The sequence below is a fragment of the Desulfonatronum sp. SC1 genome, from assembly GCF_003046795.1.
GTDB lineage: Bacteria > Desulfobacterota > Desulfovibrionia > Desulfovibrionales > Desulfonatronaceae > Desulfonatronum.
In genome coordinates, this window is the sequence record NZ_PZKN01000001.1 from 171,843 (window position 1) to 229,513 (window position 57,671).

The 57,671-nt window shown below is 60.3% G+C and carries 53 protein-coding genes (3 of these 53 running past the window's edge); 23 read left to right on the plus strand and 30 right to left on the minus strand.

Annotation, left to right across the window (positions count from 1 at the left end; translation table 11 throughout):
- On the minus strand, positions 1–14 hold the beginning of the coding sequence (locus C6366_RS00810) for a hypothetical protein (protein ID WP_107735444.1). It extends 274 nt beyond the left edge of the window; the window shows 14 of its 288 coding nt (coding positions 1–14); the start codon lies at positions 12–14; its stop codon lies beyond the left edge, outside the window.
- Positions 1–1,917 carry the 5' portion of a hypothetical protein gene (locus tag C6366_RS00815; protein WP_146164735.1) on the minus strand. Its footprint begins 24 nt before the window's first position, so 1,917 of the gene's 1,941 nt are visible here — the first part of the coding sequence; the start codon lies at positions 1,915–1,917; the stop codon falls past the left edge of the window. The genes C6366_RS00810 and C6366_RS00815 overlap by 38 nt, the downstream gene beginning before the upstream one ends.
- 656 nt (positions 1,918–2,573) lie before the next feature.
- Here C6366_RS00815 and sat point away from each other — a divergent pair.
- The 11 genes from sat (at position 2,574) to C6366_RS00870 (ending at position 15,644) form a co-directional block, all read left to right on the plus strand.
- Positions 2,574–3,860, plus strand: a complete 1,287-nt coding sequence (gene sat / locus C6366_RS00820) for a sulfate adenylyltransferase (protein WP_107735446.1) — start codon at positions 2,574–2,576, stop codon at positions 3,858–3,860.
- A gap of 104 nt (positions 3,861–3,964) precedes the next feature.
- On the plus strand, positions 3,965–4,459 hold the full coding sequence (gene aprB / locus C6366_RS00825; RefSeq protein ID WP_107735447.1) for an adenylyl-sulfate reductase subunit beta: 495 nt from the start codon (positions 3,965–3,967) through the stop codon (positions 4,457–4,459).
- Between the two features lie 61 nt (positions 4,460–4,520).
- Complete coding sequence (aprA, locus tag C6366_RS00830) at positions 4,521–6,503, plus strand: adenylyl-sulfate reductase subunit alpha (RefSeq protein WP_107735448.1); 1,983 nt, start codon at positions 4,521–4,523, stop codon at positions 6,501–6,503.
- Positions 6,504–6,695: 192 nt separating this feature from the next.
- Complete coding sequence (locus tag C6366_RS00835; RefSeq protein WP_107735449.1) at positions 6,696–7,943, plus strand: CoB--CoM heterodisulfide reductase iron-sulfur subunit A family protein; 1,248 nt, start codon at positions 6,696–6,698, stop codon at positions 7,941–7,943.
- Between the two features lie 3 nt (positions 7,944–7,946).
- Entirely contained in the window at positions 7,947–10,238 is a 2,292-nt protein-coding gene (locus C6366_RS00840) for a hydrogenase iron-sulfur subunit (RefSeq protein ID WP_107735450.1), read from the plus strand.
- Positions 10,239–10,251: 13 nt separating this feature from the next.
- Complete coding sequence (qmoC, locus tag C6366_RS00845) at positions 10,252–11,424, plus strand: quinone-interacting membrane-bound oxidoreductase complex subunit QmoC (protein WP_107735451.1); 1,173 nt, start codon at positions 10,252–10,254, stop codon at positions 11,422–11,424.
- Between the two features lie 135 nt (positions 11,425–11,559).
- Entirely contained in the window at positions 11,560–11,778 is a 219-nt protein-coding gene (rpmE, locus tag C6366_RS00850; RefSeq protein WP_107735452.1) for a 50S ribosomal protein L31, read from the plus strand.
- A gap of 215 nt (positions 11,779–11,993) precedes the next feature.
- Positions 11,994–13,070 carry a peptide chain release factor 1 gene (gene prfA / locus C6366_RS00855; protein WP_107735453.1) on the plus strand — a complete coding sequence of 359 codons (1,077 nt, stop codon included), beginning with the start codon at positions 11,994–11,996 and terminating at the stop codon, positions 13,068–13,070.
- A gap of 2 nt (positions 13,071–13,072) precedes the next feature.
- The gene (gene prmC, locus C6366_RS00860; RefSeq protein WP_107735454.1) at positions 13,073–13,942 is read left to right on the plus strand and encodes a peptide chain release factor N(5)-glutamine methyltransferase; all 870 of its coding nucleotides are present in this window, start codon (positions 13,073–13,075) and stop codon (positions 13,940–13,942) included.
- Between the two features lie 161 nt (positions 13,943–14,103).
- Positions 14,104–15,033, plus strand: a complete 930-nt coding sequence (lpxC, locus tag C6366_RS00865) for a UDP-3-O-acyl-N-acetylglucosamine deacetylase (protein WP_107735558.1) — start codon at positions 14,104–14,106, stop codon at positions 15,031–15,033.
- 212 nt (positions 15,034–15,245) lie between these two features.
- Positions 15,246–15,644: a pancreas/duodenum homeobox protein 1 gene (locus tag C6366_RS00870; protein WP_107735455.1), complete on the plus strand. Its 399-nt coding sequence runs from the start codon at positions 15,246–15,248 to the stop codon at positions 15,642–15,644.
- Positions 15,645–15,659: 15 nt separating this feature from the next.
- Here C6366_RS00870 and C6366_RS00875 read toward each other — a convergent pair whose 3' ends face one another.
- The 22 genes from C6366_RS00875 to C6366_RS00975 all read right to left on the minus strand — a co-directional run bounded on the left by C6366_RS00875 (position 15,660) and on the right by C6366_RS00975 (position 38,199).
- On the minus strand, positions 15,660–17,087 hold the full coding sequence (locus C6366_RS00875) for a MiaB/RimO family radical SAM methylthiotransferase (RefSeq protein WP_107735456.1): 1,428 nt from the start codon (positions 17,085–17,087) through the stop codon (positions 15,660–15,662).
- A gap of 31 nt (positions 17,088–17,118) precedes the next feature.
- Positions 17,119–18,180 (minus strand): tRNA 2-thiouridine(34) synthase MnmA, encoded by a 1,062-nt coding sequence (mnmA, locus tag C6366_RS00880; RefSeq protein WP_107735457.1) that lies wholly within the window; start codon positions 18,178–18,180, stop codon positions 17,119–17,121.
- Positions 18,177–19,673 carry an Asp-tRNA(Asn)/Glu-tRNA(Gln) amidotransferase subunit GatA gene (gene gatA, locus C6366_RS00885; RefSeq protein WP_107735458.1) on the minus strand — a complete coding sequence of 499 codons (1,497 nt, stop codon included), beginning with the start codon at positions 19,671–19,673 and terminating at the stop codon, positions 18,177–18,179. The genes mnmA and gatA overlap by 4 nt, the downstream gene beginning before the upstream one ends.
- Before the next feature lie 72 nt (positions 19,674–19,745).
- Positions 19,746–20,033: an Asp-tRNA(Asn)/Glu-tRNA(Gln) amidotransferase subunit GatC gene (gene gatC, locus C6366_RS00890; RefSeq protein WP_107735459.1), complete on the minus strand. Its 288-nt coding sequence runs from the start codon at positions 20,031–20,033 to the stop codon at positions 19,746–19,748.
- 88 nt (positions 20,034–20,121) lie between these two features.
- Complete coding sequence (locus C6366_RS00895) at positions 20,122–22,092, minus strand: penicillin-binding protein activator (protein ID WP_107735460.1); 1,971 nt, start codon at positions 22,090–22,092, stop codon at positions 20,122–20,124.
- Positions 22,093–22,259: 167 nt separating this feature from the next.
- On the minus strand, positions 22,260–24,191 hold the full coding sequence (gene dnaK, locus C6366_RS00900; protein ID WP_107735461.1) for a molecular chaperone DnaK: 1,932 nt from the start codon (positions 24,189–24,191) through the stop codon (positions 22,260–22,262).
- A gap of 84 nt (positions 24,192–24,275) precedes the next feature.
- Positions 24,276–24,887 carry a nucleotide exchange factor GrpE gene (grpE, locus tag C6366_RS00905; protein ID WP_107735462.1) on the minus strand — a complete coding sequence of 204 codons (612 nt, stop codon included), beginning with the start codon at positions 24,885–24,887 and terminating at the stop codon, positions 24,276–24,278.
- A 31-nt stretch (positions 24,888–24,918) separates the two neighbouring features.
- On the minus strand, positions 24,919–25,950 hold the full coding sequence (gene hrcA / locus C6366_RS00910; protein WP_107735463.1) for a heat-inducible transcriptional repressor HrcA: 1,032 nt from the start codon (positions 25,948–25,950) through the stop codon (positions 24,919–24,921).
- A gap of 180 nt (positions 25,951–26,130) precedes the next feature.
- Positions 26,131–27,021 carry a dTDP-4-dehydrorhamnose reductase gene (rfbD, locus tag C6366_RS00915; RefSeq protein WP_233248348.1) on the minus strand — a complete coding sequence of 297 codons (891 nt, stop codon included), beginning with the start codon at positions 27,019–27,021 and terminating at the stop codon, positions 26,131–26,133.
- Entirely contained in the window at positions 27,018–28,070 is a 1,053-nt protein-coding gene (rfbB, locus tag C6366_RS00920) for a dTDP-glucose 4,6-dehydratase (RefSeq protein ID WP_107735464.1), read from the minus strand. Before rfbB ends, rfbD begins: the two co-directional genes overlap by 4 nt.
- Before the next feature lie 144 nt (positions 28,071–28,214).
- Positions 28,215–28,424, minus strand: coding sequence for a hypothetical protein (locus C6366_RS00925; RefSeq protein WP_107735465.1), 210 nt, complete (start codon positions 28,422–28,424; stop codon positions 28,215–28,217).
- A 2-nt stretch (positions 28,425–28,426) separates the two neighbouring features.
- Positions 28,427–29,677, minus strand: a complete 1,251-nt coding sequence (locus C6366_RS00930) for a diguanylate cyclase (RefSeq protein WP_255412069.1) — start codon at positions 29,675–29,677, stop codon at positions 28,427–28,429.
- A gap of 8 nt (positions 29,678–29,685) precedes the next feature.
- Positions 29,686–30,105 carry an Hpt domain-containing protein gene (locus C6366_RS00935; protein ID WP_107735467.1) on the minus strand — a complete coding sequence of 140 codons (420 nt, stop codon included), beginning with the start codon at positions 30,103–30,105 and terminating at the stop codon, positions 29,686–29,688.
- Complete coding sequence (locus C6366_RS00940) at positions 30,098–30,355, minus strand: response regulator (protein ID WP_199221388.1); 258 nt, start codon at positions 30,353–30,355, stop codon at positions 30,098–30,100. The genes C6366_RS00935 and C6366_RS00940 overlap by 8 nt, the downstream gene beginning before the upstream one ends.
- Positions 30,352–30,486 (minus strand): hypothetical protein, encoded by a 135-nt coding sequence (locus C6366_RS20455; protein WP_255412070.1) that lies wholly within the window; start codon positions 30,484–30,486, stop codon positions 30,352–30,354. Before C6366_RS20455 ends, C6366_RS00940 begins: the two co-directional genes overlap by 4 nt.
- Before the next feature lie 157 nt (positions 30,487–30,643).
- On the minus strand, positions 30,644–31,441 hold the full coding sequence (locus C6366_RS00945; RefSeq protein ID WP_107735468.1) for an ABC transporter ATP-binding protein: 798 nt from the start codon (positions 31,439–31,441) through the stop codon (positions 30,644–30,646).
- An 82-nt stretch (positions 31,442–31,523) separates the two neighbouring features.
- Positions 31,524–32,684: an ABC transporter substrate-binding protein gene (locus tag C6366_RS00950; protein ID WP_107735469.1), complete on the minus strand. Its 1,161-nt coding sequence runs from the start codon at positions 32,682–32,684 to the stop codon at positions 31,524–31,526.
- 35 nt (positions 32,685–32,719) lie between these two features.
- A complete protein-coding gene (locus C6366_RS00955) occupies positions 32,720–33,766 on the minus strand; it encodes a branched-chain amino acid ABC transporter permease (protein ID WP_107735470.1) in 1,047 nt (348 codons plus the stop codon).
- A gap of 41 nt (positions 33,767–33,807) precedes the next feature.
- The gene (locus C6366_RS00960) at positions 33,808–34,695 is read right to left on the minus strand and encodes a branched-chain amino acid ABC transporter permease (RefSeq protein ID WP_028573253.1); all 888 of its coding nucleotides are present in this window, start codon (positions 34,693–34,695) and stop codon (positions 33,808–33,810) included.
- 39 nt (positions 34,696–34,734) lie between these two features.
- Positions 34,735–36,687 carry an AMP-binding protein gene (locus C6366_RS00965; protein WP_107735471.1) on the minus strand — a complete coding sequence of 651 codons (1,953 nt, stop codon included), beginning with the start codon at positions 36,685–36,687 and terminating at the stop codon, positions 34,735–34,737.
- Positions 36,688–36,757: 70 nt separating this feature from the next.
- Positions 36,758–37,540, minus strand: a complete 783-nt coding sequence (locus C6366_RS00970) for an ABC transporter ATP-binding protein (RefSeq protein ID WP_107735472.1) — start codon at positions 37,538–37,540, stop codon at positions 36,758–36,760.
- A 2-nt stretch (positions 37,541–37,542) separates the two neighbouring features.
- Positions 37,543–38,199: a CBS domain-containing protein gene (locus C6366_RS00975; protein ID WP_107735473.1), complete on the minus strand. Its 657-nt coding sequence runs from the start codon at positions 38,197–38,199 to the stop codon at positions 37,543–37,545.
- A gap of 271 nt (positions 38,200–38,470) precedes the next feature.
- On the opposite strand from C6366_RS00975, the gene hypA reads away from it, so the two are divergent.
- On the plus strand, positions 38,471–38,827 hold the full coding sequence (hypA, locus tag C6366_RS00980) for a hydrogenase maturation nickel metallochaperone HypA (RefSeq protein WP_031387284.1): 357 nt from the start codon (positions 38,471–38,473) through the stop codon (positions 38,825–38,827).
- A gap of 4 nt (positions 38,828–38,831) precedes the next feature.
- Positions 38,832–39,494, plus strand: a complete 663-nt coding sequence (gene hypB / locus C6366_RS00985; RefSeq protein ID WP_107735474.1) for a hydrogenase nickel incorporation protein HypB — start codon at positions 38,832–38,834, stop codon at positions 39,492–39,494.
- 44 nt (positions 39,495–39,538) lie between these two features.
- Here the strand turns inward: hypB and C6366_RS00990 are convergent, their stop codons facing one another.
- Positions 39,539–40,189 (minus strand): pyrimidine 5'-nucleotidase, encoded by a 651-nt coding sequence (locus tag C6366_RS00990; protein ID WP_107735475.1) that lies wholly within the window; start codon positions 40,187–40,189, stop codon positions 39,539–39,541.
- Positions 40,190–40,325: 136 nt separating this feature from the next.
- Here C6366_RS00990 and C6366_RS00995 point away from each other — a divergent pair, with 136 nt between their 5' ends.
- Positions 40,326–42,290, plus strand: a complete 1,965-nt coding sequence (locus C6366_RS00995; RefSeq protein WP_107735476.1) for a transglycosylase SLT domain-containing protein — start codon at positions 40,326–40,328, stop codon at positions 42,288–42,290.
- 36 nt (positions 42,291–42,326) lie between these two features.
- Here C6366_RS00995 and C6366_RS01000 read toward each other — a convergent pair whose 3' ends face one another.
- From C6366_RS01000 to C6366_RS01020, 5 genes are all read right to left on the minus strand, one after another.
- Positions 42,327–43,724, minus strand: coding sequence for an aspartate kinase (locus C6366_RS01000; protein WP_107735477.1), 1,398 nt, complete (start codon positions 43,722–43,724; stop codon positions 42,327–42,329).
- Positions 43,721–44,797 (minus strand): aminofutalosine synthase MqnE, encoded by a 1,077-nt coding sequence (gene mqnE / locus C6366_RS01005; protein WP_233248349.1) that lies wholly within the window; start codon positions 44,795–44,797, stop codon positions 43,721–43,723. Before mqnE ends, C6366_RS01000 begins: the two co-directional genes overlap by 4 nt.
- Before the next feature lie 42 nt (positions 44,798–44,839).
- Positions 44,840–45,673 (minus strand): signal peptide peptidase SppA, encoded by an 834-nt coding sequence (gene sppA, locus C6366_RS01010; protein ID WP_107735479.1) that lies wholly within the window; start codon positions 45,671–45,673, stop codon positions 44,840–44,842.
- Between the two features lie 46 nt (positions 45,674–45,719).
- The gene (locus C6366_RS01015) at positions 45,720–47,462 is read right to left on the minus strand and encodes a 30S ribosomal protein S1 (RefSeq protein WP_107735480.1); all 1,743 of its coding nucleotides are present in this window, start codon (positions 47,460–47,462) and stop codon (positions 45,720–45,722) included.
- A 425-nt stretch (positions 47,463–47,887) separates the two neighbouring features.
- Positions 47,888–48,298, minus strand: a complete 411-nt coding sequence (locus tag C6366_RS01020) for a response regulator (RefSeq protein WP_107735481.1) — start codon at positions 48,296–48,298, stop codon at positions 47,888–47,890.
- A gap of 379 nt (positions 48,299–48,677) precedes the next feature.
- Between C6366_RS01020 and C6366_RS01025 the strand changes: the two genes are divergently transcribed.
- The 9 genes from C6366_RS01025 to C6366_RS01065 form a co-directional block, all read left to right on the plus strand.
- Positions 48,678–48,875 (plus strand): hypothetical protein, encoded by a 198-nt coding sequence (locus tag C6366_RS01025; RefSeq protein ID WP_107735482.1) that lies wholly within the window; start codon positions 48,678–48,680, stop codon positions 48,873–48,875.
- A 4-nt stretch (positions 48,876–48,879) separates the two neighbouring features.
- Entirely contained in the window at positions 48,880–49,800 is a 921-nt protein-coding gene (locus C6366_RS01030) for an ATP-binding protein (RefSeq protein WP_107735483.1), read from the plus strand.
- Positions 49,801–49,822: 22 nt separating this feature from the next.
- Complete coding sequence (locus C6366_RS01035) at positions 49,823–51,133, plus strand: DUF362 domain-containing protein (protein ID WP_107735484.1); 1,311 nt, start codon at positions 49,823–49,825, stop codon at positions 51,131–51,133.
- Positions 51,134–51,397: 264 nt separating this feature from the next.
- Entirely contained in the window at positions 51,398–52,030 is a 633-nt protein-coding gene (locus C6366_RS01040) for a peroxiredoxin (protein ID WP_107735485.1), read from the plus strand.
- 309 nt (positions 52,031–52,339) lie between these two features.
- Positions 52,340–52,972 (plus strand): TMEM165/GDT1 family protein, encoded by a 633-nt coding sequence (locus tag C6366_RS01045; RefSeq protein ID WP_107735486.1) that lies wholly within the window; start codon positions 52,340–52,342, stop codon positions 52,970–52,972.
- Positions 52,973–53,023: 51 nt separating this feature from the next.
- Complete coding sequence (locus C6366_RS01050) at positions 53,024–53,995, plus strand: UDP-glucuronic acid decarboxylase family protein (RefSeq protein WP_107735487.1); 972 nt, start codon at positions 53,024–53,026, stop codon at positions 53,993–53,995.
- Between the two features lie 27 nt (positions 53,996–54,022).
- Entirely contained in the window at positions 54,023–54,763 is a 741-nt protein-coding gene (gene budA, locus C6366_RS01055) for an acetolactate decarboxylase (protein WP_107735488.1), read from the plus strand.
- Positions 54,760–56,904 carry a SpoIIE family protein phosphatase gene (locus tag C6366_RS01060; RefSeq protein WP_107735489.1) on the plus strand — a complete coding sequence of 715 codons (2,145 nt, stop codon included), beginning with the start codon at positions 54,760–54,762 and terminating at the stop codon, positions 56,902–56,904. The genes budA and C6366_RS01060 overlap by 4 nt, the downstream gene beginning before the upstream one ends.
- A protein-coding gene (locus tag C6366_RS01065; RefSeq protein WP_107735490.1) for a hypothetical protein crosses the window boundary here: on the plus strand, positions 56,901–57,671 show its 5' portion. Its footprint extends 324 nt past the window's final position; 771 of the gene's 1,095 nt are visible here — the first part of the coding sequence; the start codon lies at positions 56,901–56,903; the stop codon falls past the right edge of the window. Before C6366_RS01060 ends, C6366_RS01065 begins: the two co-directional genes overlap by 4 nt.

The following is a 57,671-nucleotide window of genomic DNA, read 5'->3' on the forward strand; positions in this document are numbered from 1 at the left end:
GCGTTGGACGTCATTGGCTGGAATATCTCCTTTCGCGTCCGACCCGGCCGGATGGCTTTGTCCTGTGGGGCGGCTTAAATTGGTTGCGGCGTGTTTTGGTCGTTGCGCCAGTTGCTGTTCTGGTCGCTGCCCCGGCCGCTTGGCGGACGCCGTGAGAACATGGTTGTAGAGCGTCCAGAATCCGGGCCACGACCCGGTTAGTTCTCCAGGGTTTGCCAGGTGGATGCCGGGGTGCCTGAAGGCAAGCATGGCCGCGGCCATGGCCCATGCGGCATCCGGGGGGTTGAAGCGTGGATCGCTGCGCTCGGTTCCCCGCGGCATTGGTTGAAAAATCAGGAATGAACCATCCTGACGCCAGGTTCGTCCGGACCAGTTCGCTAGGGTGTCGATCACGTCTTGGTCGTACTCCGAGGGCAAGCCCTTAAGCATGGCCGTGGCGGGAGCTCCCAAGGCCAGGACTACGCCCAGGGGCAGGGCCTGGGAGTGGCCGTGGATGTCTAAAATCGGTTCAGCGGGCCATGGTCCGGCTTCGGCCCGGATTCCTTTTGGGTCGATGGTCACGGTGAGTCCGCAGGATCGGAGCAGGGCCAGAAGTGGTTCCGTGGTCGGATCACCCTTGGGCCAGCGACCTTCCAGGCGCATGGCCCACCCGCTGAAGCGCGACCAGATCAGCAGCATGGCGTTCAGAGTGGGATCCAGGGGAACATCGAAGAGGGGTTGTGGGCCAGATGGGTCATTCGGCAAGCCATCCGTTAAGCCATCAGGCAAATGATCTCGGAGGTGGTCGCCGGGCAAGCGGGGTAGGGCATGGGAAACCGTGATCGCGTCGGACTGTAAGGTGTAGGGAACCCCGTACAAGTCGTATAACTCGGTGATGATCTTCAGCTTCGTGCTTATCTCGCCGGGTCCGTCGGGCATGCCGGACCCATCCCAGGTCAGGCGCAACCCTCGGGGGTAGAAGGGAGCGGCGACCAGTACGGCCAGGATCAACTCCACGGGCATTTCGCCGTCGATGTGCGCGTTCTCGGGGTTCCCGTTGGATTCCAGGCGGACCGGAAGCCCCGGGGCATGGGGGTTGAGTTGGTGTAGCCGGGCTCCGAGTCGCGGGAGGAACTGCTGCCATGGTTTCAAGGCGAGCATGTTCAGTGAACCGGAGCCGCTGAATTTGGCGATGCCAGGGCGGGCAAGGGCCGTGGCGAGCAGCAGGGCCAAAGTGAAGGGGCTTTGTCCTGCGTGGACGGTCTTTTGTTCGAAGTCCAGGTCGGGGGAGCGTCTCGGGACGTGAATCACGAGATCGCGTTCCCAGGCCAGACCGGCTCCGAGTTGGTTCAGAGCCTTGATCAATTCGACCACGTCGTCGTTGGTCCGCACCGGGCTTGTCCTGGCGGCGGCATTGGCCGCCGCGGCCCAGTATATCGCGATTTCGGCCCGGAGAACGTCCGTCGGTCCGGGAAACGTCACGGACCCGCTGGGAGCTCCGGGGCGAAGTATCCAGGGTTTGCCACTTCGGGCGTCTTTTTGTTCGCCCAGGATGTAGCCGAGATTGTTGCACTGGGAGAGCAATTGATGCCAGTGCTTGGATCGACCGTCTTCCTCCGGCTGGAGTACGTTCTCCCAGGCGGCCCACAAGGCTTTTTCCAGGTTTTGGAGGGCGGAACGATTCGAAGCGGTGCGTGAAGGATCACCCTTTCGCCGGGCGGCGATTTCAGCGAGGAGCCTGGATCGGCGAAGTAGCGCGGCGGCAACGTTGCGTTCCTCCCGCAGCAAACGCTCCTCGAGGCGGTAAAGCGGTTCCCGCCTCTCCGCGCTGTCGTCGGCCGAGCTGGGGTTGTGCATGGCCCCGGGAGTGGTTTCAGGCGTACTCCCGTGTGCCCCATCGGGGTCGCTACTTGGGGGGGGGGAAGGGCGGTTGTTCATGGTTTTCCTTTCGTGAAACGCTCGTATTTATCCAGATTTGCATCGGGATACAAGCCTTGGAATCAATATCAGATGCTGAAGCATTTCGACGAGACAGAGAAAAACAAAAAAAGGGGGTTGAAAAAGGATTTCGCATGGGGTACACAGTCCGCAATCATTAAGAAGAAGCTGGCAAAACGCAAGGTTTGGTAAACGGACCGTCAAACAGCAAGCCCAGATTCTTCTTGCTCGGAGCGCGAACCGTTTGCCGTTGGTGCTGATTGATCGGTTCGGCGAACTGGCGGTTACAGCAAAGTCAGTCGCCATCCCCCTCGGCTGACCGACTCCGAGTTTTTTAAATTTACGGAACTCGCTGGAGGTTCCCGCATGGACATCTTGCTTCAATGATTCGCCTTGCTTTCTTTTCGTTTTTTTCATTATCCTCCGCGATACGGTCCATTTTACGTTGCCCGTCAGCGTCCGCGTGGTTGCTTTGACTTTCTGTGTTGACACTTTTGGAAGCGCTTGTTAAATATTGCACAAGCGCTTCGGTATTATAGCGAGTACCCCGTTTTCGGCACGCGACGGAGCATGTCTGCGATAGTTTTGTAGTGCATCGTCGCCTGCCGGGGATGTCTTAAACCATAACCCAAACAACTGGAAAAGGAGACAAAACTATGTCTGGATTGGTTCCACCGCATGGAGGCAAAGGACTGACGGAATGTCTGCTTCAGGGCGCTGAGCTGGAAGCGGAAAAGAAAAAGGCTCAAGGCTTGAAGAAGATCGAACTCGCTCCTCGTGAGAAGGGCGACGTTTTGATGATGGGAATTGGTGCGTTCAGCCCGTTGACCGGGTTCATGTCCAAGGCCGACTGGAAGGGCGTCTGCGAGAAAATGTTGTTGACCGACGGGACCTTCTGGCCCATCCCGGTGACCCTCTCCGTTTCCCAGGAAGATGCCGCCGCCATCAAGGCAGGCGACGAGATCGCTCTGTACGATTCCAAGTACGATGAAATTCTGGCCACCATGAAGATCGACGAGAAGTACGAGTTGACCGAGGCCGAAAAGAAGTTCGAGTGCGAAAAGGTTTTCATGGGTGAAGGCACCAAGACTCCCGAAGATTTCTGGAAGGTGCATGCCGAGGATCCGCATCCGGGCGTAGACATGGTTCTGGGACAGAAGGCCGTCAGCCTGGCCGGAAAGATCAAGGTCCTCTCCGAGAGCCACTACCCCAAGACCTATCCCGGCGTGTACATGCGCCCCTCCGAGTCCCGGAAGGCCTTCGAGGATCGGGGCTGGAACACGGTTGCCGCGCTGCAGTTGCGCAACCCCATGCACCGCTCCCATGAATTTCTGGCCAAGATCGCCATTGAAGTCTGCGACGGCGTGTTCATCCACTCCCTGGTGGGCAACCTGAAGCCCGGCGACATCCCCGCTGAATGGCGCGTGAAGTGCATTGATACCCTGATCAAGGGCTATTTCGTGGAAAAGAACGTGGTTCACGGCGGCTATCCCATGGACATGCGCTACGCCGGTCCCCGCGAAGCCCTGCTGCACGCCACGTTCCGCCAGAACTTCGGCATCTCCCACATGATCATCGGTCGTGACCATGCTGGCGTGGGCGACTATTACGGCATGTTCGAAGCCCAAACCATCTTCGACAAGATTCCTTACGCCAAGGAAGCCTGTCCCACTCCCGGTCAGGCCCTGGTCTGCAAGCCGCTGAAGATCGACTGGACATTCTACTGCTTCAAGTGCGACGGCATGGCCTCTCTGCGCACCTGCCCGCACACCAAGGAAGACCGGGTCATCCTGAGCGGAACCAAGCTGCGCAAGTTGCTCTCCGAGGGCGGCGAGGTGCCGGATCACTTCGGTCGCGATGAAGTTCTGGTCATTTTGCGCGAGTACTACGCCAGCCTGACCGAGAAGGTCGAGATCAAAATGCACAAGGCCGCTGCTGGTTGATCGATTTCAATTCATTAGCCGTACAGCCGGGAGACGTCGGTCTCCCGGCTGTTCATATAGGCTTGGTTGTTTTTCAACACTACAACACCTGAGGAGGACGAATTATGCCTACTTTTGTCAATCCGGAGAAATGTGACGGTTGCAAGGGTGGTGAAAAGACAGCATGTATGTACATCTGTCCGAACGACCTGATGATCCTGGATGCCCAGGAAATGAAGGCGTTTAACCAGGAACCCGATGCTTGTTGGGAGTGCTACTCCTGCGTGAAGATCTGCCCCCAGGGCGCCATTGAAGCCCGTCCCTACGCCGACTTCGCCCCCATGGGCGGGACCAGCATTCCGCTGCGTTCCGGCGACGCCATCATGTGGACCATCAAGTTCCGCAACGGGAACATCAAACGCTTCAAGTTCCCCATCCGGACCACGGCTGAAGGCTCCATTAATCCCTACGATGGCAAGCCCGCTCCCGGCGACTTGGAAAACGAACTGCTCTACACCGAGACCGAGCTGAAGAAGCCCATCGAAGTGGTGAACAAGAAGTTCGAGTTTACCAACACCGACTACACCCAGTGCTGGACCGAGCCGACCTGCGGCGCGTAGCGCGTGCAAGTCTTCACTGACTTATTTTAGCAACCCAAAAAATCTCTCAGGAGGATTTCGCATGACCACAATTCCTTCAAAAATCGCCCCCCAAGGGGTGCCGATCGCTGAACCGGAAGTTGTTACGATCGAAAAAGACGTGCTGATCATCGGCGGCGGCATGGCCGCTTGCGGCACCGCCGTTGAGATCAAGCCCTGGGCCGACAAGCATGGCGTGAGCTACATCCTGGTCGACAAGGCCGCCCTGGAGCGCTCCGGCGCTGTTGCCCAGGGTTTGTCCGCCATCAACACCTACCTTGGCGACAATACCCCGGACGACTACGTGCGCATGGTCCGCACCGACTTGATGGGCGTTGTCCGCGAAGACCTGATCTTCGACCTGGGCCGCCATGTTGACGATTCCGTGCACCTGTTCGAAGAGTGGGGCCTGCCCTGCTGGGTCAAGGAAGGCGAACACAACCTGGACGGCGCTCAGGCCAAGGCCAAGGGCCTGTCCCTGCGCACCGGCGCCAAGCCGGTTCGTTCCGGTAAGTGGCAGATCATGATCAACGGCGAATCCTACAAGGTTCTCGTGGCCGAGGCCGCCAAGAACGCCATTGGTCAGGACAACTACCTGGAGCGCATCTTCGTGGTGAAGCTGCTTCTGGACGCCAACACCCCGAATCGGGTTGCCGGCGCCGTGGGTTTCTCCCTGCGGGACAACAAAGTGTACGTCTTCAAGTGCAACGCCTGCCTCGTGGCCAGCGGCGGCGCGGTGAACGTGTACCGTCCTCGCTCCACTGGTGAGGGCAAAGGCCGCGCATGGTACCCGGTCTGGAACGCCGGTTCCGGTTACACCTTGGTCGCTCAGGCCGGCGGTGAAATGACCATGATGGAAAACCGGTTCTGCCCGGCCCGCTTCAAGGACGGTTACGGCCCGGTTGGTGCCTGGTTCCTGCTGTTCAAGGCCAAGGCCGTCAACGCCCTGGGCGAAGACTACTGCGTGACCAACGACGACATGATCAAGGGATATCGTGAGAAAGGCTATGCCAAGGGTCACATCATCCCGACCTGTCTGCGTAACCACATGATGCTGGCGGAAATGCAGGCCGGCCGCGGTCCGATCTACATGGACACCGCCACCGCCCTGCAGACCACCTTCGCCACTTTGGACAAGAAGCAACAGAAGCACCTTGAGTCCGAAGCTTGGGAAGACTTCCTCGACATGTGCGTCGGTCAGGCCAACCTGTGGGCCTGCATGAACATCGAGCCCGAGAAAGTTGGTTCCGAGATCATGCCCACCGAGCCGTACTTGCTGGGTTCGCACTCCGGTTGCTGCGGCATCTGGTGCTCCGGTCCGGATGAGGAATGGGTTCCGGACAGCTACAAGATCAAGGCCGACAACGGCAAGGTGTACAACCGGATGACCTCGGTCAACGGTCTGTTCATCGCCGGTGACTGCGTCGGTGCCTCCGGTCACAAGTTCTCCTCCGGCTCCCACGCCGAGGGCCGCATTGCCGCCAAGCAGTTGGTGCGCTGGGTCGTGGACCACAAGGACTACAAGCCGGCGATCAAGGAAACGGACGATGATCTGAAGAAGATGATCTACGCTCCGTACTACAACTACGAAGCCGGAAAGTCCGCTTCCACCGATCCGGTGGTCAACCCGATGTACATCACTCCGCGTAACTTCATGGATCGTCTGATGAAGTGCACGGATGAGTACGGCGCAGGCACCTCCACCTACTACCGGACCTCAGCGAAGCTGCTGGAGACCGGCATGACCCTTCTGGACATGCTGGACGAAGACTCCAAGAAGCTGGCCGCCCGCGACCTGCACGAACTGCTGCGTTGCTGGGAGCAGTACCACCGTTTGTGGACCGTTCGTCTGCACATGCAGCACATTCAGTTCCGTACGGAAACCCGGTACCCCGGTTTCTACTATCGCACCGACTTCCCCGAGTTGAACGACGACGAGTGGAAGTGCTTCACCAACTCCAAGTACGACCCGGTTGAAAAGAAGACCACCTTCTACAAGGTGCCTTTGATTCAGGTTATTCCGTAAATCACGGAGTATCAGCTGCGGGCCGCAAGGCCCGCAGCTTTTTCTTTCTCCCCCACTGGACAAATCAGGGTATCCCTGGTTTAATTCTCTGTTGGAGGCGTGAATTCTAGGAGAAAATCACGATTCCAGCCGAGGTTTAGGCCAATTCAGGACCTGGGGCCCAGTGTCAGGCAAACTGTACGGAGGAAACTTATGGAACATTCAGGAATACTTGTCGTGGGAGGCGGCTTCAGCGGGATCACTGCCGCACTGGAAGCAGCCGAAGTCGGACATGATGTGTATATCATCGAGAAAAATTCGTGTCTTGGGGGGCGCGTTTCCCAGTTGAATCAATACTTCCCCAAGCTCTGTCCCCCTTCCTGCGGGTTGGAAATCAACTATCAGCGGATCAAAAACAACCCTAGGGTCAAATTTTTTACCCTGGCCGAAGTCGTTTCCGTCTCAGGTTCTCCAGGCAACTACACGGCCAAGATCAAGATCAGCCCGCGGTACGTGAACACCAACTGTACCGCCTGTGATAAATGTTCTCAGGTCTGTCCCGTGGAAACGGATTCCGAGTTCGAACTCGGCCTGCAAAAGCGCAAGGCCGTGTATCGTCCGCATCTGAATTCGTTTCCGTTGCGCTACGTGATCGATCCCGCGGTCTGTCTCGGAAAGAGCTGTTCCAAGTGCGTCGATGCGTGCGCCTACGACGCCATCGAGCTGGACGACCGGGAAAAGGAAATGACTTTGAACGTCGGTGCCGTGATCTGGGCCACGGGCTGGAAGCCTTACGACGTGTCCAAGTTGGAAATTCTCGGTGCCGGTAAGATCAAGAATGCCATTTCCAACATGCAGATGGAACGTTTGGCCAGCCCCAGCGGACCCACCAACGGCCAAATCGTACGCCCCTCAGACGGAAAGTCCCCGGAACGGATCGCTTTCGTGCAGTGCGCCGGGTCACGCGATGAGAGCCACCTCTCCTACTGTTCCTACATTTGCTGCATGGCATCCCTGAAACAGGTCACCTATTTGCGGGCCCAGTATCCGGATGCGCAGATCGTGATTTACTATATCGATATCCGGACCCCTGGACGATACGATAAGTTTCTACAGAAGATTCGTGAGGATGAGAAAGTCCTGATGGTCAAGGGCAAGGTAGCCCAGGTCATAGAGGACGGTGCCACCGGCGACGTTCTGGTGACCGCCGAAGACATCATTAAGGGAATCAAGAAAGAAGAGCGGTACGACATGGTGGTCTTGGCCACCGGCATGGAACCGAGCGTTGCTGGACAGACCCTTCCCGCGGGCATGCAGCAGGACGACGATGGATTCTGTATTTCGCAGGAAGCCGGAGTGATAGCGGCGGGGTGCGCCAAAATGCCCTTGGACGTCATGCGCTCGGCCCAGACCGCGACCGGTGCGGCGCTGAAAGCAATTCAAACCGTGGTAGGGAGGTAAGCAATGTCCAGCAAAATTGGTGTATATATTTGCGAAGGTTGCGACATTGGCCCTCAACTGAATGCAGGGCAACTCGCGGAATTCGTGCAAAGTGAATACGGCGGCAGCTGTCCGGTGATCAAGACCGCGCCGGTGCTGTGCAGTCAGGAAGGCAAGGCCATGATCCAGGCGGACGTGGACGCTGAAACCATTGACGGTGTTGCTGTCTGCGCCTGCTCTCCCCGGGTGAAATGGGACGTATTTCAGTTCGGCGAAAAGACCGTTGTGGAGCGCGTCAATCTGCGCGAACAGTGCGCCTGGACCTATGCCCGTCCTGAAGCCGACACGACGGCTGAAGGTGAGGTGCCGGAAACCCTGCGGATGATGGCTCAAGATTACATTCGAATGGGCATCATCAAGTTGCAGAAGTATGTCGTGCCGCAGCCGGAGATTCCGGAGGTTACCAGGACCATCCTGGTGGTCGGTGGTGGGAACACCGGCCTGACCGCCGCTCTGGGCGGCGCCAAGCTGGGCTATGATGTGGTCCTTTTGGAAAAGCAGGGTCAATTGGGCGGTTTTGCGGCTCAGATGTACAAGCAAGTGCCGTACACCTTCCCCTACACCCAGGCCGTTCCGACAGGCGTGGAGAAGAAAATCAACGACGTCTCCGCCAACGATAAGATCCGCGTTTTTACCGGATCAACGTTGAACAAGCTTGAGGGTGCTCCCGGTCAGTACACCGCCGTGATCGCCACGGGCAACGGCGAGGAACGCATCACCGTCGGTTCCGTGGTCCTGGCCACAGGATGGAAGCCGTTCGATCCCGAGGCACGGGTCGTGGAGGCCGAAGCCCCGAAGGAAGAGAGCAAGGAAGGGGAAGAGATCGCGGTCGTTGATACGCCGGAAATCCAGAAGGGAGAAAATGTTCTGGCTCCCCTGGGACACGGCAAGTTCACCAACGTGATCACCAACGTAGACATGGAGTTGATGGCCAAGAAAGGCGAGTTGCTGCGGCCTTCCGACGGACGTCCCGTTCAGTCCGTGGCCTTTATCCAGTGTGCCGGACAGCGCTCCACCGAGGAAGGTCACCTGCCGTACTGTTCTTCGGTCTGCTGCATGGTGTCGCTGAAACAGGCCGGCTATCTGCGTGAAAAGAACCCCAACGGCAAGGCGTTCATCATCTACAAGGATATGATCGTTCCCGGTCTTCAGGAGCTGTACTACAAGGCCGCTCAGGACGATCCCGGCATTTTCCTGACCAAGGGAGACGTGATCGAGGTCAAGGAAGATTCCGACGGCGGGATCATCATCCAGGCGGAGAATACCCTGCTGGGCGAGCCCTTGGAGATCAAGGTCGACGTTCTGGTGCTGGCCACGGGCATGGTGCCCACGACCCTGGCCGATCCGGTCATGAACTTCGCCTATCGACAGGGCCCGGCATTTCCGGATCTGAACCTGTTCAACGGATTTGCCGACTCCAACTATATCTGTTTCCCTTACGAAACTCGACGAACCGGCGTCTATTCAGCCGGATGCGTCCACCAGCCCATGCTCATGGGCGCCGCGGAGGACGACGCTTCCGGGGCCGTGCTCAAGGCCATCCAGTGCCTTGAGTCCATCAACCGCGGAATGGCCGTGCATCCGCGATCCGGTGACATCTCCTTTCCCAAGTTCAACATGGTTCGGTGCACCCAGTGTAAGCGCTGCACCGAGGAATGTCCCTTCGGCGCCCTGGACGACGATGAAAAGGGTACGCCACAGCCTAACCCGACTCGCTGCCGCCGTTGCGGAACCTGCATGGGCGCGTGTCCGGAACGCGTGATCTCCTTCGAGGAGTACAACGTGGACATGATCGCCTCGATGATCAAGGAAAACGAGGTTCCGGACGATATCGACGAAGGCGGTCCGCGGGTCATCGTGTTCGTCTGTGAGAACGACGCCTATCCGGCTCTGGACATGGCCGCGTTCCAAGGCAAGAAATGGTCCCCGTACGTCAGGTTCATTTCCGTCCGTTGTCTGGGCTCCATCAACAGCATTTGGGTCGCTGACTCCATGTCCAAGGGCATTGACGGCGTCCTGCTGCTGGGCTGCAAATACGGCGACGATTACCAATGTCACTTCGCCAAGGGCAGCGAACTCTGCAACAAGCGCATGGAAAACATCGCCGAGACCCTCGGGCGCTTGCAGTTGGAGCCGGAACGTGTCCAGCAGAAGCAGGTGGCCATAGACGAATACGACAAGATTCCGCAGATGATCGACGACTTCATGAATCATATCATCGACGATATCGGCGCCAACCCATACAAAGGCTTCTAGGAGGTGACGGAATATGGCACAAGTTAAACGCATTGAGCCCGATCTGCAGTTTATTCAGGAGATGCAGGCCGCGGGCGGAGAATCACTCAAGAAATGCTATCAATGCGCCACGTGTTCTGTGGTCTGCCCCCTGTCGCCGGAGGAAAATCCCTACCCGCGCAAGGAGATGATCTGGGCGCAGTGGGGGCTGAAGGATAAGTTGGTGGGTGATTTGGACATGTGGCTCTGCCACAATTGCGGCACCTGTTCTGACCAGTGTCCCCGCGGCGCGAAGCCGGCGGACTTGATGGCGGCCATGCGCAACATGGCCTACCAGAACATCGCGCAGCCGACTATCATGGGCAAGTTCATGAGTTCAGCCAAGTACCTGCCGATTCTGGCCGGTATTCCCGCGCTGATTTTCCTGATTGCCTGGTTCGTGACCTCCGGATTCTTCGGAACGCCAGTGGATGATAACGGTCAAGTCCTGTACCGCCTGGTCTTCCCCCAGACGGCGTTTATTGACCCCCTGTTCGGCTTGATCGCCGTGGCCGTGGTGGTAATTTTTGTTCGGGGAGTGCTCTCCCTGATCAAAACTTTCAATGATTCACCACAAGCACCCATGGGCGGGGTACCCGTACTGACCGTGCTCAAGTCCACGTGGCAGGTAATCATCGACGAGATCCTTTCCCACACCAAGTGGAAGGAGTGCGGTGGAGACAACACTGACCGCTACTACGGACATATGGGGATCTTCTTTGGTTTTGTTGGTCTGTTCATCGTTACGGCCTACGTGGGCGTAGCCTACTGGCTGGGCGTATTCACCGGCTTGGATCTGATGACTCCCATGAGCCTGTGGAACCCCTTTAAGATCTTGGCCAATATCGCATCCATTGCCCTGATCGTCGGCTTGGTGATGGTGACCAAGCGGCGTTTGAACCTGGACGACGCGAAGTTCAAGTCGAACTACTACGATTGGTACCTGCTGGGCGTTATCTGGGTCGTGGCCCTGTCCGGAATGTTTAGTCAGCTGTTGCGCTTGGCCAATGTTCCCGGCGCGGCCTACCCGATGTACTACATTCACTTGGTGAGCATCTTCATGCTTTTCGCCTATCTGCCTTGGTCCAAGCTGGCGCACCTGGTTTACCGCACGGTGGCCCTGGGGTATGCGCGGCACATCGGCAGGTCGCCCAAGCCGCAAGCTTAGTGCCTTGACTCTTTGTGATGATCAAAACCAGGGTCGAGAGACCCTGGTTTTTTTTGGTCAGTCCCAGCACTTGTCAGAACGAGCCGTTCAAGCTATTTATCTCGTTTTCGCAAATACACCAAGGAGTCATTTCCAATGAAAAAAGAGATTCATCCTGAAACAAGCAAACGCAAGATCCACTGCGCCTGCGGTCATGAGATCGTGGCTTTGACCACCCAGCGCAACGACGTCCAGATGGAAATATGCGCCAACTGCCATCCCTTTTACACCGGCAAGCAACGTTTCGTGGACACGGCCGGACGAATCGACCGCTTCAAAAAGAAGTATGCTTCCGTAGCTGGCGGCAAGGCCTGATTTGGAGAACCTCCTCAGCCGCGTCTATTCCCTCCCAAGCTTAAGAAATACGCCTACGCGTCCACGGGCATGATCCGACGACGACGTGGGCGTTGTTTATCTTCGGATGCTTCTCCCAGAGTTACTTTGGGAACGTCTTTTTTGTGATCTGATGGTTCTTGTGGATTTATTGTCTCACCCACGCAAATTGTATTTCCAAGATGGACTGATTCGCCATGTTCGCCAAGCTCGAAAGCTTGCAGGAAAAATATCAAGAGTTGGAACGTGAACTCAGTTCCGCAGAGGTCTTCAACGATCAGGACCGCTATCGGCAACTGACTAAGCGGCATTCCGAGCTGGGCGAGATCGTTTCCGTCTATCGAGAATTCACACGTCTTTCTGCCGATGCTCATTCCAACAAGGAAATGTTCAGCGATTCGGACCCGGAGATCCGTGAAATGGCTCGGGCCGAGGGGACACAATTGGAGGAGCAGTTGGAGACGTTGCGGCTCCGATTGCAGATTCTTCTGCTTCCAAAAGATCCTCTGGACGACCGGAACGTGATTCTGGAAATCCGAGCCGGAACCGGCGGTGAAGAGGCGGCTCTTTTCGCCTCGGATCTCTTCCGAATGTACATGCGCTACGCGGAGCGAGTCGGACTGCGAACGGAATTGATCCAATCCAGCGAGAGCGGCACCGGCGGGTTCAAGGAAGTCATCGCCTCCATCTCCGGAGACAAGGTCTACAGCCGACTCAAGCACGAGTCCGGGGTGCATCGAGTCCAGCGTGTCCCAGCCACGGAATCCCAGGGGCGGATCCATACTTCCGCCGTGACCGTGGCCATTTTGCCCGAGGCTGAGGAAGTGGATGTGCACATCGATCCGGGTGACGTGCGCGTGGATGTGTATCGCTCTTCCGGCCCCGGTGGACAGAGCGTGAACACCACGGACTCCGCCGTGCGTGTGACCCACATCCCCACGGGGCTGGTGGTCATTTGTCAGGACGAAAAGTCGCAGCACAAGAACCGGGCCAAGGCCATGAAAGTCCTCCGCTCCCGTCTGCTCAAGGCCAAGCAGGACGAACAAAAAGCTTCCTACGATCAGAACAGAAAGAATCAGGTCGGTAGCGGTGACCGTTCCGAGCGGATTCGAACCTACAATTTTCCTCAGGGTCGGATCACGGACCATCGCATCAATCTCACCCTGTATCGCCTTGAATCCATCCTGGAAGGGGAAATGGACGAATTGGTGAACGCCCTGGTCCAGCACTATCAGACCGAAGCCTTGAAAGCCGAATCCGACGACGGATATTGATCATGTCGCCGACGCGGCCCATCCTGCGTGAAATCCTCGCCAAAAGCACCCAGTTTCTTACCACGAAGCAAGTAGACTCCCCTCGTCTAAGCGCGGAGCTTGTAGTCGCCCATGCCTTAGGGCTGAATCGACTCGATCTGTTTTTGGATCTTGACAAGCCCCTGAGCGAGCCGGAGCTGGCTCGAATTCGTCCGCTCCTGAAACGGCGGGGAACCGGCGAGCCGATGGCCTATATCCTGGAACGACGCGAGTTCTACGGGCTGGACTTTCATGTCTCTCCCGAAGTGCTGATCCCTCGTCCGGATACCGAGTTAGGCGTGGAGCTCGCACTGAAGCTGTTTGACCGGGAGCATTTTTTTTGTTTTGCCGACGTCGGTACCGGCAGCGGAGCACTTTGCGTAACTCTGCTCAAACTTTTTCCCCAAGCTCGGGCCGTGGCGACGGATATTTCTTCTGGCGCACTGAACGTCGCGACCGGGAATTTGCGGCAACACGGCGTGGATCAGCGCTGCTTACTGACAACGGGAGACTTGTTGCGGCACGTAAAAGCTTGCAGCCTGGACCTGATCGTGTCCAATCTGCCGTATATCGGGGAGAAAGAGGCAAAAAGCCTGAGCCGGGAAGTCGTCGCCTTTGAGCCTCGCCTCGCCCTTTTCGGCGGATTGGAAGGTGATGAACTGTTTGCTCCCCTGCTGCGGGACGCTCAGGAAGTCTTGATCAACGGTGGCTTCGTGCTTCTGGAGGTCGGGACGAACCAGGCGACGAGCCTTTGCGATCAAATCCAGCATATGTCGCCTCGGTGGACGGACATCGAGGTTCATAAAGATCTGGCGGGTCATGAGCGTTTTGTCCAGGCCCGGTTGCGATGGTGACGTTTGTGGTTTCAGTGTTGTGAAAAAAAAACGCCATTAGTTGCGAAAGCAACGAATTCTGAAAGGCGGTCGAGAATTAAAGCTAGGTATTTTAGGGTGTAACTGTTTTTTTGGGCGCGGTATGTTCATTGCATGGTCGTGACGCAGAAGGAGTGTGCATGATCTGTCAAAAAACAATCAAAAAATCCATCCAGTGTTCAGGCATCGGCCTGCACAAGGGGCGCAAGGTCCGCCTTGTATTACGCCCGGCTGCCGAGGATACCGGGATCGTCTTCGCCTTGCACGGCGATGACGGGGTTCGCTTCCACAGGCCGTCCGCCGATGCCGTGGTGGAGACGACCATGGCCACGACTCTCGGGTTTGGCGGCCAGCGACTCGCCACAGTGGAACATCTTTTGGCCGCTGTCCGCGGCTTGGAAATCGATAATTTGTTCGTGGAAGTGGAGGGAGACGAAGTCCCGATCATGGACGGCAGTTCGGCTTCTTTTATTTTCTTGCTCCGCGCCGCCGGTTTCCGGCGGCAGAACAAACCCCGAAGGCTGCTGACCCTGAAGAAGCCCATTGAATTTCAACAGGACGGCAAATGGATCAAGGCGCGCCCCTCGAAGCGGCTGACCGTTGATTATACCATCAACTTCAACCACCCCATGGTCGGGACCCAGAAGTTTTTCGTGGAGTGCAACCCCGAAACCTTCACCCGGCATGTGGCCAAAGCCAGGACTTTCGGGTTCATGCGCGAGGTCGAATATTTGCGGCGTAACGGATTGGCCTTGGGCGGTTCCCTGGACAACGCGGTGGTGCTGGATGAATACGGCGTGATCAATCCGGAAGGGCTACGTTACCCTGATGAATTCGTTCGGCACAAGGTGTTGGATTTCATCGGAGACCTTTTCGTCCTCGGGATGCCCATGACCGGCGATTTCGAAGTGTATTGCTCCGGCCATGCTCTGAATAACGCCTTTGCCAGATACATCGTGGAACATCAGGCCGATTATCTGGAAGTGGACGTCTGCGGCGAACAGCCCATGCCCGCCGAGGTCGTTCTGCCCTCGCTGTCCGAGGTTCCCGTGACCTCCCAGGCGTGGAACTAAACCCGTCCCTCCTTGCGTCGCGTCAGCGGCGTTTCGCCCCGTTCGATTTCGAACGGGGCTTTTTTTATGGGATTTTGCGCGACTGTTGACACGTCTGATCCGAACTTGGCAATATCTCGGTTTGGTCAGCACCGACGCTGGGCGTATGGCGAGCCCGGCGATCTCCATGCCGGTTCAGCGGCGAAATATGTAACCATAGGGTTAGTAGTTTTATGGACTTCCATCACATCCGAGGTATTTTTTCACCGGAACGGCTGGAGGGGATTTTCCCGGCGCAACGAAGCACGGATTTTTTCGAGGCCCTTTACGGCGATGCCGACGAAGCGGCTTTCGACGTCAAGCTGGCCTTTGACGGCGTCGCGGCTGGCCGCTTGAACTTTCAGTTTCAACTGGTCCAGCGGCCGGGTAAATGTCTGGCCTGCAACCTGACCTACGGGCTGCCCAAGGTCTTCACCCGCCATCCGGTTATCAACATGACCGGTCTCGTCGCGGACATCGCGGCTGCCCTGGACCTGCCCGCCTCCCGCCTGCAATGGAGCCTGGACCAGACCGAACCCCGCCGTCAGGATCTGCACGTCGTTCCCCTGCCTATTACGATCCTGCCGGAATAACCGCCGCATTCACGCTCAGTTCTCATTCCCTGATTCTCGGTCGCTCGGCTCATCCGTCGGGACGCACTCCAGGCCCCAGTCCCGACCCTTGAGCACCGCGCCAAGGGGGCGGACACGAATCAGTTCCCGAGTCCGAGGAAGGGCGTGCATTGTTCCAAACGTCGTTTCGCCGTCTTTCCGAGCGGCGTCTTTGTTCGTTTTTCCCTTGCTTCCTTCCGGCTGGCGGATCAGTCTGCAAGGCACGTAGTATTCGCATTTGCCCCGGTACGGGGCGGTTCCTTCCACCACCATGGTCACCGTGTCGCGCCGCTCGGCCAGAGCGCGGAGAAAGGCTCGGTGCTTGATGCCTGTCTGGGCGCGCAATTGGCGGGCTCGTTCCCGGCGAACCTCTTCCGGCACCTGGTCCGCGCGATCCGCCGCCGGGGTTCCGGGCCGAGGGGAGAAGGGGAATACATGCGCGTAAGTCAGGGGCAATGCGGCACAGAACTCCAGAGTTTCCCGGAAATGGGCGTCCTCCTCGCCGGGGAAGCCGGTGAGCAGGTCCGCGCCCAGGCCGTAGAGGCCCAACCGACGCTCTAGTCGGTCGCAGAACTCCAGGATGGTCTCGGGCTGGTAATGGCTCCGGCCCATGGCCTTCAAGACCGCCGGACTCGCGCTTTGCAGGGAAAGGTGCAGGTGCGGGCAGAGCAGGCGCGACCCGGAAATCACGTCTAGGGCCTTGGTTCCGAGCATGGCCGGGTCCAAAGAGCTGAGCCGCAGCCGGGCTCGCCGGCTCCAGTCCGGCGCGAAGGTTAGCTCCAAGGTCTGAACAAGATCCCAGAAATCACACCGAGGCTCCAAGTCCCGGCCGTAAAGCCGCAAATTGACGCCGATCAGGCTGATTTCCCGAAATCCAGCCGCGAGCAGACGCCGGACTTCTTCGATCACCTCCCCCGGCTCCCGGCTATGCCCCGGCCCTCTGGCCAGAGGCACGATGCAGTAGGTGCAGCCGTGGGAACAGCCGTCCTGGACCTTAACCTGGGCTCGGGCACGCCGGAAGTCCGAAACGCCGGCCAGCATGTCCCCGCCGGCCGTCGAACCTGGAAGCAACGCATCCACGGACTGTTCCACCAGCACGTCCGGCCCTCCCAGAAGCCGCCCCCGATCCCGAGTTCCGAAAACCCCGATTACCCCGGAAAGGCCGCGCAATTCCGCACCAAAGGTTTGGGCCGCGCACCCGGTGATCATGATCCCGGCCCCGGGCGCGGTCCGACGCAGGGCCGTCGCGGCCTTGCGCAGCTCGGCCACGGCCTTGGCGGTCACGGCGCAGGAATGGATCAGAATGACCTCGGCCTGAGCGGCCTCGTCGACCGGAACATGGCCTTGGCCGACCCAGTGCTCCAGAATGACCTGGGACTCGTATTGATTGACCTTGCAGCCGAAGGTGGTCAGGTGGAAACGCATGATTCGGATATTCTTTAAAAAAGGCAAAGGTTCAGGAACTGATCACGCCGCCGGCCAGTACTTGGCCCTCGTCGGAGTAGATCACGCCGATCTGACCTGGGGCGGTGGGTTCGCAGGTTTTGGGATAGGTCAGGGTGAGTGTTTCGGAGGGAGATGAGTGTGTTTCCTGGGGCGATGCCAAGCGGGCCGATTCGGGGCGTTGGCGGTAGCGGGTTTGCAGGCGGAGGTCCTGGGGCCATGCGGTTGGCGGGACGAGGAAGTTGATGGACTTCAGGCGGCAGGCGTTGCTGAGCAGCCGGGTCCTTTCGCCTACCACCAGGCGATTGGCGGTTACGTCCTTGCGCAGCACGTAGAGAGGTTCACTCCAGGCCACGTCCAGGCCCTTGCGCTGGCCGATGGTGTATCGCCAAAGGCCCTTGTGTTCCCCAACGGTTCGTTCGTCTTCCAGCACGATGGAGCCGGGCGGGGCAAAGTCCGCAAGCAGCCGATCCGTAAGTCGTCGGGCCAGGAAATCCCGATAATCGTCCGGAATGAAGCAGACCTCCTGACTTTCGCCGGGCAGGGGCGGCGCGAGGCCCAAGCGCTCCAGTTCCGGAAGCACGTCCTGCTTGCGGCGGTCGGCCAGGGGGAAGACGGCCCGGGCCAACTGGGCCGGTGTGAGCAGGGCCAGGAAGTAACTTTGATCCTTAGCTGGGTCCGCGCCCCTCCAGAGGGCCGGGCCGTGGCCCGTGTGGATCAGACGGGCGTAATGACCGGTGGCCAGGGTTCGCGCCCCCTGTTCGCGCACTGCGTCCAGGAGCAGACCGAACTTGATCCGGGCGTTGCACCAGACGCAAGGGTTAGGCGTGCGGCCTTCCAGGTAGCTCTGGACATAGGGCGCGATCACCAGCTCCTCGAAGCGGGAGCGCAGATCCAGAACCTGGAACGGGACATCCAGGACGCGGCAGTTCTCTCGCAGGCCGTCCAGGACCTCGGGCGGGGTCGCATCGGCCAGTTGGGCGTGGACCGCGACAAGGTCGCGCTCCGGCCGCCGGAGCAGAGCCAGAGCCATCAGGCTGTCCCGGCCCCCGCTAACGGCGACGGCGACGGTCACGGGGCCTTTCGGGCGATCCCGGCGGGTAGGGGCAGTCGGGGCAGGCGCTGTTCCAGGACATGGCCGACCTGGAGCAGTAGGTCTTCCCGGAAGGCCGGTCCCAGAATCTGCAACCCCACGGGCAGACCGCTCCGCTCACCCAAACCAACGGGCAGGCTCAGGCCGGGGAGTCCGGCTAAATTCAGGGAAATGGTGAAGATATCGCTCAGGTACATCTGCAGCGGGTCCGCGGCCTTCTCGCCCAGGCCGAAGGCCGTGGTGGGCGTGACCGGGCCGCAGATCACGTCGCACTGCTCAAAGGCTTCCAGGAAGTCCCGCTGGATCAGGCGGCGGACCTGGGCGGCCTTCTTGTAGTAGGCGTCATAGTAGCCCGAGGAGAGCACGTAGGTGCCGAGCATGATCCGGCGCTGGACCTCTTCGCCGAAGCCCTTGCTGCGGGAGTTGCGGTACATGTCGATCAGGTCGCGGGTTTCCTTATCCCGGTAGCCGTAGCGCACCCCGTCGAAGCGGGCCAGGTTTGAGCTGGCCTCAGCCGAAGCCACGATGTAGTAGGCGGCCACGGCATAGGGGGTGTGGGGCAGGGCGACCGGCACGCAGGTCGCGCCCAACTCCTCGGCCAAGGTCATGGCCTGCTTGCAGCGCTCAGCCACATCCGGCTCCAGGCCGTCCTCGCCCCAGAATTCCTTGGGCATGCCGATGCGTAGGCCGGAAAGGTCGGGCCGCTCGGCCAACAGGGCAGGGTAGTCCGGCACGGGCAGGTTGGCGCAGGTGGAGTCCTTGGGATCGTGACCGGCGATGACCCGCAGCAGCAGGGCAGCATCCTCCACGGTCAGGGTCATGGGGCCTATCTGGTCCAGGGATGAGGCGTAGGCCACCAGGCCGTAGCGGGAGACCCGTCCGTAGCTGGGTTTGAGCCCGACCACACCGCAAAAGGCAGCGGGCTGACGGATGGAGCCGCCGGTGTCCGTGCCCAGGGCCGCGAAGCCCATCCGCGCGGCCACGGCCGCGGCCGAACCGCCGCTGGAACCGCCAGGGACGGCGTCCAGCTTCCAGGGGTTGGCCGTGGGATGAAAGGCGGAGTTTTCCGTGGACGAGCCCATGGCGAATTCGTCCATGTTCACCTTGCCCAGGATCACGGCTCCGGCCTCGCGCAGCCGGGTCACGGCCTCGGCGTCGAAGCAGGGCGTGAAATCGGCCAGCATTCGCGAACCGCAGGTGGTTCGCATTCCGCGGGTGGTCAGCACGTCCTTGAGGGCCAGAGGGACGCCCCACAGGGGCTTGGTTGCCAGGCTGTCCGGCGTGGGGCCGACGTGGTCCATTTCCCGTGCCTGGCTCAGGGCCTCTTCGTCGGCCCGGGTGAGGAAGGCCCGGATGGAGGGCTCCAGGGCGTCCATCCGGGCCAGGCAAGACCGGACCACGTCCTCGACACGGACTTCGCCGCCAGCCAATCGACGGCGAATCTCGGTCATGGTGTACAAATACGGTTCAGACATGCAATGTCCTTCAATGATGTATTTTGATCGGTGGTGAGGAGAAAGAGGCGCGACACGCTAAGACGGCGCGAATCAACCGATGATCCGGGGGACGATAAAGTAGCTGCCGTCGGTTTCCGGGGCGTTGCCCAGGAGTTCCTCCCGGCTGTACTCCATGCGGACCTCGTCTTCCCGGAACATCGTTTCGTGGGTCACCGGCGAATACAGCGGCTCCACCCCGGAGGTGTCCAGTTCGTTGAGCTTCTGCATATAACCGAGAATATTATTGAATTGAGCCGCGAATTGTTCCACCTTCTTCGGCTTCAGGTTTAGCTTGGCCAACCCGGCCACTTTGGCCACTTCATCAACACTAATGCTCATGCATTCTCCTTGTTCGTACTGCTTTAACTCTATCCGTGATTCCATCCAGAGGAACATGTCCTTGATTTCGCACAGTATCGCACGGCCATCATCGCGCGTACCGTTCCCTGACCCGGTCAAGCTGGTTGCGCAGAACCATGGGATCGACCAGGTTCAGTCCTTGGCTCGTGGGTTGGAACAGGAAGAGGTCTTGACGGGCTTGGCCTTGGTCGTTCCAGGAGAGGGGGGCCATGCTCCAGTCGAAGTCCGTGACGGCGGCCAAATAGGTGTTCAAGCGGTTCGGGGCGCTGGTCTGGGCCGCTTGGCTGATGCGGGCGGCGAAGCGGACGAAGTCGTAACCCAGGGCTATCCAGAAGTCCGGGTCTTGACCGGTGGCTTGCATGACCTCGGTCAGGGAGCGGGCCGCGGGCGCTGGATTGTCCGGCCACCAAGCGCCGGGCATCGCGGCCAGGCGAAAATATTGGAGTTCCGTATGCCGAGGCCGCTGCAACCAGGCTTGGCTCCAGAGTTCCGGACCCAGGATCAGCAGGCGCGGCTCGTCGTAGTAGAAGAACTGTGGCAGGAGCACTTCGGCGTCGCTCAGGTTGTCCGGAATGAACACGGCCTGGAACGGCGGCCTGGGCAATACAGCCCTTTCCTGGCGCCCACGGCGCTGCTGGGCCGGGACGCCCAGCAGCGAGGCCACGGCCTCGCCCCATTTTTCGTGTCGGCCGGGTTGATAGCTTTGGTGTCCGGTGATTTGTCCGCCCATGCTGATCACTTCCCGGGTGAACATCTCTCCCAAGTGCTCGCCGAAGCGATCTTGGGGAAAAAGCACGGCTAAGCCGGAAATGTCCAGTTGCCGCAAGGCCAGGTCAGCCAGGGCGTGGATCTGGTCTTGCGGGCCGGCGAAGAACCGCCAGGCATTTCGGCCCTCCTCGGCCTCGCCCATGGTGGGCAGAAAGGTGAAAAAATGGCGCTGGGAAGAAATATTCGCCCCATGCAGCCGGTCCCAGGCTTCGCGCTGGATCGGGCCGCCGACGACTCGGCATTCCGGGGCCATGGCCGTCAGGGTTCCCTGGATGTCCGAGTCCTGGGCGTTGGCGATCTCCAAGCGCACCGGATAGCCGTTCTTCTCAAGCGCGTCGCGTCCGGCTTCTGCTCCTCGGACAACCTTCCAACCGGTTTCGGCCAGGGGGCCGTCCAAGGGCAGAACAAGGCCGATGCAGATACCGGGCGTTCCGAAGTGCTCCTGCAGTTCGTCGAGGTCCTCGACAAAAGGCCGGGAATCGGCCCACTCACCTTGCTGCAGGAGGCGCTGCATGGCCGCCCAGGTCTCAGGCCATTCTCCCGGAAGTTGTCGGGCTTCGCGACGGCGCTGTTCCCAGGCGAATACGGAGTTGGGAAAGACGGCCGTCTCCGCGGATGGGACTCGCTCCACAAACCGTTGGAGCGACGCATCCGGGATTTCCCTGACGATCTGGACCACGACCCGTTCCAGTTCGGCCTTGGCCTGGGCATCCGGGGCAGCGGCGTGCAGGTCGACGAAGAGGGGGGGCAAGGGGTCGTAGTCCCGGTGCTGGCGATACATTTCCGAGAGTCGGACCCCGGCGGAGGACCGCAGGGACCACGGGGATTCCGGCTGCCGCAGGATTTGAAGCAGATAGTCCTCGGCCTGATCCTCCTTGCCCTGACCCAGCAGGGCCAGGACTCGGTACTCATGCCAGAACCACTCCAGGCGCAGTTTCGGGTCCAGCAGGGCCCAGCGGATCAGGGCGTCCTGGGCGCGGACGTAGTCCTGGGTCTGTAGGGAACTGATGGACAGCCGCTCCCAAGCCAGGTCCAGTTGGCGGTGATCCAGCGGCTCGGACACCAGGACGTCGTAAAGTTGTCGACTGCGCCGGTAATCCCTGGCCTGCCATGCCGCGTCGGCTTGCAGAAGCAGCCCCTGGACGGTTTCTTCCGTGGGTGGCGGGGGAACGGGGGGCAGGCGTTTCTTCTCGACGCAGCCACCGGCGAAAAAGACCGGGATGAGCAGGAGAAGGATCAGGATTTCGCGTAGAGCAAGTTGGTGAACCATGCAACCGCCTTGAAGTGGAGACTCTGGAGCATCGTGGCAATTAATGGACGAGATGAGACAGCGGGCGTCGCGAGCAAAAAAAGCCTGACCCGCGTTAACGCGGGTCAGGCTTGAGGTATAGGGATACGGCAAACAGCCTGTCAAGGCGACGGCATCCCGCGTGGTCTCTACTTGACCTCGGTGTAATCCGCGTCCACGACGTCGTCGTCCTTCTTCGGACCGCCCTGCGGGCCTCCCTGCTGATCGCCTGGTTGCGGTCCAGACTGGGGACCGGCTTGGCCGCCCTGTTCTCCGCCGCTCTTCTGGGCGTAGAGTTGTTCGGCCAGCTTGTGGGATGCCTGGGCCAACTCTTCGGAAGCCCGGCGGACTTCAGCCTCGTCATCGCCTTCCATGAGCTTCTTTAGATTTTCGATCTTAGTTTCGATCTCGCCGCGTAGCACGGAATCCAACTTGTCGCCCAGGTCGTTGATGGATTTTTCCGTGGCGTAGATCAGAGAGTCGGCGTGGTTGCGGGCTTCGATGAGCTGCTGTTTCTTCTTGTCCTCGTCAGCGTGGGTCTCGGCGTCCTTGACCAGGTTCTGGATTTCGTCCTCGGACAGGCCGCTGGAAGCGGTGATCCGGATGGACTGCTCCTTGCCCGTGCCCAGGTCTTTGGCCGAGACATTGACGATGCCGTTGGCGTCGATGTCAAAGGCCACCTCCACCTGGGGCATGCCCCGGGGAGCGGGCGGGATGCCGGTCAGCTCAAAACGGCCCAGGGTTTTGTTGTCCCCGGCCATGGGCCTTTCGCCCTGGAGCACGTGGATGGATACCGAGGGTTGGTTGTCCGCGGCGGTGGTGAAGACCTGGCTCTTGCGGGTCGGGATGGTGGTGTTGCGCTCGATGAGCTTGGTGCAGACCCCTCCCAAGGTTTCGATGCCCAAAGACAGTGGGGTGACGTCCAAAAGCAAGACGTCCTTGACGTCCCCGGCCAGTATCCCGCCCTGAATGGCCGCGCCCATGGCCACGACTTCGTCCGGATTTACGCCCTTGTGCGGTTCGCGGCCGAAGAAGTCCTGGACTTTTTTCTGCACCAGGGGCATGCGGGTCATCCCGCCGACCAGGATTACTTCGTCGATGTCCGAGGTCTTCAAGCCGGCATCGGCCAACGCTTTTTTGCAGGGTTCGATGGTTCGGTCCACCAAGTCTTCCACCAACTTGTCCAGTTTGGCGCGGGAGAGCTTGATCAGCAGGTGCTTGGGGCCGTTTTGGTCTGCGGTGATGAAGGGTAGGTTGATTTCCGTCTCCATGGAGGTGGAGAGTTCTTTTTTTGCCTTTTCCCCGGCTTCCTTGAGCCGCTGCAGGGCCATGCGGTCCTTGGACAGGTCGATGCCGTTGTCCCGCTTGAACTCACTGACGAGGTAATCGATGACTCGGTGGTCGAAGTCTTCGCCGCCCAGGAAGGTGTCGCCGTTGGTGGCCCGGACTTCAACAACGTTGTCGCCGACTTCCAGGATGGAAATGTCGAAGGTTCCGCCGCCCAGGTCGAACACGGCCACCTTTTCGTTCTTTTTCTTGTCAAAGCCGTAGGCCAGTGAGGCCGCGGTGGGCTCGTTGATGATCCGCTTGACCTCCAGTCCGGCGATCCGCCCGGCGTCCTTGGTGGACTGCCGCTGGCTGTCGTTGAAGTACGCCGGCACGGTGATCACGGCCTCGGTCACGGTTTCTCCCAGATAGGCTTCCGCGTCGGACTTCAGCTTCTGCAGGATCATCGCGGAAATTTCCGGGGCGCTGTACTTTTTGCCGTTGATGTCAACGTAGCAATCGCCGTTGCTCCCCTCGACGATCTTGTATGGGCAGCTATCCTTCCAGGATGTGATTTCCTTGGCGTCGAAACGCCGACCCATCAGTCGCTTGATGGCGAATACGGTCTTTTCCGGGTTGGTGACGGCTTGGCGCTTGGCGATCTCACCGACCAGCCGCTCCTTGTCGGTGAAGGCCACGATGGACGGAGTGGTTCGCCCGCCTTCGGGGTTAGTGATGCACTTGGGCTCCTTGCCTTCCATCACATAGACGCAGCTATTCGTCGTCCCCAGATCGATACCGATGATTTTTCCCATGTTTTTGATTCCTCCTGAACATAATGGATATTTTTGATCAAGTTAAGGTTGATTGTCCGCTTGTAAAGGGGCGGGTGAAAATAATTATCCGGCGCATTCCATGCTGACCAGCACCTTGGCCGGACGCAGCAGCCGACCCTTGAGGCGATAGCCTTTTTGAACCACTTGGCAGACCTTGCCGGGCCCAAAGTCCGGATGCGACTGTTGAGCCAAGGCTTCGTGCCAAGCAGGGTCGAAATCCTCCCCGGCCAGCCCCAAGGGCTCCAACTCGTGGCGGGCGAGAATATCCAGAAACAGTTTGCGGGTCATTTCTACACCGCTGAGCAGTTCCTTCCCCGTGCCGGTCTTGCCGCCGTGTTCCAGGGCCAGGTCCAGGTTGTCCAGCACCGGAAGCAGGTCCTCCAGCACGGATTCCGTGGCGAATTTGCAAAAATCGTCTTTTTCTCGCTGTAAGCGTTTTTTCAGGTTTTCGGTGTCCGCGGCCATGCGCAGCTTTTCATCCTGAACCTGGGCCAAGAGGCGGCAGTTGGGACAGACTTTTCCCTCGCAGAGCCGGATCAACTGTTCCTCGTCGATCAGCTCCGATGTTTCGTTTTCCCCAGGCTCGTGCGCGACATCCTCAATATCAATGTTTACGCCCACGGTATGGTCCGTCTTGTTTGCCGCCTCGGCGTAAGGATTATTTTTCTGGGACATGCGTTCCTCCTTGCGAATCTTCCCATCATTATTAAAAGCGATTTCTCAAGAGCTGGCTGATTACCTGGGCCGTGAACTCCACCAGCGGGACGACCTTGGCGTAATCCATGCGGATCGGGCCGATGATGCCCACCACTCCCAGGGGGTCGTCCTGTCCCAGGTAGGGTGATGAAATCAGCGTGAATTCCTGCAAGCCTTCCTGGTTCTCTTCGCGCCCGAAGATGATGGATATGCCGTCGGGTTTGGCCACCTTGTCCAGCAGTTCCAGCAGCCTGGTACGTTCCTCCAGCATGCGCAGCAATTCCTGAAGCTTGGCCGGGTTGGCGAACTCCGGATGGGTGAAGAAGTTGACCGTGCCTTCGACATAGACCTCCCGCTCACTTCCCCCGGTGAACACCTGCTGGGCCAGGACCAGGGCCTGCTGGCTCATGGCCTGGTATTCACGCTGGACCGCGTCCATTTCCTGGAGCAGCTTGGCTCGGACCTGGGCCAGGGTCCGGCCTTGAAACAATTGATTCAGATAATTGCTGTACGTGGTCAGATCGTCCGTGCCCAACTCCGGATCCACGGAGAGGATTTTATTCTGGACGATGCCGCCCTCCACCACCAGAATGGCCATGGCGAGACCGGGTTTGAGCAAGACGAAGTCGATGTGCTTGAAGCCGATGTTCGAAGCCTTGGGTGCCAGGACCATGCTCACCTGGCGGGTGTAGGCTGATAACAGCCGGGAAGCGTTGCGCAGCAGTTCGGTGACGTCCAGACGGGAGTCGCCAATGTGCTCGGTAAGCCGGTTCCGTTGCTCCGGGGAGAGCGGGTGGTACTTCAGCAGCGTGTCCACATAAAAACGAAAGCCTTGCGCCGAGGGAATACGCCCTGCTGAGGTATGCGGTTGCTCCAGGTAACCCTTGTCAGTCAGGTCGGCCATGATGTTGCGGATGCTGGCCGGGCTGAGATTCAAATTGGACTTCTTGGCTATGGTCCGGGATCCCACGGGCGCGGCTGTCTGGATGTAATCCTCGATAAGCGTCGTCAAGACGCCGATTTCACGTGGCTGAAGTTCCATGGTGGTATCCTGTCTAGCACTCGATACGAGAGAGTGCTAGTCCCCATAAATATGCCAAAAGGTTCTGTCAAGGAAGGGGGAGTTGACGCAGGGCAGAGTTGTTCTCGATCCTCGGGCGCTATCCGGACCGGTATCGATTTCGAAGTAGATGGCCCGGTGCGGGCGTTTCGCGACCGAACGTCAGCCCAGGTGGTGGAACACGTACTCCCGTAGCCCGTGCAGCCAGGGCCTGGGCTTGATGCCCGTAAGCGCGGTGAAGGATTCGGTGTTCAGAACGGAATAGGCGGGGCGGCGGGCTTTTTGCGGATAATGGTCCGAGGTGATGGGGTGAACGTCGCATTGCAAACCTATGGCCTGAACAGCGGAAGCGGCCAGCTCGCACCAGGAGGCGCAGCCGCCGTTCACGAGATGAAATATTCCGGTCCCCCCGGCGTTAAGCAGTGCAACGGAATATTCAGCCAGGTCCGGGGTGTAGGTCGGAGAGCCGATCTGGTCATGCACCACGTTCAAGGAAGTGCGCTGGGAGGCCAGGGAGAGAATTTTGGCCACGAAATTGGTCCGTCCCGGTCCGAAAAGCCAAGCCGTGCGGAGGATGCTCAATTTGTCCAGGGCCAGTTCCCGAAGCGCATTCTCCCCGGCCAGCTTGGTCTTGCCGTAGACGCAGAGCGGATTGACGGAATCCTCAGGCCGGTACGGCTCGCAGCCTTGGCCGTCGAAGACGAAATCCGTGCTGTAATGCACCAGGTGGATTCCGCGCTGTTTGGCCAAGCGCCCGAGTTTGGCTGGCAAAAGCTTGTTCACTCGCATGGCCAGATCCGGCTCGACCTCGGCCAGATCCACCTGGGTATAGGCCACGGTGTTGCAGACCGCGTCCGGCTCGTGGCGGTCCAGAAATACGGCGATTTGGTCCGTGTCGAAAAGATCCACGTCATCTCGGCCCACGGGCAGCACGGTCCAGCCCGCATTGGTCAGGGCGGCGCAGAGGGACTGGCCCAAGAGGCCGGTTTTGCCGCCCAGGACCATGACGGTTCGCGGTGTCTGGTGCGCGGCGGTATCGTTTTGGGCGGTCATCGCCGCTCTCCGTACCAGGCGTCCATGAAATCACGGTAGCTGCCGTCCTGGACCCGGCGCAGCCATTCCCGGTTGCCCTCGTACCACTGGATGGTTTCCTGAAGCCCCTGTTCAAAGGTGACGGACGGGGCGAATCCCAGCTCACGGGCGGCCAGGGTGAAGTCCATGGCGTAGCGCCGGTCGTGGCCGGGGCGGTCTTGGACGTAGCGAATCAGGGAGTGGGGCTTGCCCAGCAGGTCCAGAATGGCCGTGACTACCTGGATGTTGGTGCGCTCGGCGTCGCCGCCGAAATTGTAGACTGCTCCGGGACGGCCCTGGTCCATGGCCAGTTCCACGCCGCGGCAATGGTCCAGGACGTGAATCCAGTCCCGGACGTTGGCCCCGTCGCCGTAAACAGGCAGGGGCTTGTCCTCCCAGGCCAGGGTGATCATCAGGGGGATCAGCTTCTCCGGGAACTGGAACGGGCCGTAGTTGTTGGAGCAGCGGGTGATCACCGTGGGCAGGCCGTAGGTTTCGTGATAGGCCCTGACCAGCAGGTCCGCGGAGGCTTTGGACGCGGAGTAGGGGCTGTTGGGTGCCAGGGGCGTTTCCTCGGTGAATTGGCCTTCGAGGCCGAGGGTTCCGTAGACCTCATCCGTGGAAACCTGCAGGAAGAGCTCGATCTCCGCCTTGCGGGAGGCCTCCAGCAGATTGTGCGTGCCCTGGATGTTCGTGGTGATGAAAGGCGAGGAATCGTGGATGGATCGGTCCACATGGGACTCCGCCGCGAAATTGAGCACGGCCTGGATGCGGTGTTCGGTCAACAGGCGGGGAACCAGTTCCGGATCGGCGATGTCTCCGTGGACGAAAACATACCGCGAGTCCGGACCTTGGCCCTGTTCCCGGCTTCGCTCCAGGGACAGCAGGTTCATCCTGTTTCCGGCGTAGGTCAGCTTGTCCAGGTTGACGACGAGCAGATCCTTGCGGCGCTTCAGCAGGGACAGAATAAAGTTGGAGGCGATGAATCCGCATCCTCCGGTGACCAGAATGCGGGTGAGGCGGCGTTGCATGCGTGATCCTCTTGAATATGCGGGCACGAAGATTCTCAATGTGCCCGGATGTATTGTAAAGGGTGAGTTTGGTGATCGATTGGCGAGAGAGAATTGCTTCGCCGGGACAGAGGCGCAATCTTGTAGCCTTGGCCCTGGGGGAGGTCAAATCTCCGATTGGGAGACGGTCAGGCCTGTCAGTGTTTGGAGCACCTCGACCGTCAGTTGCTTGCCCCGGGGCAAAACCTTGTCGATTGCCACGTTCGAAGGCTTTCCCAGTTGAAGGGCCTTTTGATCCAGGCGGTCGCAACGCTCCCCCATTTCGTTCAGGAACGTCTGCCGCATATGCTGGAGCAGAACATTGGTCTTATTCATGGTCAGCCATCCTTGAACATGGAATGGCCGAGTCGAACACGGTCCCGACCGCTGCGTTTGGCGTCGTACAGGGCCTCGTCCGCTGCCACGAGCATGGCCGAGGCGTCGGGAAACGCATCGGCCATGACCGCTCCAGCGCTCAGGGTCACGGTAAAAAATTCGTCCTCCGCGGTAAATCGGATTTTCTTGAAGCGTTCGCGGATGTCGTTCAGCAGCTCCCGAGCCGCCTCGGGTTCGCATCGAGGGAGAACCGCGGCAAACTCCTCGCCGCCGTACCGGCCGATGCCATCGGTCTTGCGTAGCCGCTGTTTCAGGAGATGGGCCAGAGCCTTGATCACCTGATCGCCCACCACGTGGCCGTAGCTGTCGTTGACTTTTTTGAAGTGGTCGATGTCCAGCATGGCCACGCACAGACACGTCCCGTCACGTTGGGCTCGGGCAAACTCCAGAGCTATCTGTTCCTTGATCCGGGAGTGCTTGAGCAGCCCGGTCAGGCTGTCCTTGACCATCAGTTCCGTGATCTGGCGCATCCGTGCAGCCCGGATTGAGACCGCCACGGTCAGATGGCGGTCCGAAATGGGCTTGGTCAGAAAATCGTCACCTCCGCTGCTCAAGGCTGAAAGCTGCCGATCCTTGTTCGTTTCCGCGGAAAGGTAAATGATCGGAATGCTGAGCCACTCTTCGTGCATTCGGATGACCCGTGCCAAATCCATTCCGGTATAGCCGGGCATGGCCACGTCCATGAGGATCAGTTCCGGCTGAAATTCATCCATGACGTCCAGGATGCGTCGCGGATCGCTCATGGTGCGGGCTTCCATCCCGGCCGCTCTCAGGACCAGGGCATAGTGCTTGGCCAATTCCTCGTCATCGTCCACGATCAACAGGCGATGCGGGATGTCCTGTTTGCGGCGAATGGCCTGTTCGACTCGGTCGATGAGCTTGGGGACGTCCACGGGCTTGGTGAAGAAGCCTTCCGCACCGATGCGCGCGGCCTGGACTCGCACTTCAAAGGTGTCCCGGTCGGAGAGAAAAATGATTGGCCGCTCCAGATCCTTAAATTCCGGGGTAAGGACCATGTGCTCGATGGTGTTCAGGCCGTTGGCGTGAAAGGCCACGTCCAGAATCAAAACGTCCGGCTTGCGGTAGCGGATAGCCTGGGCCGCCTCGTTTAGCAGGGTGTAGCGATGGAGCACGTAACCGAAGTGTCCGAATAAACGTATCAGTTCTCGGGCCAAAGGCTCTTCGTCCTCCACCAGGCAGATTACGATTTCGCCGTTGACTCTCGAGGGATGAATTGCATGAACGTCGATACCGCGGGTCGGCGACGTCTCGGGGGATGTTTCGGAATCTGGCCGCGCAGGGCATGCACTTCGTGTTGAAGATCGAGCAGATCTTGCGAAGTCGGCATCGTCGTTCCAGAAGGGTGCATCCATTCCTGGATGCGGATTTCCAGATTTCTGGCCGCCGCGCCCAATTCAGGAAAGCCAAAGGTTCCGGCGGAGCCGGCCATTCTATGCAAGGCGTGCTTCAGGTCTTCCAGAAGCGGTGCCGGTTCGGAACTTGAGGCCAAAGCGTCGGCCAAGTTCTGCAACTCGGGAATGTCGCTGGCTAGGCGCTGGCGATACGTTTCGTGCAAGGCCCGTAATTCGGACAGGATGGCTGCGGACTTATCTTCAGCCATTGCGCATGTGCTCCCAGACCGCGTGAACCTCGTCGGCCAGCTTCATGGGATCAAAGGGCTTGGCGATCACCCCTTGCGCCCCAAGAGCCAGGTATGCGGAAAACTCTTGCGGCTGGACCTTTGCGGTCAAGAAAACCACGGGGGTGTTCGCCAGATCGGGTATTTTTCTGAGTTCGCGCATGGTGGTCGGGCCGTCCATGTCCGGCATCATCACGTCCAGCAGGATCAGGTCCGGAACGAACGCTTTCACGATCGCCAGAGCTTCCGGCCAAAGGAGCAAACCATCAAGGTAAATCCACCGACCATTTCCAAGGCTACCTGAGCCACGGCCTGGGTGTCCGGTTCGTTTTCCTCGTAGAGAATGTTCTGGAGCCTGCTCATGGTGTGTCCGGGAGAGATCAAGAGTCAGAATGACGAAAGTCGTCTATCACTATTTCAACACTGGCCGCAACTATCGTCACACCTACGTAGAATGCCGCTTTATGTCCATGACGGAATGTAAAGCCTAGCCGATAGTTCTCTTGTGGAAGTGTAACGACTAGCCCAGCCAGCGTTTGCGCCGACGGTAGTGCTTGACGTCCCGGTAGCTGCGTTTTTCACCGCCATGGCCCAGGCCGAGGTAGAATTCTTGAACATCCGGATTGTTCAACAGGGACTCCGAAGAACCATCCATGACGATGCGGCCGTTTTCCAGAATGTAGCCGTGTTGGGCGATGCTCAGGGCGGCCCGTGCGTTCTGCTCCACCAGGAGGATGGTCACGCCTTCCTCTTGGTTGACCCGCTGGACGATGGTGAAAATTTCCTCCACCAGCAACGGGGCCAGCCCCAGGGATGGCTCGTCAAGTAAAAGCAGTTTCGGCTTGGCCATCAGGGCTCGGCCAATGGCCAGCATCTGCTGTTCACCGCCGGAAAGATAGCCGGCAAGCTGCTTGCGGCGTTCCTGAAGGCGGGGGAAGTATTCGTAGACCCGTTTCAAGGACTCGGGGTATTCCGAAGTCGGGCGGGTGAAACCGCCGCAACGGAGGTTCTCCTCAACGCTCAAATCCTCGAAGACGCGGCGCCCCTCCATGACCTGGAAGATGCCCTCGCGCACGATCTTTTCGGGCAAGGTCTTGTGAATAGGCCGGTCCTGATAGATGACCGCGCCTTCGGTGATCTCGCCGTCCTCGGTGCGGATCAACCCGGATACGGCCTTGAGGGTGGTGGATTTGCCCGCGCCGTTGGGGCCTAGCAGGGCCGTAATCCGGCCCTGGCGGACCTTCAGGGAAAGCCCTTTGAGTACCAGAATGACGTCGTTGTACACGACTTCAAGATTTTCGATTTTAAGCAGGTCCATGGCGGTGGGGTCAGAGTTCATGTTTTGGCGAACGTGCCATGTGGCGTGGGGGCGGTTTTGTGAGCCGCCCCCACGGAGATTTTTAATGCCCGAACCACTCCGGACGACGCTCAAGTTCCTGCTCGGCCACCAACTCCATGCGATCTTCAAAGAGTTGGTAGAGGTACACGGTCATGTTCGGTCGGTGATCGTCCTCGAAAAAGCTGATCGGCGGGGTCAGGCCCATGGGATCGAAGTCGCGCAGGGTCCGGGAGGCGTCTCGGATGGCCGGTCCGGTGATCGCGCCCTGCTCCGTCGCGACGCGGATGGCCTCGGCCATGGTGTACATGGAGGCGAAGCCGCGAATGTAGTGGATATTCTGCGGACGGCCGCCGGTGAGTTCCTCGATGACCTTCATGCCCGGCACGTCCGCGCCGTAGACCACGGAGGTATGCAGACCATAGTGCCCATTGACCGCCGGTCCGGCCAGCTTCAGAAGCTGTTCGTCACTGCCCCAGATGTTGGTGATGAATTTGGCCTGCATGCCGATCTTCTGGGCGTCCTTGAGAATCACCGCGGTGGAGGAGATGGTCCCGCCCACCCAGACGTAGTCCGGGGCTAGGCGCTGCATGCGCAGCAATTGGCTGGTGGCGTCCATATCCCCTAGGCCGACGTTGTCTTCGCCTACCAGCTCGAAGCCCAGATCCTGGGCAAAGGCCTTGATGGCCGGAATGGGCGCCAGGCCATAAGGGTGGTTGGGGTAGAGCAGGCCGAGCTTGATGGGGCGGTCTTCGGTCCAGTTGTCATGGAAGTACTGCAGGGCGGCTCGGGCCTGGGTGGAATAGTCCGCGGCGATGAAGAAGTTGTAGGGCGCGGTTTTGGGATCGGTCAAGTGCGCGGAATAGGAAGCCGAATAGGTCGGGATTTCATCCCGGGCCACGAATCGAACCAGGGCTTCCGTGTCCGCGGTACCCCATCCCTGCAGGGCCACGATGCCCTGGCCCTTGAAGCGGTTGTAGGCCGCGATGGCCTGTTGGACGTTGTAGGCGTAGTCCACTTGGAGCAATTCGACCTTCTGCCCGGCTATGCCGCCCTGCTTGTTCAGGTATTCGGCGCAATGCCGAATACCGTCGGCATATGGCCGGCCTACGTCGGACGTGGGGCCGCTCAGGTCGGACAGCACGCCGATCTTGATCTGGGCCAGACCCGGTGACGACGTGAACAGGATCATGGCCACCGCCAGTGTGAAAAAACCGCGTCTCATTGCCATCCCTCCTTGGAATATGTGAAAAAAAACTGCTAATGCGCGAACGGATACAGCTTCCAGTAGGCTTTGATCAGCCGCCAGCGATGGGCAAGGCCTTCGGGCTCGAAGATAAGGAACAGGACCAGGATCAGGCCGAAGATGCCCTCGCGCAGGGCCAGGAAGTACATGCTGATGTTCGGGAAGAACGAACCGGCCCACTGGGCCAGGGTGCCCAGAAATTCCGGAAGCAGGGTCACGAAGACCGCACCGAAGATGCTGCCCAGCACGCTGCCCAGTCCGCCGATGATGATCATGGCCAGGTACTGGATGGAGAGCATGATGTCGAACTGCTCCGGGGTGATGTACATGGTGTAGTGCGCCCACAGCCCCCCGGCGATTCCGGCCAGGAAGGAGCTGACCGCGAAGGCTTGCAGCTTGTAGGCAAAGAGGTTCACGCCCACGGATTCCGCGGACTGGTGAAAGTCCCGGATGGCCACGAAGGCCCGGCCGTGGCGGGTGCGCAGGATGTTGGCCACCAGCAGGACGCTGGCCGCGGCCACGCCGAAGGTCAGGTAGAACATCTTGGCGTCGTTATCCAGGGACATGCCCAGGATCACCGGCGCGTCCAGCCCCATGCCGATGGAACCGCCGGTGACCGATTCCCAGTGCAGGAAGACGTAGCTCAGAATCAACTGGGCGGCCAGGGTGGCGATGGCCAGGTAGATGCCTTTCAGGCGCAGGGAAGGGATGCCGAAGAGCATGCCCACCACGGCCGTAACCAGCCCGCCGAAGAGCAAGGCGGCGAAAAACGGCCATCCGGCCAGGGTGCAGATGCCCGTGGTGTACGCCCCCACGCCGATGAACGCCCCGTGACCCAGGGATATCTGGCCGCAGCATCCGGTGAGCAGATTCAAGGCCACGGCCCCGATCACCGCGATGTTGATCATGTTCAGCATCGAGACCTGATAGTTGCTCAGGAAAAACGGGGAGCAGAGCAGCAGAGCCAGGAAAACGCCCAGGCTCAGTTTCTGGAATCCGGTCTGGAAGAACCGGGTTTCCGAGGCGTAGGAGGTGTGGAAGAGTCCGCATTTACCGCGCATGGCCGACCTGCTTGAAAAAGATGTCTAAAATGTTCATGGGGTTAGACCCGCTCGATCTCATGGGTGCCGAAGAGACCATACGGCCGCAACATCAGGATGATCACCAGGACCACGTAGGCGGCGACCTCCTTGAAGCCGGGGAGGCTGAAGACCTGCTGCATGAAGCCGTCGGCCACGTTTTCCAGCACGCCGATGATCAGTCCGCCCAGGGCCGCGCCCAACAGACTGTCCAGTCCGCCGAGGATGACAGCGGGAAAGACCTTCAGCCCCAGGTGGCCCAGTTGGGCGTTGATTCCGTTGATGTTGCCCAGGATGATTCCGCCGATGCTGGACACCACCGCTGCGATGCACCAGGACAGGGCGAAGATGTTCTTCACGCCGATGCCCATGGACTGGGCCGCTTGCTGATCCATGGCCGTGGCCCGCATGGCGATGCCGGTCCGGGAATACTTGAAGAACAGCGAGAACACGGCGAACAGCAGGGCGGAGAGGACGAAGGCCGCGATGTACACCGGTGCCACGGGCACCCCGGCGATCCAGATCGGGTCCGTGGGCAGGATGGGCGGATAGACCCGGATCTGGGTGCCCCAGAACAACTGGACCAGGGACTTGAGCACCGTGGACAGCCCCACGGTGACCATGATCACACTGATGATCGGCTCGCCGATCAGTGGGCGCAAAATCACCCGCTCAATGCACAGGCCGAGGATTACGGAAAAGACCAGGGTCATCAGAAAGGAGACCAGAAACGGCAGGCCCATCTGCACGGTCAAGGCGAAGCAGATATACGCCCCGACCATGACCATCTCGCCCTGGGCGAAATTCACAACCTTGGTCGCCTTGTAGATGATCACGAACCCCAGGGCCACCAGACTGTAGATGCTCCCGACCACGAGGCCGTTCACGAAGAGTTGAAGATAGTATTCCATGATTGATTCAGGCTGAAGGGTTTATGATCAAGGGGGCGGTCAGTCCACCGTGGCAATCTGAATACTCCCGCACATTTCCCGAATCCGTCCGTCCTGGTATTGGATGGAGGCGGTCAGGTTCATGCAGACGTCCGGGCCGTAGAGCGATTCTATGAGAGGTAGGTAGCGCTCTTCCACCACCTTGCGGCGCAGCTTGCGGGTCCGGGTCAGTTCGCCGTCGTCCGCGTCCAGTTCCTTGAACAGCAGGGCAAAGCGCCTGATCCGGGTGGTTTCCGGCAGACCGGCGTTGATTTCGGCGATTTCGGTCCGGATCAGGTCGTAGATCTCGTTCTTGGCGGCCAGATCCTGATACGTGGTGTAGGTGAGCAACCGGCTTTCGGCCCAGCGGCCCGCGATTTCCGGGTCGATGCTGATGATCGCTGCCAAGTGGGGCCGAGCCTTGCCCAGGATCACGGCTTCCCGGACGTAGGGCGAGAATTTGAGCTTGTTCTCCATGAACTGCGGGGAAAACTGGGTCCCGTCGGCCAGGTGCATGACGTCCTTGAGCCGGTCGATGACCACGAGCTGCCCGTTGTCCTTGAAGAATCCGGCGTCCCCGGAGCGCAGCCAGCCGTCCTGGATGGTCTCGGCCGTGGCCTCGGGGTTGGCGTAGTAGCCCTGGAACACGGCCGGGGAACGGGAAAGAATTTCGCCTTCCTCGGAGATGATGATTTCGGTTTCCGGGATGGGCTCGCCCACGGAGTCGAAGTCCACCCGGCCGTCCGCGTGGATGCAGGAGATCCCGGCGATTTCCGTCTGGCCGTAGATCTGCTTCAGATTCACGCCCAGGGCGTGAAAAAAGCGAAAGGTGTCCGGCCCCAGGGCCGCGCCGCCGGTGGTGGCGGAGCGGATTCGGGAAAAGCCCAGCCGGTCCCGCAGGGCCCGGAACAGACCGGCATCGGCCAGAACCTTGCCCAGACGCAAGGCCGGGCCGGGTTTGGTTCCGGCCAGCAGGCACTCGGCGTAGCGCGTCCCCATGGGCAGGAAGAGGTTGTACAGGAAGCGCTTCAGCGGGCTGGTCTCCATGATTTTGACCCGCACCCGGGCAGCCAGGTTCTCCCAGACCCGGGGCGGGGAGAAGATCAGGTGCGGCCCGATCTCCCGGATGTTCTCCTGCACCGTGTCCGGTTCCTCCGGAAAGTTGACGCAAAAGCCGAACAGCAGGGCCGAGGCCACGGCCATCATCTGTTCGCCCATCCAGGCCAGGGGCAGGAAGGAGACGAACTCGTCGGTGTCGTGTTTGGGATCCACTCGGCCCAGGTTGGTGGCCATGGACAGCAGGTTGCGGTGGGAGAGCATGGCCAGCTTGGGCCGCCCCGTGGTTCCGGAGGTGGTGGCGATCAGGCAGGTGTCGTCGGGATGAAGCCGGTCCACCCACTGGGCGAACTGGTCCGCCTCGGGCCGGCCCTGCTCGCAGATCCGCTCAAAGGGGTGCAGCCCGTCCTCCTTGGAGCCGGACAGGCCCTTGGAGTCGTGATAGACCACGTACCGCAGATGGGGCACGCGCTGTTTCAGATCCAGCATCTTGTCCACCTGCTCCTGGTCCTCGGCCACGACCATCCGGCACTTGGTGAGCGAAAAGATGTACTCGATTTCGTCCACCGGCGCGTCCTGATACAGACCCAGGGCCATGCCGCCCAGGGACTGGATGGCCAGCTCGGCCCAGAGCCATTCCGGACGGTTGTCGCCGATGAGCACCAGCACGTCGCCCTTGCCCAGGCCGAGCTTCTTCATCCCCGCGGCGAATTCCGAGGTCTTGCGCAAATAATCGGCCCAGGAATACGGCTGCCAAACGCCCCATTCCTTTTCCCGCATAGCCGTCTTGGCCCCGAACCGCGCGGCGTTGTCCAGCAGCAACCGGGGCAATGTGGTTTCATAGGCGCGTGCGTCGCGCTGAATCGTCGTCGTGGAAACGGGCGGGCCGCTCTTTTTTTCAGGCGTATCCGTATTCATCTGTGGTGTCGTCAAGTCGTGTTCGGGTTTTCTAGGTGGCGCGGTCGGTTCCCTGGGCGGGGAAAGGTTTTCATCGTCCGACAAACGACGCATTGTCGCTGCCCAGGTAGGCGGCGACGACGTTCGGGTCGGCCTGGACTTGGGCCGGGGTGCCGGCGGCCAGGACTTGGCCGAAGTCCAGGACAACCACTTGGTCGGAGATATCCATGACCACGCCCATGTCGTGTTCCACCAGGAGTACGGTGATGCCCCACTCCTCGTTGATGTCCAGGATGTAGCGGGCCATGTCCTCGGTTTCTTCCAGGTTCATCCCGGCCATGGGCTCGTCCAGGAGCAGCAGTTCCGGTTCTCCGGCCAATGCCCGGCCCAGTTCAACCCGTTTTTGCACCCCGTAGGGCAGTTTGCCCGCCACCTGATGGCGGTAGGGGGACAGGCCGAGAAAGTCGATGATTTCCTCAATGCGCTTGCGGTGCAGGTCCTCGCTGCGCCGGGCCTTGCCCCAGTAGAACAGGGACGAGAGCAGGCCGTAATTCAGGCGAATATGGCGGCCGACCATCAGGTTGTCCAGTACGCTCAAGCCCTTGAATAGGGCGATGTTCTGGAAGGTGCGCGACAGTCCGGCCATGACCCGGTCATGGGCCGCCATGGGGAGCAGGTCGCGTCCATTCAGAGCGATTCTGCCCTCGTTTGGATGGTACCGCCCGCTGATGCAGTTGAGCATGCTCGTCTTGCCAGCGCCGTTGGGGCCGATGAGCGAGGCTATCTGGCCCTGCTCCACGCTGAAGCCGACATTCAGCAGGGCGGCCAGGCCGCGAAAAGTCAGGGTGACGTCGCGGACTTCCAGCATGGCCATTGCTAGCACCACTCCTTGGCGAAATCGCAGGGACCGACGACATGGTAACCGCGTTCCAATAGGGCCTTGAGAACCGGTCCCGGATCGTCCATCTGGACCCGGATGACCACCATCCGCTTATTGTTGTGATAAAACGTGGCCGTGGAGATGATACTCACGTTCATGGCCGCGATGATGTTCGAGACTTCGGCGATGACCCCGGTGCGCTCCTCCACTTCGAAGACGATCCGCGACCCGCCCTGGGCCAGCCCCATTTCCTCCACCAGAACGTCGAGCATCACGTTGCGGTTGATGTACCCCAGCAGAACGTTCTTGGTGTCCACCACGGGCAGCCCGGCCAGGTCCTTGTCGAACATGATCTTGGCCGCCTCCTCGATTTCCATCTGGGGCGGCACGGAGGGAATATTCTTGAGAATCAACTTTTCCACGGTCAGCTTGGACATCAGGTAGTTCAGTTCGTGACGGCTGAGCGTGGTCACCGGCGAGGGCAGGGCCGAGCGAACGTCTTCCTTGCGCACGGCGCCGATGAACCGGCCTTTCTCATCCGCCGCCATGAGCATCCAGAGGCGGTTTTTCTCCATGATTTTGTCCGCTTCCATCACCAGGGTTTTGGGGGTGATGGTGGGCATGTCCGTGAGCATTTTCAGTCCGACATACATGGCGGGATTCTCCTTGGGCTTGCGGAAAACATGGGTTGTGATTTTTCGAACTCAACGGAATGGAACAGGCGACGGAGGTTTTTGTCCAACACTTACTCCGTCAACGGCGATATGAAGGCATGAACGGAGTATTCGGCGTGCCGGTGTCGGCACTGATAGCCGCTCAAGCCGTTGGAGTCCAGCGGAGGTTGCGGGGGCAAGGAATTTAGGCAGTAACGGGCGGTCTTTTCCTCCCTGGACGATGCCGGAGGTTTCCAGTAAGGGGTTCCCCATGCACGAGATGTCAATTGCCGACGCCTTGATCCGGATCGTGGAAACCGAGATGGCCAATCACGGTCTGCGCACCGTGCAGCGGATAACCATCCAGCACGGAGCGTTGTCCACCATGGTTCCGGAGGCTCTGGACCTGGCCTTTGAGGCCATGACCCGAGGCACGGCACTGGAAGGGGCGGTGCTGGAGTATGAAAAGGTGCCGCTGTCTTTGCGATGCTCCAAGTGCGAAACGACGTTTTCGCCTGAGGTGCGGAGTCTGCACTTCGCCCCCTGCCCGTCCTGCGGCGAGGAGTTCGCGCATGCCGTGCTCACCGGCAAGGAACTGAACATCGCCCATATCGAAGGAGACACTTGATATCATGTCCAAAGCCATCCCCGTGATCCGGAATATCCTGGATGCCAACAACCGCTTGGCTGATCAGCTCCGCAACGTCTATGCGGAAAACAATCTTCTGGCCCTGAACCTGATGAGTTCGCCGGGAGCCGGAAAGACCTCGTTGCTGGAGCGCACCCTGAACGATCTACGCGACGAACTGCGTATGGCCGTGATCGAGGGCGACCTACAGACGGACAACGACGCCCGGCGCGTGGCCGCCACCGGGGCCCAAGCCGTGCAGATCAACACCGAGGGAGGCTGCCACCTGGACAGCTCCATGATCCTGGAGGCTCTGAAGCAGATGGACTTGGCCGCCCTGGACGTGCTGTTTATCGAGAACGTGGGCAATCTGGTCTGCCCGGCGGAGTTCGACCTGGGTGAAAGGGCCAAGGTGACCCTGCTCAGCGTGACCGAGGGCGACGACAAGCCGGAGAAATATCCAATGATGTTCGCCCAGTCCAAGGTGCTGTTGCTGAACAAGATCGACCTGCTGCCCTATGTGGATTTCGACCTGGACCGGGCCACCCGCTTCGCCCGCGCCCTGAATCCGGAGATCGTCGTCTTCCCGGTTTCCTGCCGCACCGGAGAGGGGCTGGAGCCTTGGTATGTCTGGCTCAAGGAAGCGGCTCTGGCGGAACGCCGATAGCATCCTGCCAACGGCAACCAGTCGATGACATTTTCGGCGGGCTATCAGCCCGCCCTTTTCTTTTTCCACTCAAGGCGTGCGTAGACGTCCGGAAACAATCCTACTTCGTCGATGCGCACGTCCACGTATTCTTCGCCGTTGCCCGGACCGATCAGCACCGTGGCCATGCCAAATTCTTTGGCCGTCTTCAGATTCAGGGCCATGTCCTCCACCATCACGCACCTCGACCCCGGCACACCGAGCCGGTGCAGGGTTTCTCGGTACGGTTCCGGGTAGGGTTTGGGTCGGTAGGCCGCCAGCCGAACGTCGAAAATTTCCGTAAACACGTCCCGCAGTCCCAGAACCTCCAGCACTCGTAGGGCATGGTTCAGGGAGCCGTTGGTCAGAACAACCTTAACCCCGGGCAGGGCGGACAGGGCCTGGGCCAGTTCAGGCTGGGGCTGCAGGACCGAGGCCACGTCCACGTCATGGACATAGTCCAGATAGTCTTCCGGATCCACGCCATGATGCCTGGCCAGGCCGACCATGGTCAGCCCGTAGTCTTTCCAGTATCGGCGGCGCAACTCGTCCACCCGGTCTTCGGGAATGCCGGCCCGTTCATGCATGTATTGGTTGATCCGAGCGTCGATCAACGGAAACAACGAGGTTGACGCCGGGTAGAGGGTATTGTCCAAATCAAAGATGAACGCGTCCATTATGAGTCCTGAGGTGAGTCCTGATGAAAGTTTTGGTTGGTTGCCGAAGGAAATGGGGCTTGTCAGTCTTGAGCGGAATTGACACTATGCATAGCCATTGATCAGGCGAACCTCAACCCGCTCAGGAGATCCACTCATGCGCATGCCGCGATTGACGCTCCACGTCTTGTTTGCCGTGGCCGCTCTGTTTATCTGGCTTGGTCCCGCCCAAGCCGCATCCGTGGATGAACAACGGAGGTTGTTTCTCCAGGCCGAAGAAGCATTGCGCAAAGGGCAGCGCCAAGCCTACCTGAATCTCTTGCCCCGCCTCGACGGCTACCCGCTGACGCCCTATCTGACCGCCATGGACCTGGAGAGAAGGCTCGGATCCGGATCGACAGCGGAGGTCCGGGCCTTTTTGAAGGCCTATGGCGACATCCCGGCATCGGATTCCCTGCGTCGGAAATGGCTGCGTGAGCTGGCCAAACAGGCCCGGTGGGGGGATTTTCTTCAGGATTATACTCCCCAGACCAATGAGGATCTGCAATGCCTGTATGGTCAAGCCCTGCTGGGTGCCGGAATGACCGGGGCGGCCATGAACCATGCCGGGGAGATGTGGCTGTCCGGTTCATCCCGCCCCAAGAGTTGCGATCCGCTTTTCGCGGCCTGGATGGGGAAGGGCCTCTTGACCAAGGGGTTGGTGGTGGAGCGGGTCGGGTTGGCCATGAACGCCGGCCAGACAGGGTTGGCCCGGTATTTGACCCGGTTTCTCCCACCGGAAGAGCGCCCCTGGGTGGAGTACTGGTGCAAGGTGGACGAGAGCCCCGGTCTGGTTTTGGAGCGGGATTGGAGCGGCGTCCGGAGTGATTTCGTCCCGCCGGTGCTGGCCCACGGCATGCGCAAACTGACCCGTGTGGACGCCTCTCGAACCGCTCGGGACTGGGACCGGCTTCGCTTGCGCTACGGCCTGGAGCGTGAACGGTTCGCCGACATTGAGGTGGATATCGCCCTGTTCATGAGCCTGCGTTTCGAGGACGGGGCCGTGGAGCGGATCGGGGCTCTGCCCGTGGACCTGAGAAGTGATCGGCTGCGGGAATGGGGCGTGCGGGCGGCCTTGCGCCAACAGGATTGGGCGGCCGTCCTGACCAAGGTGGACGGATTGACCCAAAGTCAACAACAAGAACCGCGCTGGCGCTATTGGCGAGCGCGGGCACTGGAGCAGACCGGATGGACTGAACACGCCCTGGCCCTGTACCAGGATTTGGCCAGTGAAACGCACTATTTCGGCATGCTGGCCGCGGACCGTCTCGGACGGCCCTACGAGGTGGAACACCAGCCCGTGGTCGTGAACGCCGAGATGCTGAGCGTGGCCAAGCAAGACCCCGGTTTACGTCGGGCCGTGGAGTTTTTCGCCCTGAAGCGCTACGGCCCGGGGCGCAGCGAATGGCAGCGGGCGCTGCCCCGGCTGGATGAAGGCGTTAAGTTGGCCGCGGCCATCTGGGCCAGAGAGTTGGGGTGGCATGACCGGGCCATCACGGCCACAGTGGCCGCTCGGCACCATACGGATTTGGAAATCCGCTTCCCCTTGCCCTATTCGTCCCAGATAACGGTCCAGAGTACGGCGAAAAATCTCAACCCGGCCTGGGTCTACGGTGTGATGCGTCAGGAGAGCCTGTTCATGGAAGACGTGGGGTCGTCCGCCGGTGCTCTGGGGCTGATGCAGATCATGCCCCAGACCGGTCAGCGCATCGCCGGGTGGCACGGAGAGCGGCTCGCCAACTCCCAGCTGCTGCTTCAGCCCGAGCGGAACATCCGTTACGGAACCACCTATTTACGCCGTCAGTTGGACGATCTCCAGGACCACTACGCCCTGGCCACCGCCGCCTACAACGCCGGCCAACACCGGGTCAAAGGCTGGCTGCCCCGCAATGGCGAACTCCCCGCGGACATCTGGGTGGAGACCATCCCCTTCAACGAAACCCGCAACTACGTGGAACGCGTCCTGTCCTACACCGCCATCTACGAACACCGTCTCGGCCAACCGCTGACCCGGGTCAGCCACCGCCTCCCCCCGGTTCAGCCACCTGATGGGGTAACCCGTGTAGCGGAAAGCGGATATTGATCAAGGTCAGTCTGTTCGAGCGAGTGAGATGTGGGGTCAGGTCGAGCGGGGTAACGCGCAGGCGGGGTTGGCGAAAAAAGCGGTGTGGATGGCCGTGACGGCCTTGTGCAGGTCGGTTTCGCGGACGATGAAGTAGAGGGCGGCCGGGGAAGGGCCGAAGGCGATCATTTCGATGTTCACCTGGCACTGGGCCGCGGCGCTGAAGCAGGCCGCGGCGATACCGGGTTTGGTGGACAGCCCCTTGCCCACCACGGCGATCAAGGCCTTGTTCGTACTTTTTTCCAGCTTGCGGTAGGGGCGGGGATGCAGGTTGGCCAGAGCCTGGGCGGCCGGTTCCAGGTCTCGGCGGGACAGCAGCAGGCTGATGCAGGTTTGGGAGGTGACCACGGACTTGATGTTCACCCCACGAGCGGCCACGGAAGCGGCCACCTCGCCCAGAATGCCCCGTCGCTTGCCCACTCCCGAGGCATGCACCTTGAGAATGGCGATGTCCGTAGTGTAGGCTACACTTTTGATCACGCCGGGAGCGGCCTTCCCCCTGGCCGTGATCCGGCTGCCGACCTTGTCCGGTCGGAGCGTGTTGGTGATGACGATGGACAGGCCTTTTTTACGCAACGGCTCCACGGTCCGAGGGTGCAGGATCTTCGCTCCGAAGTAGGCCAGTTCCGCGGCTTCGTCGTAGGACAGCTCCGGGATCAACTTGGCCTGGGGCACGAATTTCGGGTCCGCGCTGAGGAACCCGTCCACGTCCTTCCAGATTTCCAGCACCTCGGCCCCGGATATGGCCGCGAACACGGCCGCTGAGTAGTCGCTGCCCCCGCGTCCGAAGGTCGTGGTCTCTCCGTCCGCGTTGATGCCGTAAAAGCCGGGAATAATGGTGATCTGTCCGCCGTTGAGAAGGCAGGCGAGCCTCTCCTGGAAATTGTTTTCCGACGGAGCCAGAAGGGCCGTGGCGTCTCCGAACTTGCCGTCCGTGATCACGCCGATCTCTTCCGGCAGCCGACAGGACGCCTTGCTGCCCCGGGCATTGAGGATCGCGGCCAGGAGTTGGGCGCAGATTTTCTCGCCGAACCCGCTGATGGCATCGATCATCCGCGGAGTGACGTCTTTGGTGTAGTGCAGGCCGTAGAACAGCCGTTCCAGTCGGGCCAGTGTCTTGCCCAGTTCGCGGGCGTAGACGCGGACGTCCTTGTCGTCGCGGATCAGGTGCCGGGCTACCAGCATGTGCTTGTGCTTCAGCCGGTCCATGACCCGGCCCACGGCTTCCTCCTCGGCCACGGCCTGGGGCATGGCCTCCAAAAGCAGGTCCGTCACCCCGCCCAGGGCTGAAACTACGATAATGTTGCCCTGGCCCCGGGTGACCAGCAAGTCCAGGATGGCGGCGATGGTTTCCTTGCCGTTCAGGCATCCGCCGCCGATTTTGATGACTTTCATGAGGACGGGTCCGAGGACGTCGGTTCGAAGCGGCTGGTACGCTCCACCGGGATAAAGCCGGTCTGGGAGATGATTTCCATGATCTGGTCACGGGTTATGCCCTTGGGGGTCTGGGCTCCGGCGGCGTGGCCGATGCGCTCCTCGACGATGGTCCCGTCCAGATCGTCCGCCCCGTACCACAGACCCATCTGGGCCGCCTTGATTCCGGTCATCACCCAGTAGGCCTTGAGGTGCCGGACATTGTCCAGGACGATGCGGGACACGGCCAGCATTCGCAGGATGTCCAGGCCGTCCGGGCCCTTGGCTCGGAGGTCGTTGTGCCGGGGCTGGTAGGGCAAGGGAATGAAACACATGAATCCGCCGGTGCGGTCTTGCAGATCCCGCAGGGCCAGAAGGTGATCCAGGCGGTCGGGCCAGGTCTCGATGTGGCCGAAAAGCATGGTGGCGTTGGAGCGGATGCCCAGCTCGTGTGCCAGTTGGTGGATTTCCAGCCACTGTTCGCCGGAAACCTTTTCCGGACAGAGCTGGGCGCGCAGGGCCGGGGAAAAAACCTCCGCGCCGCCTCCAGGCAGGGCGTCCAGGCCAGCGGCCTGGAGATCCCGGAGCACCTGGCGCGGGGATATGCCGCCGCGCTGGGCCAGAAAGGCCACCTCCACCGCGGTGAAGGCCTTGACCGCGGCATTGGGGCGGGCCTGTTTCACCGCGCTGACCAAATCCAGGTAATACTGGTACGGCAGCTCCGGGTTCAGGCCGCCGACGATGTGGATTTCACGAACCGGCTCTTCGCCCCTGGACCGGACTCGTTCAGCGGCCTCGTCCACGGTTAGGGTGTAGGCGTCCTCGTCCCCGGCACGGCGGCTGAAGGCGCAGAACCGGCAGGCGTTCTGGCAGATGTTCGTGTAGTTGAGGTGCTGGTTGTAGACGAAATAGGCGTTTTGGCCGTGCAGCTCAAAGCGCCGGGCCAGAGCAAGGCGGCCTAGGATGTGGATGTCGGCCTCCCGGGCCAAGGTCAGGGCCTCGTCCCGGTTGAGCCGGGCATTGTCGGAGGCTTTTTTAACGATGTGGTCAAGCACGTGGGATTCCCCTTGCGGCGTCGCGGATAAGTACGAGGCCATTCATCGGAAGACCCACAAAGGGCCTTGAACGCGAAGCTCTTCTTCCACGGAGCCGAGGATTTTCTTCCACAGCGACTGATCCCGCTTCGGGTCTTCGATGAGGTCGACGCGCTCGTCGATCTCGGCGATGGACCGCAGCAGGTCCAATGCCTCTTCCTGTCCGCCGATGGCGTCGATCAGCCCGAGTTCCAGGGCTTGCAAGCCGGTCATAATCCGGCCATCCGCGATTTTCTCCACTTCTTCCAGGGGCATGTCCCGGCCCTGGGCGATATCCCGGGTGAACTGACCGTGCATGTCCATGATCACGGCCTGGAGATAGGCCCGTTCCTCGGGAGTCAGTTCCTCAAAGGGCGATCCGGTGGTCTTGAACACGCCGCTGGACACGGAGTCTCGGCGGATGCCCAACTTTTCCATCAGGCCCTGGAGGTTGGTCAGCTCCATTTTCACGCCGATGCTTCCGGTGAGGGTCCCCGGGTTGGCCACGATCTGGTCTCCGGCCACTGCCACGTAGTAGCCGCCGGAAGCGGCCACGGCTCCCATGGAGACGACCACCGGCTTGCGCTCGGCCAAGCGTTGCAAGCCGCGGTGCAGCTCCTGGGACGGCCCGACCACCCCGCCGGGCGAGTTGACCCGGACCAGAACGCCAAGGACGGTGGGATCCTCGCGTAGCCGACGAATCCAGTTCAAGGTGTCCGTGGGGTCGAGAATCATCCCTTCGACATGGACTACGCCGACCTTGGGGCTGGAAAAGGCCAGAAATGCCCCGGGGTGCTTTTCGGCGTAAGAACGCCAAACGGCCATGGCCCCGGAAACCAGGGCCACGGCCGTGAACATCAACAGTAATCCAAAAAGGAATGGATGACGTTGACTGAAGCTGGTTTTAGTCTTCAGATGTTCCTTCCTCGATATTTTGCCGGATCAGGTCGCCCAGGTTGGTACTGGCGGCCTGGGTGGAGGCTCCGACATTGCCGTGGAATTCCCGGCCTTTCTTCAACTCGTCCTCTTCCAGGGCCTTGATGGACAAGCCCAGTCGGCGTTCATCCGCGCTGACGTGGATGACCCTGGCCTGAATGACCTGACCTTCCTGGAACAGCTCACTGGGCTTTTTGACCTTCTTTCGGCTGACCTCGGAAACGTGGACCAAGCCTTCAATTCCTTCCTCGACCTCAATGAACAGGCCGAAGTCCGTGATGTTGGTCACGGTGCCGGAGACGGTGGAGCCCACGGGATAGTGCTGGGGTACCAGAGACCACGGATCTTCCGTGAGCTGCTTGACGCCCAGGGTGAACTTCTCGCTGCCCTTGTCCACGGTGAGGACCTTGGCCTGGACCACGTCGCCGACCTTGTACATTTCGCTGGGGTGACGGACCTTTTTGGTCCAGGAAATGTCGGACACGTGAATCAGGCCGTCGATGCCATCCTCGATGCCTACGAACATGCCGAATTCGGTGATGTTCTTGATGGTCCCCTCGAGCACGGTGCCGTCCGGATACTTCTCGCCGACCACGTCCCACGGATTGGGGGCGACCTGCTTCATGCCCAGGGAAATGCGCTTCTTCTCCTGGTCCACACCCAGGACAATCACGTCCACGGCGTCGCCGACCCGGACCATCTGAGAGGGATGGCGCAGCTTGCGGGTCCAGGACATTTCAGAGATATGCACCAAGCCTTCCACGCCGGGCTCCAACTCCACGAAAGCCCCGTAGTCCACCAAGTTGGTGACTTTGCCGGTCAGGCGGGTGTCTTCGGGAAACTTGGCGGCAATGTTGGTCCACGGATCCGGGACCAGTTGCTTCAGGCCCAGGGAAACCTTCTGGTTTTCCTTGTCGAAATTGAGCACCATCAATTCCAGGTCGTCGCCGATTTGGACCATTTCTTTGGGATGGCGGATGCGCTTCCAGGCCATGTCCGTGATGTGCAGCAGACCGTCCAGTCCGCCGAGATCGACGAACACGCCGTAGTCGGTGATGTTTTTGACCTTACCCTCGATCGTCTGCCCTTCCTCGATGTTCTGAAGCAGGGTTTGACGCATACTGTCGCGTTCTTCCTCAAGCAGGACGCGGCGAGACACGATGACGTTGCTGCGGCGGCGATTGACCTTCAGGACCCGGAACTCAAAGTCCTGCCCGACCAGGGCGTCCATGTCCGGTACCGGTCGCAGATCCACGTGGGAGCCGGGCAAAAAGGCCTCCACGCCGTCCACGTCCACATGATAGCCGCCCTTGATGCGTTTGGTGATCGTCCCCGTGATGACTTCGTTGGAATCCAGGACGCCCTCCAGCTTGTCGAACAGCTGCATGCGTTTGGCTTTTTCCCTGGACAGGAGAATCGAGCCTTCTCCCTCGTTTTTCTTGATCACGTAGACGTCGATCTTGTCGCCCATCTTGATTGTGAGACAGCCGTCCTGATCCTTGAATTCCGCGGCCGGAATCTGACCCTCAGACTTGAAGTTCACGTCCACCAGAATGTGATCCCCGTCGATTTTGACGACTTCACCTTGAACGATGCACCCTTCCTCGACATCGCCGAAATCGTCGTTCAAATACTGCTCCAGCTCTGCTTCGAAGTTGAGTTCCATCTCCTGGTCGAACTGATCCTGCGTCTCTGCTGTTGTGTTGGTCATTGTGTTCCCCCTGAACCTTGTCCTAACGACAAAAATTTTTTTGCTACGCCCTAGCAGAACTAACCGGCGTTGACAACTGTCGTCTCCCTCGTCGTCCCGGTGCCCGCATTCCGCTAGTGCCCGTGTTGGGGGTCATTCGCGGATGCAGGCAGGTGCATATTTCGGCGATCGAATGAAACATCGGCTTTTGAAGTCCGAGCATGTGTACGGCAATTCCACAACGCAAAAAAGCCGGCCCTCTCGAGAGGGCCGGCTTCAATTTTACGCATAAAACGATGCTTCTCGATGATCAAAAATGATCTTGGTGCAAAATGTCTTTTTGCACTAGGCAGTGGTCAGTGGCTAGTGGTTAGTGGTTAGTAAATCAATATGCTACCGGAAGTTGACGAGATGATTGATCAGATATCAGACTTTTTGCACTGACCTCAAAAATAAGACGGCTGGCTCTCACTGGAACCGCCAGTCTGCTTTTCGGCCTTCTTCAAGGCCTGTTCAACCTTGCTCTTCAATTCGGTCAGATCCACGGACTTGACCACGTAGAAGTCCGCAGCGATGGATTTCAGGTCGTGTTGGAAGCTGTCGTAAGCCGTGCAGAGAATGACCGGAATGGACTGATCCTGGCCGCGGATCTCCTGAAGCAGGTCCAGCCCGGAGCGATTGCCTTCCAGCTTGATGTCCAGGACCACCACCTGCGGTTTTTCCCGAGACAGCACCTCCAAAATGTTCTCCGAGCCATCCGAGGTGACGACGTCGTAGTCCTCCATCTGGAGTTCTTCCTGATACAACAACCGGATGTGGTGCTCATCGTCGACGACGAGAATTTTTCCTTTAGCCATAGTGCCCTCCTAGGGATAGGACGCATCCAGCTTTCACGGCTTCAGCGATGAAATGCGACGGGTTGCGGTACGTTCGGCGAAATCTCAATCAGCCATAGTGCTCCCGCCCGACGGCCTTCGTACTCGACTACCGGAGCCGCCGTGCCGGACGGGAAGACAGGCGTCCGATTCAGTCCGGAAACAACCATAAATCTATTCAACCATACACGGAACGGTCACGACACTCAACCGCGGATGTTTGTCCGGGGGACAGTACTATTTTGATTTCGATATTTGGGGCTGAGGGCCAAGAATCTTCCGGTTTGTCGCCACGGCGACGCGGTTGAGTTTACTTGGGTTCATGGATAGACAAAGACGAACTTTTTGTCGAGGTGAGAATATGATTCATGTACGATTGGAACCTCAGGGCCGGGAGCTGCGGCTTCCCAAGGCCTGCACGGCGCTCAAGCTGCTGCGTGAACTGGGACTGGGCGTCAACTCCGCGTTGGTCATTCGCGACGGCGAGCTGCTCACGCCGGATCGCCGCCTGAACATCGGCGACGAAATCGTCGTCCGGACCGTCACTTCCCGAGGATGACCCCGTGAAATGCCGTAAATGCAAAGCTCTGGCCGCGGTGGCCCTGCCCAGCCACAACACCGCGTTCTGTCCCGACTGCTATCCGGTTTTCGTCCGCTCCCAGGTGGAGCGGGCCATCCATCGCCATAAGATGATCGCCCCAGGCGACCGGGTGCTGGTGGCGGTCAGCGGGGGCAAGGACTCCCTGGCCCTGACCCTGCTGCTTCACGAACTCGGCCACGACGTGCACGGGCTGCACGTGGATCTGGACATTCCGGGCTCCTCCACGGACGCCCGGGCGGCCTGCGAAGGCTTTTTCGCCAAGCTGGGCCTGCCGTTTACGGTCGTCGAGCTGCGCCGGGAGGGGCTGGCCATTCCCCTGGTCAAGTCCCGGATCAAGCGCCCCATCTGCTCGGTCTGCGGCAAGCTCAAACGCCACTACTTCAACAAGTTCGCCCTGGAGAACGGCTTCTCCGTGCTGGCCACGGGCCACAACCTGGACGACGAGGTCAGCCGGCTGTTCGCCAACACCATGCGCTGGGACGCATCCTATCTCAGCGACCAGGGGCCGGTCCTGCCGGCCGCGGACGGCTTTGCCCGCAAGGTCAAGCCCATGTACCGGCTGACCGAGTTCGAAATCGCCAATTTTAGCTTCCTGCGCGGCATCGACCACGTCATTGCCGGGTGCCCTTACAGCGGCAGGGCCAGCTTTCCGGTCTACAAGAGCCTTTGGTCCGACCTGGAAGGGCGCATGCATGGGGCCAAGGTCCAGTTTTACGAGAACTTCCTGCGCGACGGTCGCCCGGTTTTCGCCGCCTGGGCCGAGCACCGGGAGGACCCGCTCTCGCCCTGCACCGTTTGCGGCTATCCCACCTCCGCCGAGGTCTGCGGAGTGTGCCGGATCAGGGAGATGGTCCGGGTCGAATCCGAAGCGCCCCGCTCGTGACCCGTCGGTCGGAAACGCCGCCATGAACTCTTCGGCCCTGCACGCCCTCCTGGCCCGAATCCACCTGCCGGACATGGCCCTGGTTCGGCAAAACCTGGACAGCGAGACTCTGGGCGACATCCCCCGTGCCGTGGCCGAGGAGGCCGTGCGCATCAGCCTGGAACGGCGGGTACGGCCCGGGCAGAGCGTGGCCATTGCCGTGGGCAGCCGGGGGATCGACCGCCTGGCCCAGGTAGTCCGGAGTCTGTGTGATCTGTTTCACGGCCTGGGAGCGCGGCCGTTCATCGTTTCGGCCATGGGCAGCCACGGCGGAGCCACGCCCGAGGGCCAGACCCGAGTCCTGGCCGACCTGGGAATCACGGAGCAGGCCATGGACGCGCCTTTGCGCATCGGCCTGAGAACGGTCCGCCTGGGCACGATTAACCTGGGCGAATTCGACCTAAGCATGCCCGTGCTCGTGGACGCCCTGGCCGCCGAAACGGATCACCTGGTGGTCGTGAACCGGATCAAGGCCCACACCAAGTTCAAGGCCCCGGTGGAGAGCGGGCTGATGAAAATGCTGGCCGTGGGCCTAGGCAACGACGAGGGGGCCCGGCTGTTGCACGGCCTGGCCCCGGCGCATGGGATGTACGCGCTGATTGATGCCGCGGCCCGGGTTATCCTGGAGCGCGGCAATCTGCTTTGCGGGGTCGGGTTGGTGGAAAACGGCCTGGGTCGCCTGCACACCCTGCGCCTGCTGCCGCCAAGCGAAATTCCGGAGCAAGAGCCGCTGCTTTTGGCCCTGGCCAAACGCCTGGCGCCCAAGCTGCCCTTTGACGATCTGGACGTGCTCGTGGTGGACGAGATCGGCAAGGACGTCAGCGGCACGGGCATGGACACCAACGTCACCGGTCGCAACCGGGACATCCTGGGTGACTTCACGACATCCCCGCGTATCAAGCGCATTTTCGTCCGGTCTCTGAGCCCCGGCACCGGGGGCAACGCCCTGGGAATCGGATTCGCGGACGTAACCACGGATCGGGTGGCCCGGGCCATGGACCGCGAAAAGACCGTGGTCAACGCCCTGACCGGACTGAGCCCGGAAAAGGCCGCCCTGCCCCTGCATTTCGCCACGGACCGTCTGGCCCTGGCAGCGACCATCCACACCCTGGGAGCGATTGGACCTGATAAGCTGCGCATGGTCCGCATCCAAAACACCAAACACCTGGAACGCCTGCTTGTCTCCCCGGCCCTGCTCGACGACCCGGCTGCCAGACTCGAAGTCCTTCACCCTCCGCGAGCCATGGAGTTCAGCGGGGACGACCTGATTCCGTTTCTCGAAGCCAAGGGCTGAACGCGACCATAGTTTTCTTGAGCTTCGGTGAATGGGCGCGGCTCAGGCGGTGTTTCCATGGAACGGGACGGCACGGAAAACCACGTTCTAGTTTTCAGGATCGTCAACCAGCGCTTGACGGGCTTGTCCGCTGGACGTGGATATCTAAAATCTGGGCAAGGGCGGCATTTAGATTTTTATTGACAATACGAATCATTCCTTTTAATAAATTGCTTGTCGCTTCCTGGGCGAAGCTCAATCAACGAAAAACAAGGAGGACAAGTCATGGGATGTGACGTCAAACCGCATCATGAGCCGGTGGAGCATGTGAAGATTGGAAAGAAGGTTTGTGATTTCACCATGGAAACCTACGACCCGAAAGAGGGATCTTTCGGCACCGTGAGCCTGAAGGAACTGAACAAGGCCGGAAAATGGGTGGTGCTCTTTTTCTACCCGGCGGACTTCACCTTTGTCTGCCCCACGGAGTTGGCCGATCTGGCCGAGAAGTACGCGACCCTGGAGCAGATGGGCTGCGAGGTGATCGCCGTGTCCACGGATACCAAGTTTTCGCACTTGGCCTGGAGGAACAGCGAAAAGCTGTTGGAAAACGTCAGGTACATCATGGCCGCGGACCCCAACGGCGCGGTATCCCGCTATTTCGGCGTCTACGACTGCCATACCGGGCTGGATCTGCGCGGGACGTTCATCATCAATCCGGAAGGGATATTGGTCTCCTCGGAGATCAATTTCTACAACGTGGGCCGGAACTCGGACGAACTGCTGCGGAAGATGGAGGCCAATGTCTATCTCTTGGACCATCCGGCGGAAGCCTGCCCCGCGAAATGGACCAAGGGTGAAAAGACCTTGACTCCTTCGGAAAAGCTGGTGGGCAAGGTGTACGAATCCTTGAATGAATAGACGGGCATCCCTGCCCTGGAATCCTTTTTTTACGGGTCGGCGTCCTCGAGACGTCGTCCCGTTTTTTTGCGTCGCTCACTCGCCGGACATTTCCGTGATCAGGGTTCACAGTTGAGCTGCCTGGACGTCAGAGAACTAGTCGATTTTCCGGTTCCACTGCTTTCTCATCGCCCTGGATTTGTCGCTTGCCCTTCATCCATGCACCCTGCTAGAGATGACGCCGAAACACGGGGAGCGGCTTGGTGGGCATGGGGGTGATTCGAATGGGACGCATGCCACCGGTGTTCCGCGTCATGAATCAAGGAAGCTATGGAGCACGTTTTCGCGGTTTTGGACGCCATGGGGCTGGGCGCCGGGGGGATCGATTTTCTGCTGGCCTCGGGGGCCAGCTTTTTGCTGATTTTCGCGGCGGAGATCGGGGACAAAAGCCAGCTGGTCTGCATGGTCCTGGCCGCGCGGCATCGGGCTTTGCCGGTGATGGTCGGCAGCGTCTCGGCCTTCATCGTTTTGAACACCCTGGCGGTGGTCTTTGGCGCGGCCATTGCCAACTGGATTCCGGAGGCGATGGTCTACGGCGTCGTGGCGGTGTTGTTCCTGATCTTCGGGGTTCAGGCCATGCGGGTCGAAGCGGAGCCGGACCGGGAGTGCGCGACGCCTCCCAGCGGTCACGGCATTTTCTGGGCCACCTTCGCCTTGATCTTCGTGGCCGAGTTCGGCGACAAAACGCAGTTGGCCGTGGTCGGTTTGAGCAGCACCAGCATTCCCCTGGCCGTCTGGATCGGGGCCACGGCGGCCCTGATCGTCACCTCCGGTCTGGGAATCTGGGCCGGGTGCACCGTGTTGCAGCGCATCCCCATCACCGTGCTGCACCGGATCAGCGGCGTTTTTTTCATCGTCCTGGCCCTGTTCGCCGCGGTCCAAACTTGGCGCGTCCTGGCCTAGCGGGCTGGCGCGGGCGTTTTACTTGAACTTTTCAAAGCAAAGGATGAATCCATGCATATTTACAAAAGAGTCTTGGTCACCGGCGGAGCCGGGTTTCTGGGTTCCTGGCTGTGTGAACGGTTGTTGGAGCGCGGCTGCATGGTGCTGTGTCTGGACAACTATTTCACCGGGGCGCGGATGAACATTGAGCATCTGCTGGACAACAAGAACTTTGAAATCATGCGTCACGACGTGACCTTTCCGCTGTTCGTGGAGGTGGATGAAATTTTCAATCTGGCCTGCCCAGCCTCGCCGATCCATTACCAGCACGACCCGGTCCAGACCACCAAGACGTCCGTGCACGGAGCCATCAACATGCTCGGGCTGGCCAAGCGGACCCGGGCCAAGATCATGCAGGCCTCCACTTCCGAGGTCTACGGCAATCCCACCGTGCACCCGCAGCCTGAAACCTACTGGGGCAACGTCAACCCCATCGGCCCCCGGTCCTGTTACGACGAGGGCAAGCGTTGTGCTGAAACCCTGTTTTTTGATTATCACCGCCAGCACAAGCTGCGGATCAAGGTCGCCCGGATCTTCAACACTTACGGGCCGCGAATGCATCCCAACGACGGCCGGGTGGTCTCCAATTTCATCGTCCAGGCCCTGCTGGGCCAGCCCATCACCATCTACGGCGACGGCTCCCAGACCCGGTCGTTCTGCTACGTGGATGATCTGATCGAGGGCTTCCTGCGGCTGATGGATTCCCCGGATGAGGTCACCGGGCCGATCAATCTGGGCAATCCTGGAGAATTCACGATCAAGGAACTGGCCGAGAAAGTGGTGGCCATGACCGGTTCTTCCTCGGAGATCGTCTACAAGGCCCTGCCCATGGACGATCCGGAACGGCGGCGGCCGGACATCCGGCTGGCTAAAGAGCAGTTGGGGTGGGCGCCCGTGGTCAAGCTGGAGGACGGCCTGGACAAGACCATCGCTTATTTTCGAAAGCTGATCGACCTCTTCGGGCCGTCCTGCAAGGCCTGCTGAGCAGCCCCCGCGAGCCAAGGAGAGAGCATGGAATTCAAACCAAAGCCGCCGGACCGCGACACCCTGTACCTTTCCGCTCCGGTGAACGCCCTGGTGGAAGGGATCTACCGCCAGAACACCACCCTGGGCCAGCTCAGGGAACATGGAGATTTCGGGCTGGGGACGTTCAACGATCTGGACGGGGAACTCGTCCTTCTGGGCGGCTCGGCGTTCCAGATTACCGGGGACGGCCGGGTGCACAGGCCCGGGGACGACGTCCTGACGCCCTTTGCCTGCGTCTGTTTTTTCCGGGAGTTGACCTTCGAGGAGATCGACTCCGGCTTCGCGGACCTGAAGGCCCTGATGGCCCTGCTGGAAAACGAACTTCCTTCTCCGAACATGATGTACGCCCTGCGGGTGGACGGGGATTTCGAGTTCGTGCGCACCCGGTCCGTGCCCAGGCAGGACCAGTATCGGCCCCTGACCGAGGCGACCAGGGATCAACCCACCTTTGAGATGAACAATCTCTCCGGAACCCTGGCCGGATTCTTCACGCCGAGGTTCATGTCTTCCCTGAGCGTGCCCGGAGTGCATCTGCACTTCATCTCCGAGGACCGCCTGCGCGGCGGCCATCTCCTCCAATGCCGGGCCGTGCGCGCCCGCGTTGGGATTCAGATCCTGCGCAGCCTGCGCATGGATTTGCCCGTGACCCTGGACTACCTGACCGCGGACCTGAGCCGGGACCCCAGCCAGGCCTTGCACCAGGCGGAAACCGAGCAGGGCCGATGAACGAAGACCTTTCTCCTCCACACGGTCCACGGCGCTCGGCGGGCCTGCTGTTCACCTCGCTGCGCTCCAAGCTGATCGTCTTCATGGCCCTGATTCTGTTTTCAACGGCCGGGGTGGTGGTTTTTTTCACCGACCGGGACGTGGGACGCGAGGTTTTGCGCATCGAGGCCAAGAACGTGGAGAACATCCTCGACGGCGTACTGTTGAACATCCAGGGGGTCTACCGCGGGATGATCGCGGATCGGATCGCCAGTGTGGAGCTGGCCAAGGGCCTGTTGCGGCGTGATTCAGAAAACAGGCTCGCCGCGCTGGACCTCTTTTCTCAACCGGATGCGTCGCCGGAGGCAGCGCGGTTGACCCAGGTACACTTCCTGGAATGGCTGGAACGGCTGGATATGGACGCCGTGGGGCTGTTCATCGCTTCCGCCGCCGACAGAGTGTTTTTTGATTCCGAACAAGGCTTGGAAGGGCAGTATCTCAAGGACTTGCGCGACATCAAGGGACAGGCCCTGAACGAGATGGTCAACTCCCCGGGAGCGTCTTCCGCGGAGTTCGCGGTGTTTTCCTCTTCTGGCCGGGTTGAAGACGGCGGCGTCGGCGTGGAGACCCAGAAGCTGGGCTACCTGACCGTTTTTGAGCCTTGGCAATGGACCCTGGGAGCGTACGTGGACATCTCCCACATCGAGGCCAGGGAGGCGGTTCGGCTGGAGCAACTGACGCACCGCCTGGAAGATCAGTTCTCTCAGGTGCGCATCGCTGAATCCGGATCGTTGTTTATCTTCTCCCGCGAGGAAAATCTGGTCGTCGCTCCCGGCGCTCTGGGGCATCCGGACCTGCTTGCCCCGCACTTTCCGGACCTGATCCAAAGCGCTCGGGAAAGGGAGTCCCGGATCATCACCCTGAACGGAAAGCGCATGGTGACCTTCACCCGGTTTTTCCGCCCCCTGAACTGGTACGTGAGCGCCCTGATTCCCGAGACGGAGATCCGGGCTCCGGCCCAGGTTCTGGTGCAACGCCAAACCATGGGCATTGCGATCATTTTTTTGCTCGGCGTGCTGGCGGCCGTGTTCTTCGCCCGGCGCATCGCCCGGCCCCTGGGGGTTCTGGCCGCGGAAACCAAGGAGCTGGCAACCCAGGATTTGACTTCGGACGCCTACGACTCGCGGCGGATCGAGGAACTGACCCGCAAGAACTCCGACGAAGTCGGGGTCTTGGCTTCCTCCTTTCTGTTCATGCAACGGGAGCTGAAACGGAACGTCCGCAACCTGGTGGAGACCACCGCGGCCAAGGAACGCTATCAGAGCGAGCTGAACGTGGCCCGGGAGATTCAGATGAGCATCCTGCCCAAGGTGTTCCCCCCGTTTCCGGAGATCCGTCAGTTCGATCTGTTCGCCCTGCTGGAGCCGGCCAGGGAGATTGGCGGCGATCTGTACGATTTTTTCCTGCTGGACGACGACCATCTGTGTTTCACCGTGGGCGACGTGTCTGACAAGGGAACGCCCGCTGCCCTGTACATGGCCATCACCAGAACACTGATCCAGAGCAACGCGGCCCTGGAAAGCACTCCGGACCGGATCATGACCCTGGTCAACGACGCCCTGAGCCGGGACAATCCCAAGAGCATGTTCGTGACCCTGATCCTGGGGATCATGAACATCCGCACCGGACGGGTCCGGTACGCCAACGCCGGACACAACCTGCCGATTCTGGTGAAACGGGACGGAAGCTGTTCCTATGTCCAGGGCATCAGCGGACCGGTGGCCGGAGCCATGGAGGGCCTGGACTACGCTGAACTGCACCTTGACCTGGCTCCCGGGGACGGCCTGTTCATTTATACCGACGGGGTGACCGAGGCCATGAACGAGCGCCTGGAACTGTTTTCCGACGAGCGGTTGCTTCACGATGTTTCTCGGGAAGTTTCCCGGGAAATCGCCCAAAAAACCTCTCCGGAAACCTCCCGGGAAACTCCCCGTCCATCCTCCGACGATTTCCATGCGCCGGCCGGAACGTCCGCCGAAGCCCTGGTCCGGGTGGTTCGAACCCGGGTCATGGAATTCGTGGCCGGGGCCCCCCAGTCCGACGACATCACCATGCTCATGCTGACCTATCAGGGCGACGAAGAGCGGAGCGCGCGGCCGTGAGCACTGATCCCGAAGGGAGCAGGCGAGCCGCGTACTTCTGGGCCAAGATTTTCGTCGTGACCATCGCCATTCTGCTCTGCACCCTGGTCCTGAATTCCATCCTGAGCATCTCTTCCTTCGAGCGAACCTACACCACGTCGCTGGTCGCGACCATGGAAAACGCGGGAGCGAACCTGGTCCAGCGCATTGAGCGGGGCATCCGCCTGGGCAAGCCCCTGGGCGCTTTCGAGGGCATGAACGATCTGCTGGCCGACTTCCTGGCGTCCAAGCCCGCCCTGAGCGGGGTCGCGGTGGCCGACGACCGGGGGGAGGTGCTCTACTTCACGTCCGGCGACCCGGCTTTTCGCGAGCTGTTCGTCCTCCACGGCCGGGACCATCCGCCCAAGGCCGGGACGTTCACGGTCCTGCATCATCCCGACTACGTCTCCGCGGTTCCCGTGATCCACGGCGAGCGGATCGCCGGGGCCGTGCTGATCTCTTTTTCCCGGCAAAACGTGCACGACAGGGTCAGGGACATGGCCGTGGGGGCCCTGGTCAGGCTGGGCTGGGCCCTGCTGGGGACGTCCGTGGTCCTCGTGGTCTTGTTGGCCCTGTTCGTGATCCGGCCCATTCAAAAGGACCTGGAACGGATCTCCGCGAGCCTGGGACCTTTCCTCGCTCCGGGGGCGACGTCGTTGGAGAGCGGAGGCCGCCTGGGCTCAGCCATGTCCGGAGATTCGCGGACCACTGTCGGCGTCGGCGACCGATACGGGCCGAACCTTCTTCCG

Coding starts and splice junctions, on each gene's coding strand:
- C6366_RS01000 (WP_107735477.1), bottom strand. CDS start 43,724: ATGAAAGTCATCAAAATCGGCGGCGGATGCCTGAACGGCAAGGAAACC.
- budA (WP_107735488.1), top strand. CDS start 54,023: ATGGAATTCAAACCAAAGCCGCCGGACCGCGACACCCTGTACCTTTCC.
- aprA (WP_107735448.1), top strand. CDS start 4,521: ATGACCACAATTCCTTCAAAAATCGCCCCCCAAGGGGTGCCGATCGCT.
- C6366_RS01025 (WP_107735482.1), top strand. CDS start 48,678: ATGATTCATGTACGATTGGAACCTCAGGGCCGGGAGCTGCGGCTTCCC.
- rpmE (WP_107735452.1), top strand. CDS start 11,560: ATGAAAAAAGAGATTCATCCTGAAACAAGCAAACGCAAGATCCACTGC.
- C6366_RS00835 (WP_107735449.1), top strand. CDS start 6,696: ATGGAACATTCAGGAATACTTGTCGTGGGAGGCGGCTTCAGCGGGATC.
- prmC (WP_107735454.1), top strand. CDS start 13,073: ATGTCGCCGACGCGGCCCATCCTGCGTGAAATCCTCGCCAAAAGCACC.
- grpE (WP_107735462.1), bottom strand. CDS start 24,887: ATGTCCCAGAAAAATAATCCTTACGCCGAGGCGGCAAACAAGACGGAC.
- C6366_RS00840 (WP_107735450.1), top strand. CDS start 7,947: ATGTCCAGCAAAATTGGTGTATATATTTGCGAAGGTTGCGACATTGGC.
- C6366_RS01050 (WP_107735487.1), top strand. CDS start 53,024: ATGCATATTTACAAAAGAGTCTTGGTCACCGGCGGAGCCGGGTTTCTG.
- C6366_RS00895 (WP_107735460.1), bottom strand. CDS start 22,092: ATGGTTCACCAACTTGCTCTACGCGAAATCCTGATCCTTCTCCTGCTC.
- dnaK (WP_107735461.1), bottom strand. CDS start 24,191: ATGGGAAAAATCATCGGTATCGATCTGGGGACGACGAATAGCTGCGTC.
- C6366_RS00975 (WP_107735473.1), bottom strand. CDS start 38,199: ATGTATGTCGGACTGAAAATGCTCACGGACATGCCCACCATCACCCCC.
- C6366_RS00870 (WP_107735455.1), top strand. CDS start 15,246: ATGGACTTCCATCACATCCGAGGTATTTTTTCACCGGAACGGCTGGAG.
- rfbB (WP_107735464.1), bottom strand. CDS start 28,070: ATGCAACGCCGCCTCACCCGCATTCTGGTCACCGGAGGATGCGGATTC.
- prfA (WP_107735453.1), top strand. CDS start 11,994: ATGTTCGCCAAGCTCGAAAGCTTGCAGGAAAAATATCAAGAGTTGGAA.
- sppA (WP_107735479.1), bottom strand. CDS start 45,673: ATGTTCACGGCCGTGGCCCTGGTTTCCGGGGCCATGGCCGTTTGGCGT.
- C6366_RS00995 (WP_107735476.1), top strand. CDS start 40,326: ATGCGCATGCCGCGATTGACGCTCCACGTCTTGTTTGCCGTGGCCGCT.
- hypB (WP_107735474.1), top strand. CDS start 38,832: ATGTCCAAAGCCATCCCCGTGATCCGGAATATCCTGGATGCCAACAAC.
- C6366_RS00955 (WP_107735470.1), bottom strand. CDS start 33,766: ATGCGCGGTAAATGCGGACTCTTCCACACCTCCTACGCCTCGGAAACC.
- C6366_RS00960 (WP_028573253.1), bottom strand. CDS start 34,695: ATGGAATACTATCTTCAACTCTTCGTGAACGGCCTCGTGGTCGGGAGC.
- sat (WP_107735446.1), top strand. CDS start 2,574: ATGTCTGGATTGGTTCCACCGCATGGAGGCAAAGGACTGACGGAATGT.
- C6366_RS01060 (WP_107735489.1), top strand. CDS start 54,760: ATGAACGAAGACCTTTCTCCTCCACACGGTCCACGGCGCTCGGCGGGC.
- hrcA (WP_107735463.1), bottom strand. CDS start 25,950: ATGGAACTTCAGCCACGTGAAATCGGCGTCTTGACGACGCTTATCGAG.
- C6366_RS01020 (WP_107735481.1), bottom strand. CDS start 48,298: ATGGCTAAAGGAAAAATTCTCGTCGTCGACGATGAGCACCACATCCGG.
- C6366_RS00945 (WP_107735468.1), bottom strand. CDS start 31,441: ATGGACCTGCTTAAAATCGAAAATCTTGAAGTCGTGTACAACGACGTC.
- C6366_RS01045 (WP_107735486.1), top strand. CDS start 52,340: ATGGAGCACGTTTTCGCGGTTTTGGACGCCATGGGGCTGGGCGCCGGG.
- C6366_RS00965 (WP_107735471.1), bottom strand. CDS start 36,687: ATGAATACGGATACGCCTGAAAAAAAGAGCGGCCCGCCCGTTTCCACG.
- qmoC (WP_107735451.1), top strand. CDS start 10,252: ATGGCACAAGTTAAACGCATTGAGCCCGATCTGCAGTTTATTCAGGAG.
- hypA (WP_031387284.1), top strand. CDS start 38,471: ATGCACGAGATGTCAATTGCCGACGCCTTGATCCGGATCGTGGAAACC.
- C6366_RS20455 (WP_255412070.1), bottom strand. CDS start 30,486: ATGAGCAGGCTCCAGAACATTCTCTACGAGGAAAACGAACCGGACACC.
- C6366_RS00925 (WP_107735465.1), bottom strand. CDS start 28,424: ATGAATAAGACCAATGTTCTGCTCCAGCATATGCGGCAGACGTTCCTG.
- aprB (WP_107735447.1), top strand. CDS start 3,965: ATGCCTACTTTTGTCAATCCGGAGAAATGTGACGGTTGCAAGGGTGGT.
- C6366_RS00875 (WP_107735456.1), bottom strand. CDS start 17,087: ATGCGTTTCCACCTGACCACCTTCGGCTGCAAGGTCAATCAATACGAG.
- C6366_RS01040 (WP_107735485.1), top strand. CDS start 51,398: ATGGGATGTGACGTCAAACCGCATCATGAGCCGGTGGAGCATGTGAAG.
- rfbD (WP_233248348.1), bottom strand. CDS start 27,021: ATGACCGCCCAAAACGATACCGCCGCGCACCAGACACCGCGAACCGTC.
- C6366_RS00935 (WP_107735467.1), bottom strand. CDS start 30,105: ATGGCTGAAGATAAGTCCGCAGCCATCCTGTCCGAATTACGGGCCTTG.
- C6366_RS00950 (WP_107735469.1), bottom strand. CDS start 32,684: ATGAGACGCGGTTTTTTCACACTGGCGGTGGCCATGATCCTGTTCACG.
- C6366_RS00970 (WP_107735472.1), bottom strand. CDS start 37,540: ATGGCCATGCTGGAAGTCCGCGACGTCACCCTGACTTTTCGCGGCCTG.
- gatA (WP_107735458.1), bottom strand. CDS start 19,673: ATGTCTGAACCGTATTTGTACACCATGACCGAGATTCGCCGTCGATTG.
- gatC (WP_107735459.1), bottom strand. CDS start 20,033: ATGAGCATTAGTGTTGATGAAGTGGCCAAAGTGGCCGGGTTGGCCAAG.
- C6366_RS01035 (WP_107735484.1), top strand. CDS start 49,823: ATGAACTCTTCGGCCCTGCACGCCCTCCTGGCCCGAATCCACCTGCCG.
- C6366_RS00990 (WP_107735475.1), bottom strand. CDS start 40,189: ATGGACGCGTTCATCTTTGATTTGGACAATACCCTCTACCCGGCGTCA.
- C6366_RS01015 (WP_107735480.1), bottom strand. CDS start 47,462: ATGACCAACACAACAGCAGAGACGCAGGATCAGTTCGACCAGGAGATG.